Below are 49421 nucleotides of genomic sequence, written 5' to 3' on the forward strand. Positions count from 1 at the left end.
ACCGAGATCGTCCACATTGGGCAAGCCGTCATCGGCTGCGGCGGCACGATCGACTACCTGGTCGACGCGGTGTTCAACTATCCGACACTCGCCGAGGCCTACAAGGTGGCCGCCCTGGACGCGTCCAACAAGATCCGCAACATCACCCGCATCGACGGTTAGCCCAGAGGTAGCGCCCCGACAGGGGAAGGGCCGGCCGGTGCGAAGGGTTCGGGCCACCCTCCGCACCGGCCGGGGTCTGCGTCAGCGTGCCGCGCAGGTGGGGCTCAGGCTGCCGGCGGTGCCGTTGGCCTGGAACCCGAACTCGGTGGACTGCCCGGCGCCGACCTGGCCGTTGTAGGCCACGTTCGTCCAGTTCGTCGTGCCGGTGTTACCGCTGCGGTCGGCACTCCAAGCGTTGGTGACCGTCGCCCCGGACGGCAACGCGATCGTCACCGTCCAGCCGTTGAGGGCCGACGAGCCGGCCGTCACCCGTACGTTCGCCACGAAGCCGCCCGTCCACTGGTTCACCGTCACCGTCGCGGTGCAGGCACCCGTACCCGGGGGCGGGGTCGTGGGCGGCGGGTCGGTCGGCGGCGGGGTGGTGGTCGGCGGCGGGGTCGTGGGCGGGGTGGTGCCGTTGTTCAACGCGGCGAGGACCGCGTCGTACGCCGGCTTCTTCGAGCCGTTGCTGTTGAACAGCAGCGGGGTCTGCGAGGCCCGCCACGAGTCGCTGTCCCGGATCCCCCACACCGTGATCCCGTTGCAGCGGGCCACCGCGAGGCAGTCCTCCACCACGCTGCGGTAGGTGTTCGCCGGAGCGCCCTGGATGTCCAACTCGGTGATCTGCACGTCCACGCCGAGCGCCGCGAAGCTCGACAGCGTGGTGCGGTAGTTGCTGACGTACGGCGAGTCGTTGTTGAAGTGCGACTGGAAGCCGACGCAGTCGATCGGCACGCCACGGGCCTTGAAGTCCCGCACCATGTTGTAGACGCCCTGCGTCTTGGCCCAGGTCCAGTTGTCGGTGTTGTAGTCGTTGTAACAGAGCTTCGCGCCCGGGTCGGCGGCGCGGGCGGCGCGGAACGCGGCCTCGATCCAGTCGTTGCCGGTGCGCTGCAGGTTCGAGTCCCGGCGGCCACCGGAGTTGCCGTCGGCGAACGCCTCGTTCACCACATCCCAGGAATAGATCTGTCCCCGGTAGTGGCTCACTACCTGCGTCACATGGTTGAGCATCGCGGTGCGCAGCGCGGTGCCCTCCATGCCCTGCATCCACCCCGGCTGCTGGCCGTGCCAGGCCAGGGTGTGGCCGCGTACCTGCATGCCGTGGGTACGCGCGTGGTTGACGATCGGGTCCGCCTGGCTGTAGCGGAACTGGCCCTGCTGCGGCTCGGTCGCGTCGATCTTCATCTCGTTCTCGGCCGTCACCATGGTGAACTCGCGGTTCAAAATCGTGGTGTACGCGCTGTCCGAGAGCTTGTTCGCGGCCACCGCCGTACCGAAGTAACGGCCCTTCTCGGCCGCGGACGCGCCCAGCGTGGTGCCGGCGGAGGCGGGCGTCACCAGGACCATCGCCATACCGGCGGCGAGCGCGCCGGCCCCGGTCAGCGCGAGGGCGGCTCTCGATGCCGCCCTCCATGTCGTGTTTCTCATCGTGCGACTCCGTTCTGGGTGGTGGCGGTGGTCAGGAGACCGCGCAGGTGGCCCCGTTGAGGGCGAACGACGAGGGTTTGCCGGTGCCGCCCTGGTGGGTGGCCTGGAACCCGATGTCGACAGACGCGTTCGGGGCGAGGGTGGCGTTGTAGGAGACGTTGCGGGCGGTCACCGCTCCGCTCGTCGGGGAGTAGGTGGCGTTCCAGCCGCTGGTGATGATCTGGCCGCCGGGCAGCGTGAAGGTCAGCGCCCATCCGTTCACGGCGGCGGTACCGGTGTTGGTGATGGTCACGCTCGCGGTCAGACCGTTGTTCCAGGCGTTGACCGTGTAGCCGACCCGGCAGGCACCCGCACCGGGCGGCGGAGTGGTCGGCGGTGGGGTCGTCGGGGGCGGCGTGGTGGGTGGCGGAGTCGTGGGTGGTGGCGTCGTCGGCGGTGGAACGGTGCCGTCCAGGCCGAAGAAGCGGATCACCTGTGCGGCGTCGACCGGCAGGTTGTGCGAGACACCCTGCATGCTGATCGCCTCGACCGGGGCCGTCGGGCCGCTGCTGCCGTACCGGGTGCGGGTGTAGCCGGACTGCGGCGAGTCGGTGTACGTCGGGGTCTGGCTCAACCCGTGCACGTTGGTCCACTGCTTGACCTGCTCGCCGAAGTTCGGGTAGCGCAGCGTCTCGTCGTTGGTGCCGTGCCAGATCTGCATCCGTGGCCGCTGCCCGGTGTAGCCGGGGTACGCCCCACGGACCAGGTCACCCCACTGCTGGGCGGTCCTGATGAGCTGCCCGTTGGCGCACTCGCTGTTCCACTCCGAGCTGCCCCCGGTGGCGAAACAGCCGAACGGCACTCCGGCGAAGGAGGCGCCCGCGGCGAACACGTCCGGGTAGTCACCCAGCATGACGTTCGTCATCATCGCCCCGGACGACGTGCCGGTGGCGAAGATCCGCGCCGGGTCGGCGGCGTAGCGCTGCCGCACGTAGTCGACCATCGCCATGAGCCCGACCGGGTCGCTGCCCCCGCCGCGGCGCAGGGCCTGCGGTGAGGCCACGTCCCAGCACTTGCTGCTGCGGGTCACCGATGGGTAGATGACGATGAACCCGTACCGGTCCGCGAGCGACGCGTACTGGGTGCCCGAGTGGAACGCCGGCCCCGACCCGGTGCAGTAGTGCAGCGCGAGCAGGATCGCCGGCCGGGACGCCACGCGGTCCGGGACGTACAGGTGCATCTGGAGGTTGGTGGGATTGGTGCCGAAGCCGGTCACCTGCGTCAGCGTCGCCGCCGACGCCGGTGTGGCGAACGTGAGCGCGGCGGCGGCCAGCGTGAGGGCAGCCATGACGGCGCCGAGCAGCCTTGTCTTGATTGTCATCCTTCGCGATCCCTCGGAAAATGGCGCATGGAAGGGGAGTAAGTCGAGGACTGCCCTTCGCCCGACCCTGACCGCGGCTCGCGTGACCACGTCAGCTTCAATCGAGCACACTCGATTGTCAATACTTCCGGAAACCTTTCGCCGTCCGGGATCGGGCCTCCACCTGCACACCCGGACGGAGCTGCGGGAGGGATCGCCGGGCCTTGATCGCGGGCTATTATCGGGACGTTCTCGAAACCTGTCGGGCCTCCCGCATCCCTCGCGCCACCCCCCTACGAGCCTCCACAGAGACCCGTGGGCACGAAGGAGATCGAGTGAAGATCGTCGACGCCCGGGTCATCGTGACCTGTCCGGGCCGCAACTTCGTCACCCTCAAGATCGTCACCGATGAGGGGGTCACCGGCGTCGGAGACGCCACCCTCAACGGCCGGGAGCTGGCCGTCGCGTCGTACCTGCGCGACCACGTGGCGCCGCTGCTGATCGGCCGGGATCCGGCGCGGATCGAGGACACCTGGCAGTACCTGTACCAGGGGGCGTACTGGCGGCGCGGTCCGGTCACGATGAGCGCGATCGCCGCCGTGGACACCGCGCTGTGGGACATCAAGGGCAAGGTCGCCGGCCTGCCGGTCTACCAGCTGCTCGGCGGCCGGTCCCGCGAGGGCGTCACCGTGTACGGCCACGCCAACGGCGAGACCGTCGAGGAGGTGCTGGTGGAGGTCGCCCGCTACGTCGACCTCGGCTACCGGGCCGTACGGGTGCAGTGCGGCGTGCCCGGCCTCCCCAAGACGTACGGGGTCAGCGCCGACAAGCTCTTCTACGAGCCGGCCGACGCCGCGCTGCCCAGCGAGGCCACCTGGTCGACGCAGCGCTACCTGTCGCACGTGCCGACGGTGTTCGCCCGCGTCCGCGACGAGTTCGGCCCCACCCTGCGGCTGCTGCACGACGTGCACCACCGGCTCACGCCGATCGAGGCGGCTCGGCTCGGTCGCAGCCTGGAGCCGTACGCGCTGACCTGGATGGAGGATCCGGTCCCCGCCGACCTGCAGGAGGGCTTCCGGCTGATCCGGCAGCACACCACCACCCCGGTCGCCGTCGGCGAGGTCTTCAACACCGTCTTCGACGCCGCCCAGCTCATCCGCGAGCAGCTCATCGACTACATCCGCGCCACGGTGGTGCACGCCGGCGGGATCACCCACCTGCGCCGCATCTTCGACCTCGCCGCCCTGCACCACGTCCGCAGCGGCTCGCACGGGGCCACCGACCTCTCCCCCGTCTGCATGGCCGCCGCGCTGCAGCTCGACATCTCGATCCCCAACTTCGGCCTGCAGGAATACATGCGGCACACCGAGCAGACCGACGACGTCTTCCCGCACGGCTACCACTACGCCGACGGGTACCTGCATCCCGCCGAAGCCCCCGGTCTCGGCGTGGACATCGACGAGGAGGCCGCCGCACGGTACCCGTACGCGCCGGCGTACCTGCCGGTGAACAGGTTGGAGGACGGCACCGTGCACCCGTGGTGAGCGCGGGCCGGCCGGGTCAGTAGATGCGTCGCCCCCGCGCGTCCGGCACGCCGGACTTGCGGAGGAAGTACGTGTTGATCTGGTCCCGCCATTCGGTGGCGCAGCGCACCTGCTCGTCGAGACGGTCGGCCACCCGTTCGTACACCGCGGGGTCGATCATCCCGTTGAGCGTCCGCCACCGCCGCCGCATCGCCTCCACCTCCTCCACGCCCGCGAAGTGGGTGTCGTAGATGTGCTGGATGACGGTCGACCCGTCGTGCAGGACGTGGGAGTACGGCACGTGGTGGAAGAAGAGCAGCAGCTCGTCGGGGCACGTCCGCGGCGACTCGTACACCTGCGCCCAGTACGGCGGGTACTGCCCCGCGAAACCGGTGCCCGACGCGCGACTGCGGTCCACGCCGACGCCGTCCCGGTCGGCGAAGTGGTAGGTGCCCCACCGCGAGTACTCGTACCCGTCCACGTCGGGGCCGTAGTGGTCGCCGGGGTGGACCATGAAGCCGACACCCAGCGGCGCGGTGTACCGCTCGTAGGTGCGCCAGGAGTCGTCCATGATCTCGTGCAGCGTCCGCCCCACCAGCTCCGGATCGGCGGTCGCCGACGGCGGGAAGGTCAGCGCGATCCACTCGTCGAGGACCGCCGTCGGATCCAGGGCGGGGTCCCAGGCAAGCCGGCCGAACGTGTACAGGTTGGCCTGCGCCAACGGGTGCCCGGTCCAGAACGGGTCGTCACCGGTGTTGGCGACGGCGACGAGGCCACCGCCCGCCCCCGCCTCCCCGGTGGCCACGTCGGCGATCGTCCGTCCGCCCGGACCCCAGGGCGCGAAGCGCAGCACCTCGCCCCACCACGGCCCGAGGTGGCAGACGTGCCGCTGCTGGCCCGTGTACTCCTGGGTGACCTGCAATTCCACCGCCAGCCGGGTCGCCGGCATCGCGGCGAGCACCGGCGAGACCGGCTCGCGCGCCTGGAAGTCCACCGGACCGAACTTCACCTGGAGGATCACGTTGGTGCGGAACCGTCCGTCGAGGGGGGTGAAATGGTCGTACGCGGCCCGGGCCCGGTCGGTGGAGCGGTCCCGCCAGTCCTGGTGATGGTTGTAGACGAACGCCCGCCAGTGCACCACTCCCCCGTGCGGTGCGAGGGCCTCGGCGAGCAGGTTCGCACCGTCGGCGTGGTCGCGCCCGTACGTGAACGGGCCGGGCTGCCCCTCCGAGTCGGCCTTCACCACGTAGCCGCCGAAGTCGCTGATCCGCTCGTACACGCGTCGGGTGGTGGCGGCCCACCAGTCCCGTACCGACTCGTCGAGCGGGTCCGCCGTCGACAGCCCGCCGAGGACGACCGGCGCGGCGAAGCTGACCGACAGGTGCACCCGGATGCCGTACGGGCGCAGGACGTCCGCGATCTCGGCCACGTCGCCGAGCCGCTCGGTGAGCAGCGACGCCTCGGTACGCGCGACGTTGACGTTGTTCACCGAGATCGCGTTGACGCCGCTGGCCGCCAGCAGCCGGCCGTACTCCCGCACCCGGGCCAGGTCGCCGCGCGGACGGCCGTCGCGCCAGAAGATCGAGCCGCCCGCGTACCCCCGTTCGACCTGGCCCATCACCGGGTGCACGGCCACGTTGTCCCAGTGGTTCAGCATCCGGCGGCGCAGCGCGGGCCGGTGCAGCTCCGGCGGGCGGTTCGGGTCGAAGGCCGCCGCGCAGAGCCGGACGAGGTGGAACAGCCCGTACAGCAGGCCGGCGGGCGCGTCGGCCAGCACGACGGTCACCTGACCGGCCCGGGCCAACAGGAATCCCTCGTCGCCGAGCGTCGCACCGCCGCCGATCTCGACCAGCGCCGCCTCGCCCGCCGACCGTGCCGCCTGCACGGCCACGCTGGGCAGCTCGTCGGCGCCGCGCAGGGCGAGCACCAGATCGACGTCGACGTCCCACGACGGCGAGTGCCACACCCGGCCGCCGTAGCGCGCGCAGGCGCCCGCCACCTCGTCGAGGACGGTGTCGACGAGCAGCCCGTCACCGTGCACGAGGACACGGCGCGCACCGAGGGACCGGAACGCCTCCGGCGGCAGCCAGGCGGCGTGCACGCGCAACTCCTCGGCGCTCAGCGGCTCTGCCACAAACACCGGCTCCTCCACTCCCACCGACTCGTCCTTGCTCACCTGTCCTCCCGCACCACCACGACGCCGTACGCCGGCAGCCGCGGCGCCGTCCCGTCCATCACGTGAACTCCTTCCGGATCAGGTGGATCATCGGGTCGCCGACGCGCAGGAGTGCCAGGACCGCGATCGAGGCGACCAGCGCCAGGACCGCCTCGGAGAGGACCGCCGTGATCCCGGCCGCCGCGCCGAGCAGCAGGGCGTTGCCGACGGTGACTCCGGGCGCACGCACCAGGAAGTGCACGGCCAGGCGGAGGACGTCGCGGGTGCGGAAGTCGAACAGCGCGGTGATCACCAGGGCGTTGGCCGCGCAGAGCGTCACCCCCACCGCGATCAGGACCAGCGGTACGACCCACCAACCCGCGAGGCCGACCGTGTCCCGGTACGCGAGGTTCACCGCGAGCACGCTCAGCCACAGCACCGTCGGCACCCAGACGCGCAGCGCACCCGCGACATTGATCCGGTAGCCGCGCCAGAACAGGGCGGCGGGCCGCAGGTCGGTCAGGTCGGGTCGCTGGTGGCGCAGGGCGTACAGGGCGGCGGAGACCGCCGGGCCGACCGGCACCAGCAACAGCGCGGCCAACGGCAGGTTGCTGGGGTCACGGCCGAGCAGCAGCAGCGGAAGCAGGCCGGGCAGGGTGGTGAGCAGGAGCAGCGCCTCGACCACGAGCAGGATGTAGACGCGGGACGCGATCCGGGACAGTGGCCCGTCGCCGAACTGCCGCCCGGTGGGTGCGGTGCTGATGCGCGTCATCTCGTCCTCTCCGATGCGGCTGCGCCGGCTGACGGTGGTCGGCCGGTCCGGTCGCGGCGTGCGCCACCGGACCGGCCGGCGGTCAGCCGTGGTCCTTCTGGTAGCGGTCGTGGGCCTTGTTGACCATGTCCAGGTAGGAGTCCATGTTCTTGCTCCTCAGCTCGGCCACGTACGCGTCCCACTGGGCGAAGTCGCGCTGGCCGAGCGCGAACTGCAGGGTCGCCTGGTAGACGTGGTCACGCAGCGGCGTCTCCCACAACGACGCCTGCTCGCGCTCCTCGTCGGTCAACGGGTGCGGCGGAGGCACCGCGGTCGGCGGACGGGCGTTGAGCACCTTCTGGAACTCCTGCTCCTCGGCGGAGAAGAAACCCTGCACCAGTTCCGGCTTGCCGCCGTAGGCGAAGACACCGTTGTAGAAGCCGAAGTCCTTCTGCAGGTGCTTGGGCGCCTTCGGGTTGAGGCCGATGACGTTGACGTCGGGTGCCAGCTTCGGCATGCCGGCGGCGTCCCGGACGAACGTCTTCCCCTCCACGCCCCACTTGGCGAACTCCTGGCCGGCGTCGGAATACCAGAGCCAGTCGATGAACTGCATCATCGCCACGAAGTTCTTGCTGTCGCGGGCCTTCGCGGAGATCATCACCCCGTTCTCCAACCGGCTGGCCGGATTGATCTCGCCGGCCGGCCCGACCGGCAGCGGGATCTTGCTGATCTTCGCCGTGGGGTTGGTCTTGGCCAGGTCCGGCCGGTAGTCGTTGACAACGGCCTGCGCGTTGGCGCTGATCACGAACGACTTGCCGTTGGCGAGCTTCTGCCGGGCCTGGTCGTCGGTCTGGGTGAAGCTCTCCGGGTCGAGCAGCTTCTCGGACACCAGCTTGTTGAGGTACTGGAGCATCTGCTTGTACTGCTCGGTGGCGCCGGTGTACACGAACTTCTTGGCGGTGGCGTCCCAGGAGGTGTGCTGGAAGTTCCAGCCCGCGCCCTGCAACCCGTACGACACGGCCAGGATGTTGAGCAGGTTGCCGGCCGGGTTGGGCTTGCTCCAACGGTCGGAGAACGGAAACACGTCCGGGTATCTGGCCTTCATCGCCTTGAGCACCGTGTACAGCTCGTCCCAGGTCTTCGGGGCCGTCAGGTTCAGCTCGTCGAGGATGTCGGTCCGGATCGCCAGCGAGTAGTCCTGCCAGGGCTTCTCGTGCACGCCCGGCAGGATGTAGAACTTGCCGTCCTCCTGGCGCCGCCCGTCGATCTCGGGCTTGAGGTTCCACCGCGAGATCTTGTCCTGAAGGTTCGGCATCAGGTCCAGGTAGTCGCTGACCGGCAGGATCGCCCCGGAGGAGACGTACGCGTCCTCCTGGCTGGGGTACGTCTTCGGGATGATCATCGGAGCGTCGCCCGCACCGATCAACAGGCTGCGCTTCTGTTCGTAGTCGCTCAGCGGCACGGCCACCGGGGTGAGCGTGACGTTGGCCCGCGCCTTCAGCTCCGACCAGAAGAGCCAGTCGTCGCGCAGCGGGTAGTTCGGGTGGTTGTTGTAGAGGATCGAGAAGGAGACCGGCTCGCTCGCCGTGAACTGCTTGCCGATGCCGTAGTCGGACATCGCACCGGCCCGGTTCTCCGACAGGTCCTTGGCGTCGGACGGGTCCTCGCTACAGGCGGCGACGCTGGTGGCCGCGAGCAGAGCGGCTACTGCCGCTGTCGCGGCACGGCGCCACGATCGGTGGAGCATGGCGTTCCTTTCGGTTGAGGGGACGGGTCGGGGCGCTGGTCAGCCCTTGACGGCGCCGAGCATCACGCCGCGGACGAAGTACCGCTGGACGAAGGGGTAGACGAGCAGGATGGGCAGGGTGGTGAGCACGATCGTCACGGACTTGAGCGTCGCCTCGGCCTGCACCTCGTCGGCCTCGGCGATCGCGCCGACGTTCTCCGCGCCGGTGGCCCCGGCGATCAGGTTGCGCAGGTAGATGGTCACCGGCCACAGGTCCTGCCGGTCCAGGTAGAGGAAGGCGGCGAACCAGGAGTTCCAGAAGGCCACGGCGTAGAACAGCACCATCGTGGCGACGATGGCCTTCGACAGCGGCAGCACGATGCGCAGCAGGATCCCGTACGTGTTGAGCCCGTCGACGGCGGCGGCCTCCTCCAGCTCGTCCGGCAGACTCTCGAAGAACGCCTTCATCACCAGCAGGTTGAACACGTTTATCGCGTTGGGCACCGCGATGGCCCAGATGGTGTTCTTCATGCCCAGGCTGGTGACCAGCACGTAGTTGGGGATCAGGCCGCCGGAGAAGAACATGGTGAAGACCGCGATGCCGACCAGCGCGGTCCGTCCCCGCAGGTGCTTCTTGGACAACACGTAGGCGTAGCAGGTGGTCAGCACGATGGAGATGACCGTGGCGACGACCGTGTAGACGACGGTGTTGCGGTAGTTCGTCCAGAACATCGAGTCGGCGAGCACCAGCCGGTAGGTGTCCAGGTTGAACCCGCGCGGCACGAGGTTCACCTGGCCCGCGATGATGTATCCCTCGTCGCTGAGGGACCGGGCCACCACGTTGACGAACGGGTACAGCGTCACCACCACCACAGCGGTCAGGACGACCGCGTTGACGGCCTGGAACACGCGGTATCCCCGGGGCGGGCGCACGCCCCGCCCGCGTCCGGAGACGGGCCTCGGGCTGCCGCTGGTCGCCTCGGCGGCGTCGATGGTCACCACAGGCTCGTCCCGACCGTACGGCGGGCGATCAGATTCGCCGTCAGGACCAGCACGAGCCCGATCACGGCCTCGAACAGGCCGATCGCGGCGGCGTAGCTGAAGTTGCTGGACCCGAAGCCCATCCGGAACAGGTAGGTGGAGAGGACGTCGGCGGTCGGGTAGGTCAGTGGGTTGTAGAGCAGGAGGATCTTCTCGAACCCCACCGCCATGAAGGTGCCGATGTTGAGGATCAGCAGCGTCACCATGGTGGGCCGGATGCCGGGGAGCGTGACGTGCCAGGTCTGCCGCCACCGGCTGGCGCCGTCGATCCGGGCTGCCTCGTACAGGTCGGCGTCGACGGTGGTGAGCGCGGCCAGGTAGAGGATGGTGCCCCAGCCGACCGTCTGCCAGACCTCGGACGAGACGTAGATCGTCCGGAACCACTCGGCGCGTTGCAGGAACGGCACCGCCTCGCCGCCGGTGGCCTGGACGAGCTGGTTGACGGTGCCGTCGATCGAGGTCAACTGCATGACCATCGCCGCCACGATCACGATCGACAGGAAGTGCGGCAGGTAGGACACCGACTGCACGAACTGCTTGAGCCGGCGGGTGCGCACCTCGTTGAGCAGGAGCGCCAGCACGATCGGCAGCGGAAAGCAGAACAGCAGGGTCAATGTCCCCAGCAGCAGGGTGTTGGTGAAGACGTCCCAGAACGTCGGGTCGGTGAAGAACATCCGGAAGTACCGCAGCCCGACCCAGTACTCACCGAAGATGCTGCCGCTCGGCTTGAACCGGCGGAACGCGATGACGTTGCCGATCATCGGCAGGTACCGGAAGACCAGGAAGAACAGCAGCGGCAGGACGGCGAGCGAGTAGAGCTGCCAGTCCCGGCGCAGCGCCTGCCGCCAGCTCCGGCGACGACGCGGCGACCGCGGGACGGGGCTGCGCGCCTGCGCCGAAGCACCGGGCGGCGCCGGCGGCGGTGGCCGTAGCGTCGATGTCATCCTCGGCCTCCTATGCGGAGTGCCGGACGGCCACGAGAGGCTCGGTCCGCACCGACGTGAGCAGTTCCCGCTGGTGGCCGACCTGGCGCTCGGCGCCGGTCAGCCGCAGCGACAGGGTCGCCGCCGTGTCCCCGCTGGAGCGGCCGAACCGCAACTCGACCGCGCCGGGCTCGACGACGCGCCGGCCGGACAGCCCGGTGAACGAGGCGACGTCGGCCGGTACGCCGAACGTCACCTGCGCCGACTGACCGGGCTCCAACGGCACCCGGGCGTAGCCGACGAGGCGGACCACCGGGCGGGTGGTCTGCGCGACCGGATCGTGCAGGTAGAGCTGCACCACCTCGGTGCCGGCCCGCGTACCGCTGTTGCGGATGGTGATCCGCACCCGCGCCTCGCCGTCGACCGGCCAGGCGGCCGGCTCGCCCGCCTCGGCGCGCGCCTCGTCGGCGGCCCCGACGACCGTGGCGTCGGACCAGTCGAAGGTGGTGTAGCTCAGCCCGTGGCCGAACGGGTACGCCGGGGTCGGATCGACCGAGGAGACCTTGCTGCGACGTCCGAGCGGCGGCGCCAGGTACGTGGCCGGCAGACCGCCCGCGTCGCGGGGAACGCTGACCGGTAGGCGCCCGGACGGGTTGACCGCGCCGGTGAGCACCTCGGCGAGGGCCTGCCCGCCGCGCTGGCCGAGGAAGAACGCCTGCACCACGGCGGTCGCGGCGTCGAACTCGGGGCCGAGCGCGTACGGCCGCCCGGTCATCAGCACCAGGACGACCGGGGTGCCGGTGGCGAGGACGGCTCGCACCAGCTCGGCCTGTACACCGGGCAGGCGCAGGTCCGCGGCGTCGCAGCCCTCGCCCGAGGTGCCCCGGCCGAACATCCCCGCTCGGTCGCCGACGGCGAGCACACAGACGTCGGCGTCGGCCGCCACGGCGACCGCGGCCGGGATGCCCGAGGTGTCCGCTCCGGTGATGGCACAACCGGGCTCGTGGGTGAGCAGCGGCACGCGGCGGGCCAACTCGTCGCGGAGCGTGGGGATGTCCAGGCCGAGTCCGTGGTCGCTGTGGTTGACGCCGACGTGGTTGGGGAAGGAGTAGCAGCCGAGCAGGGCCATCGGATCGTCGGCGACCGGCCCCACCAGGGCCACCCGCTGGCCGGTGGCCAGCGGCAGCGCGCCGGTGTCGCGCAGCAGGACGACGGACTCGCGGGCCAGGCGTACGGCGACGTCCCGGCTGGTCTCGTCGTCGAGCCGCAGGTCCGCGACGTCGTCGGGCAGCTCCCGCCAGTCCTCGTCGAGAAGGCCCAGCTCGATCTTCTGGATCAGCACCCGGCGCAGCGCCCGGTCGATCAGCGCCTCGTCGACCTCGCCGCCGCGCACCGCCTCCACCAGCGGTTCGCCGAAGGCGTCCACGGTGGGCAGCTCGACATCGATCCCGGCTCGCAGGGCGAGGTGGGCCGCGTCGGCGGCGCGTTCGGCGACACCGTGCAGGGTCTGTATGAAGCGCACCGCGAAGTAGTCGGCCACCACGGTGCCGGTGAAGCCCCACTCGTTCCGCAGCAGCCCGGTCAGCAGCTCCTCGTCGGCGGCGACGGGCAGGCCGTCGATCTCCGCGTAGGAGTTCATCACCGAGCGGGCACCGCCGAGCCGCAGGGCCATCTCGAACGGCGGCAGGATGACGTCGGCCAGCTCGCGGTGGCCCATCGGCACCGGGGCGAGGTTGCGCCCGCCCCGGGAGGCGGAGTAGCCGGCGAAGTGCTTCAGGGTGGCCACGACACCGGCCCGCTCCAGACCCCGCACGTAGGCGGCGCCGGTCGTCCCCACCAGGTACGGGTCCTCACCGATCGTCTCCTCGGTGCGTCCCCAGCGGTAGTCGCGGGTGACGTCGAGGACGGGCGCGAGGCCCTGGTGTACGCCGGCGGCGCGCATCGACCGCCCGATCCGACCGGCCATCTCCTCGACCAGCTCGGGGTCGAAGGAGGCGCCCCAGCCCAGCGGGTTGGGATAGACGGTGGCCCGCCAGGCCGCGAACCCGGTGAGGCACTCCTCGTGCACCTGCGCCGGGATGCCGAACCGGCTGGCGGCCACGATCTGCGCCTGGGACGCGGCCAGCGATCGGGCACCGAGCACCGGGTCGACCGGTGCGGTGCCGAACGGGCGGGTGAGTTGGCCCAGCCCGTACCGGATGACCTCGGTCCACTCCGGAAGGCCCTCGATCATGTCGGACTGGTGCGGGGCGACGCCCTCGCCGGATGCCTCGGCGCCCACCCAGACCCCGATCAACTGGGCGATCTTCTCTTCCAGCGACATCAACGACACGAGCGCCTCGGCCCGCTCGGACGGCGACAGGTGCGGATCGCGCCACGGCGCGATGTCGCTGTCGACGGGCGACTGACTTCTCATGCCGCGACCCCTTAGCTCCGGCCAGGCGGCAGCCCTGGTGGGACCGGCTGCGTGGCGGACGGTGCACGATCCGAAACTTTCCGGAAACCTGCGTAACCTTTTCGGCAACCTAAGTCCGCCACCCGGACGTGTCAAGAGCCCCATCGATGTCTTGAGGACGTCCGGCCGATGTCAACCCCTCTGGCGCAAACGACCATTCGTGTTAAGGTCTGCCGAAACTTTCGGATGTTGTATGAGGCTGCGATGACAGAGCACCGCCCGCTCGACCCACCCGCCTCCACCACCATCGCGACCATCGCCACCGATGTCGGTGTCTCGGTCGCGACGGTCTCCAAGGTCCTCAACGGACGCGGTGATGTCGCCCCCGGCACCCGGGCGCGCGTCGAGGCGAGCCTGGACCGCCACCGGTACCAGCGCCGCACGCGTCGCACGTCGTCCAGCGGAGGGCGGGTCGACCTCGTCTTCCACCAGTTCGACACGGGCTGGGCGATGGAGATCCTGCGCGGCGTCGAGGCGGTGACCAGCGCGGCCGGCCTCGGACTGTCGGTCGCTCAGCTCGACGGGGCGCACCGCCCACCGCCGCGCTGGCTGGACGCCGTGCTCGCGGACCGTCCACTGGGGGTGGTGTTCGTCCTCTCCCATCTGGCCGAGGTCCAGCAACAGCACCTGCGACGCCACGGCATCCCGTTCGTCGTCGTCGACACCGACAGCGCCACCTCGGCGTCGGTGCCCACCGTCGGGTCCAACAACTGGAACGGCGGCCTGCTCGCCGCCCGGCACCTGCTGGAGCTGGGTCACCGGCGTATCGCGATCATCTCCGGGCCACCCGACGTGCTCTGCAGCCGCGCCCGCGCGGCCGGCTTCCAGTCCGCACACGAGGAGGCCGGGCTCGCGGTCGACCGGGAGCTGATCCGCTACGGCAGCTTCTCGGCGGGCGCTGGGCACACCCACGGGTTGCAACTGCTGCGCCTGCCGGAGCGCCCTACCGCCATCTTCGCCGGCTCGGACATCCAGGCCATGGGGGTGCTCCGGGCCGCACGGCAGTGCGGCCTGCGGGTGCCCGAGGACCTTTCGGTGATCGGGTACGACAACCTGCCGGTCGCTGCCTGGACCGACCCGGCGCTCACCACCATCAACCAGCCGCTGCGCGACATGGCCGGCATCGCCACCCAGATGCTGCTCGACCTGGCCAGCGGCAACGAGCCGGCGACCAGCCGCATCGACCTGGTGACCGAGCTGGTCGTCCGGGAGAGCACCGCGCCCCCCGCTCAGCCGCACTGACCCTGCGAGGATCCGTGTCGTACTCCGCCCCGCATCTCGACGAGCTTGAGCGGTACTCCCCCGCTGTCGCCGAACCCGAGGATTTCGACCAGTTCTGGCGCGACACCCTCGCCGGGGCCGCCGCCCGACCGGTGCTCGTCGACGTCCGTCCGGAGCCCACCGACCTACCGCTGCTCGACTCCTGGGACGTCACATTCGCCGGCTTCGGCGGCGACCCGGTACGCGCCTGGTACACCCGCCCGGCCGGCGTCCGGGAGCCGTTGCCCGCCGTGGTGGAGTTCGCCGGCTACGGCCGTGGTCGCGGCCTGCCGCACGAGCGGCTGACCTGGCCGGTGGCCGGGTACGCGCATCTGCTGATGGACAACCGGGGGCAGGCGGGGCAGTACGGCGCGGGCGACACCGCCGATCCGCACGGCGCGCCCGGCGGCCCCTGGCCGGCCACCTGGGGGATCCTCGACCCGCGTGACTACCACTATCGCCGGCTGATCACCGACGCGGTCCGGGCGGTCGAGGCGGTCCGCGCCCTGCCGGGGGTCGACGCCGCCCGCGTGGCCGTGGTCGGCAACAGTCAGGGCGGCGGGCTCGCCCTGGCGGTGGCCGGTCTGCTGGACGATCTCACGGCGGTGCTGACCACCGCCCCGTTCCTCTGCGACATGCAGCAGGGCGTCCGGATCAGCGACCCCGCACCGTACGGTGAGATCGCCCGTTACCTCGCCGTGCACCGGGAGGCCGAGGATGCGGTGTGGCGCACGTTGTCCTACGTGGACGCGGTGAATCTGGCCCGCCGCGCCACCGCGCCGGCGCACTTCGGGATCGGCCTACGCGACACCGTCTGCCCACCGACGACGGGATTCGCCGCCTACAACCAGTACGGCGCCGCGTCCGGCCTGCCGGTCCCGCCGGAGCGCGAGATGCACGTCTACCCGTTCAACGGCCACGAGGGCGGGGAGGCCGTCCACGTCCGCCGGCAGCTGCGCTGGCTCGGCAGCAGACTGCACCGTTAGCCCCGGTCCGCCGCCGAGAAGGGGCGGCCACGCCCCCTGCGGTCAGCGCGGCACACCCTGGTACAGCCGACTGACCGTCTCGGCGACGCAGACGGGCTTGCCGCCGCTGTCGGCCTCCACGGTGACCGTCGCGACCAGCTGCACCCCACCGCTGACCGGGGACACCTCGGTGAAGGTGACGGTGGCCCGGACGGCCGCCCCGACGCGGACCGGTGCGGGGAACCGCACCCGGTTCAGGCCGTAGTTGACCCCCATCGCCACCCCGTCGACCCGGTAGAGCCCGCCGGCCAGTGCCGGCAGCATCGACAGGGTCAGGTAGCCGTGCGCGATCGTCCCGCCGAAGGGCCCCGCCGCGGCCCGGACCGGGTCGAGGTGGATCCACTGGTGGTCGTCGGTGGCGTCGGCGAAGAGGTCGACCCGGCTCTGCTCGATCCGCTGCCAGGGGCCGGGGCCGAGGGTCTCGCCGACTGCGGTGGCCAGCTCGTCGAGGGAGGTGAAGACTCGCATGCCGAGGGTCCTTTGGACTAGAAGGCGTTGACGCCGGTGAGCGCGCGTCCGATGAGGAGTTGCTGGATCTGGCTGGTGCCCTCGTAGAGGGTGGCGACCCGGGCGTCGCGCAGGTACTTGCCGACCGGGTACTCGTCGATGTAGCCGTACCCCCCGAAGACCTGGACCGCGTTGTTGGCCGCGCGGACGGCGGCCTCGCTGGCGAAGAGCTTGGCCATCGACGCCTCGGGGTGGCGAACGGCTCGTCCCGGTCGATCAGGTCGGCCACCCTCCACACCAGCAGGCGGGCGGCGGCGGTGTCCACCGCGATGGCGGCCAGCAACTGCTGCACGAGCTGGTGGCCGGCGATCGGCTTGCCGAACTGGGTCCGCTGCCCGGCGTAGCCGACCGCGGCGTCCAGACACCCCTGGGCGATGCCGACGCAGCCGGCGGCCACCGACATCCGGCCCTTGGCCAGGGTGGACAGGGCCAGGCGGAAGCCGCCGCCCTCGACACCGAGGCGGGCCTCGTCGGGCACGCGGACCTCGTCGAGGTGCAGCTCGCCGGTGGCCTGCCCGCGCAGGCCGAGCTTGCCGTGGATCTCCCGACGGGTCAGCCCGGCGCTGCCGGTGGGCACCAGGAACGCGGTGACGCCCCGGTGGCCGGGGCCGCCGGTGCGGGCGAAGACGAGCGCGACGTCGGCGGTGGTGCCGTTGGTGATGAACGTCTTGGTGCCGGTGAGCAGCCAGTCGTCGCCGTCGCGGACCGCGCGGGTGCGCAGCGCGGCCGCGTCCGAGCCGCTGTCCGGTTCGGTCAGCGCGAAGCAGCCGAGTGCGGTGCCGGCGCAGAGCCGGGGCAGCCACTGCGCCCGCTGCGCGGCGGTGCCGTGGGCGGCGATCGACTTCGCGACCAGGCCGAGGGAGACCGAGACGATGCCGCGCACGGCCGAGTCGCCCCGGCCGAGTTCCTCCAGCACGAGGCAGTATGCGAGGTGGTCGCCGCCGGAGCCGCCGTCGGACTCGGCGATGGTCAGCCCGAGGAAGCCCAGCTCGCCGAGCTTGCCGACGATGGCCGGGTCGACCGACTCGCGCCGGTCCCACTCGGCGGCGTGCGGGACCAGCTCCCGGTCGGCGAACTCGGCGGCGAGCTGCCGGACCGCCGCCTGTTCGGCGGAGAGGGTGAGCTCCATGACGCATAAACTAGCGGTGATAGTTTAGGTCGTCCAGACCGGACGGTGTCCGAGCGGGCGTCACCGGCGTCGGCCCGCGTGCGGCTCGTCCGCGAACGCGCGGGCCAGCTCGGTACGGGAGCGGATGCCCAGCCGGTGGAACACGTTGCGCAGGTGGTGGTCGACCGTACGGGTGGACAGGAACATCCGCGCCGCGATCTCCCGATTGGTGGCCCCCTGGGCGACCAGTTGGGCGATCCGCAGTTGCTGGCCGGTCAGCAGCCGCGCCGCCGGCAGATCCGGCGGGCCGACGGACTCCCCGGCGGCGCGCAGCTCCGCCGTGGCCTGCTCGCCCCAACATCCCACCCCGAGCAGGGTGAACGTCTCGCGGGCGCGGTGCAGGTGCCCGCGGGCGTCGCGGGGGCGTCGGCTGCGGCGCAGCTCCTGGCCGAAGAGCAGCTCGGTACGCGCCCGTTCGAACGCGCCAGCCTCGGCCGGGTGCAGCCGCAGCGCGGTCAGAAACTGCCGCTCGACCTCGGCACTGCCCCGGGGTGCGAGCAACGCGTGACACCGGGCGGACAGCGCCCGCCGCAACGGGCTCGCGGTGCTGCTGGCCCACCTGTCGAACACGGCGAGTGCGGCCGTCGCCGCCGGGCGGTGGGCCAGATGGGCGGCCGCCTCGACCAGGTACGGGGTTGCCATCACCTGCACCAGCACCTGGCCTCGGCCGGTGCCCAGCCGGGCCAGCGACGCCAGCCGTGCCGCGGCCTCGGCGTGCCGGCCGTCGACCAGGTCGAGGACCGCCAGCGCCCACCCGGCGAGCGCGTGCGGACGGCTGCCCGGTGTCGGCGCCTCACCGATCTCCCGGATCCGTCGCAGACTGGTGTCCCGGTCGGCCCGCACGGCGGCCAGCACGGCGAGCATGCCCAGGTGGACGTTGGCGCAGTTGGTCTGACCGGTGGCGCGCGCGACCCGCAGCCCCTCGCGGGAGGTCTCCGCCGCCGTCTCGTGCCGTCCCAGCCAGTACTCGGCGACCGCTCGCAACTCCAGCGCCCGGGACAGCATGGACAGTTCGCCCCGCTCCCGCGCCAGGGCGACGGCGCGCTCGGCGAGCCGGTGCGCGGCACCGTCGACCGCGACCACCAGACCGGCGGCCGCCGCACAGGCGAGCGCGGTGGGGGTCAACGACGGGCCGGTCAACCGGCCGCCCAGCACGACCGTCCGACGCAGTGCCGGGCCGGCCCGCTCGTGGTCGCCGCGCAGCGTCGCCGCCACACCGGCGACCAGACAGCTCATCAGCTCCATGACGGGCGGGTCGTTCGGACGCCGCAGCGCCGCCGCCCGGCGGCCGACCTCGGCGTACCGGTACTGGTCGCCGCCGAAGCAGACGGCCTCGCCCGCGCGTACGAGCCCGGTCAGCGCCAGGAAGCGATCGGTGCCGGCCAGCCCGTCGGCGGCGGCGAGCAGGGTGGCCGAGGCGTCCGCGGCGGCGTCGCAGCGCAGTTCCAGCTCGCCGCGCAGCAGAGCCGCACGCCCCTCGACGGCCACCGCACCTCCGACGCCGCGGAGGCGGTCGAGCAGCAGGCGGGCCTGACCGGGTTGGCCGGCGGCCCAGGCGTAGTGGGCGGCGGACAGCAGGCGGGCAGCCGTGCGCCCCGGGTCGTCGCTGAGCTCGGCGGCCCGGCAGAGCGCGGCCGAGGCGGTGGACCAGTCGCCCGTCGCGGCGGTCGCGGCCTCTTCCAGCTCGGTGGCGAGGGCCGGGTCGGCACCCGCCGCCGCGGCGGCGAGGTGCATCGCCCGGCGCAGGCGCTGCCCGTGCGGATCGAGTGCGCCGGCGAGCAACCGGTGCGCCGCCCGACGCTGCGCGAGCGGCGCACCGGCCACGACCAGGGCGCGGACCAACGGCTGGTGGAACGTGACGCCGCCCGGCTCGACGCGGACCAGGCCGCCGACCTCCGCCGGCGCGAGCCCCTCCACGGCGGCGCGCACGGCCCGGGTCGGGGCGGCCGGCCCGTACTCCTCGTCCAATGCGGCGAGCAGCAGCAGCCGGCGGGTGGACGGCGACAGCCGGTCCAGCCGGGCCCGGTAGGAGCGGGCCAGCGCGCCGTCGGTCGGTGGCGCGGTGGGCAGCGGCTCCTCGGCCCGCCACTGGCCCGGGGTGAGCACGTCGGCGAGGTCCACCAGGGCCTGCGGGTTACCGCCGCCGACCACGCCGAGGGCGGCGACCGCCGGCGGGGCGGGCCGCTCGGGCAGCCGGTCGTGGTCGACGACACCGCCCTGTCGTTCGCGGCGCAGCCGGAGCCGGTCGGTGAGGACGGCGGCGCTCTCCTGCCCGGTCAGCGGTCGCAGTCGGTGCGCCGCTATCCCGTCGATGCTGGCGGTGAGGTCGGCGGTGAGCAGGACGACGACCGGCACCCGCCGCAGGCGGCGGGCCACGAAGGCCAGCACCCGCCCGGTCTGCGGGTCTCCTCGGTCGACGTCATCCATCGTCACCAGCAGCGGACGGTCCCGGGCCGCGGCGGCGAGCAGGCCGAGCACCGCCATCGAGAGCGCGAGTTGACGATCGCTCGGGCAGTCCTGCCCGCCCAGCGCCCGCCGCAGCAGGTGGCGGTGCTCCTTCGGCAGGGCGGCGGTCCGGTCGAGCAGCGGATCGAGCAGGCGTTGCAGGCCGGCGTACGGCAACCCGGCCTCCTCGGCGAGCCCGGTGCCGGCGAGCACGGTGGTGGTGTGGCCCTCGACGTGCCGGTGGGCGTGGCCGACCAGGGCGGTACGACCCGATCCGGGCTCACCGTGCAGCAGCAGGGATCCGCCGCCGTCGGTGATGCCGTCGAGCAGGCCCCGAATGGCCCGGCACTCGTCGTCCCGGCCATGCAGCACGGTTAATTGCACTCTTGATGCAGTAACCATGCGTCCCAGTGTGACCCACCGGTAACCGGATGGAAAGAGGGGGCGACGCCGGGATCAGTCGGCCGACACCTCGGCCAGCAGGGCGCCGACCGTACGCGCCATCACCGCGCGGGCCGGGTCCACGCCCAGCCCGAGGCCGTCGCGCAGCATCGACCAGGACGACCATGTGCTCGCCACCACCAGCGCGTTGAGCAGCTGGTCGCGCCCCCGTCCGGCGCGCGCCAGCTCGGCGGCGAAGAGCTGCTCGACCTCCTCGCGGACCCGGTCGATGTGCTTGAGGCGGTTGCGGTGCAGCTGGTCCGACACCGGCTCCCGCATCTGGGCGGCCCGCGCCGACGGCGCGATGAGCTGGAGCAGCCGGGCCCGCTGCCGGCAGTACGCGTCGACACGCTTCACCAGCGGCAACCCGGGCGCGATCGGCCGGTAGGCGGCGTCCTGCTGGCGGAGCACCTCGGCACCGCTGGCCTCGAACAGGGTCTCCATGTCCTTGAAGTTGGTCCAGAGCGTCCGCAGCGAGATGCCGGCCCGTTCGGCGATGCGCTCCCCGGTCGGACGCAGGTCACCCTCGGAGATGAGGGCGAGGTGCGCCTCGACGATGGCCGCACGGGTGCGCTCGGCGCGAGCGGTCCGCCCGTCGACGCGGCCCGGCACCTCGACCGTCTCCATCCGCCTCCGCCCCCTCACCGCCACGGCGCCCCCCGACGCATCGCCGAGTCTAGACAGTCGATGATCAGCCGGTGCTGGCCGGTGACGGTGACGATCCGACGTGTATTTGCAGTCATGGTGCGGATAGTAGGAGGGCTGATCTCTCTCGGTCAACGACCGTCCCACCTCTGCGCCGGGACGGGCGCAGCAGGACGACCGGGTGTGGTCACGCGCGGCCACACCCGGTCGACTGCCGGTGCTACGGGTCGTCAGGAGACGGTCGGCACCCCGTTCGCGGGTGGCGCCACCGGTGCGGCGGTGTACTCGTTGACCGGCCCGTCCGCCTCGTCGGTCTCGTACGCCGGCCCGAAGTAGCTCTGCACTCCCCCGCTCACCCGGCTCAGCCGCTGGCCGCCGTAGCCGGAGTGGTCGGTGGCAGAGAAACGCAGCGGCACCAGCCCGGGGCCCTGGAAGCCGCCCTTCTGCACGGCCTCGAGCATATTCTCCCGGGTGAGATCCTTACCCGCGGCGAGCAGCGCCTGCACGAACAGGTAGCCGACCGACATGCCGTAGACGGTGTTGCCGTCGAACGGCGCGTCCCCGTTGTGCGTCTTGTTGACCTTCGTGAAGAGCTGGATCCACGGGTTCGCCGTGTCGTTCTGCATCGGCAGGTAGTTGGTGCCGACCATGCCCTCCAACAGCGCAGCGGCGGCGCCGAGCTGCTTGGCGAGGGTCGGGTGGTCGGCACCGACGTTGGAGACCAGCCACTGCGGTTTGAAACCCAACCGCGCCGCGGTGCCGATGGAGAGCGCGGTGAAGCCTGGCACGGTGGCGAGCACCACGACCTGGCAACCGGCCGCCTTGAACGCGCCGATCTGCGGCGCCACGTTGGTGTTGCTGGTGACGTACGTCTGCTTGACCGCCACCGCCACCGCCCCGGCACCGAGCACCTTCTCCACGCCGGCCAGGCTGTCGCGGCCGAAGTCGTCGTCCTGGCCGAGGAAGCAGACCTTCTGCCCGGCCAGGTTCGCCTTCGCGTAGTTGGCGAGGATCTTGCCCTCGACCGTGTAGTCCGGGTTGAACCCGAACGTGCCCGGATACTTGTCCGGCTGGTCCCAGCTGCGGCTGCCGGAGGCGACGAAGAGATCCGGCACCCGGTTGCTCTTGAGGAAGTCGAGCACTCCGGTGTGCGTCGGCGTACCGAGGCCGTTGAGGATGGCGAAGACCTTGTCCTGCAGGACGAGCTGGCGGACCACCTGCTGGGTGTTCGCCGGGTTGTAGCCGTCGTCCATGACCTTGTAGGTGATCTTCCGACCGTGCACGCCGCCGGCCGCGTTGACGTAGTCGAAGTACGCCTTCGTCGCCGGGGCGATCTTGGAGTAGCCGGCCGAGGCCGGACCGGTCAGGGGCATGTGGGTGCCGACGACGATCTCGGTGTCGGTGACGCCCGGCACCGACGCCCCGCCGGAGCCGGGGCCGTCGTCGCCGCCACAGCCGGCGGCGGCGACCAACAGGGCGATGGTGCTGACGATCGCGAGACCGCGTTGTGCCGTACGGTGCATGGAGAACACCGACCTTTCTCGGTGATGACTGTCGGGAACGGTGTGGTGGTGGGGCGCCCGGCCGAGGCCGGACCGAGGACAGCTCAGGAACGCCGGGCCGACCATCGGGCCGACAGCGCCCGGCCGAGACGCGACAGCAGACCCTGCACACCGCCGGGGGCGGCGATCATGACGACGATCAGGGTGAGTCCGAAGATCGCCAGCGGGAGGTTGCCCTCCAGCCGCTGCGCCACCGCGGGCGAGAGGGTGAGCAGCTCGGTGAGCGAGTGGGTGAGATCGGGCAGGGCCACGAGCAGCACGGCCCCCCACAACGCCCCGGTGAGCCGACCCAACCCACCGATCACCACGGCCATCAGCAGGAACAGCGACAGGGTCAGCGAGAACGCGCCGGGCGAGACGCTCTGCGCGAGCACCGCCAGCAGCGCGCCGCCGAGCCCGGCGGTGGCGGCGCTGACCACGAACGCGAGGACCTGGGTGCGGGCCACGTGGATGCCGGCGAGGCGCGCCGCCACCTCGTCGTCGCGGACCGCCCGGAACGTGCGCCCGTACCGGCTGCGGATCAGGTTCGCCAGCAGCAGCATCGCGAGCAGGGTGGCCGCGCCGGTGACCCAGAGCTGCCAGCGCTCATAGGGGAAGTACGGGCCGAGCGCCAGCGGCGGTGGCTCCACCGGCACCGACAGCCCCTGCTCACCGTTGAACACGCCGTCGAAGGTGACGGCCAGCGCCGGCACGACCACGGCCACGGCGAGGGTGACCCCGGCCAGGTAGGGGCCGCGCAGTCGAGCCGCCGCCACACCGACCACCGCACCGACCGCGACCGTGCTGACGATCGCCGCGCCGAGCGAGAGCGGCAGGAGCCAGCCGCCGGTCATCCCCCGGTCGGCGAAGGCGTTCTGGCACAGCGCCACCGTGTACGCCCCGGTGGCCATCAACGCGCCGTGCCCGAGCGAGAGCTGGCCGTTGAGCCCGGTGAGGACGGTCAACCCGGCGGTCGCGCAGAGGTAGGCGGCCACCGTGGCCAGCTGGAAGTTGCGGAACGGCTCGACGGTGTAGCTGACCGCCACCAGCAGCAGCCCGACGACGAGCACGACGGCGAGGTGACGCAGCAGGGTGGAGCCGCGTCGCCGGTCGACCGGTCGGTCACCCGTGGCGGCCGGCCGGTTCTTCGGCGGCAGGACCGCCCCGGTGGCGCTCACACCCGCCTCGCCGCGACCGGGGCGAACAGCCCGCCGGGCCGGACCAGCAGCACCGCCAGCAGCAGGACCAGCACCGCCAGGGGGGTGAGGTCGCTGCCGGCGTAGCCGCTGACGTACGAGAGCAGCAGGCCCACCACCAGACCGCCGACCACCGCCCCTGGTGGGCTGTCCAGCCCGCCGACCACCGCCGCGGTGAACGCCGAGACGAAGACCAGGTCCATGGCGTGCGGATGCAGCCCCAGCTCGGTCGGGATGACCAGCATGGCGGCCAGCGCGCCGACACCGGAGGCGAGCGCCCAGCCGAGCGTCAACATCCCACCGACGTTGACCCCGAGCAGACGGGACACCTCGGGCGCGAAGGCCGCCGCGCGCATCCGCAGGCCGACCGGGGTACGGGCGAACATCCAGGCCAGGCCGCTGACCACCACACCGATCGTGGCGAAGACGAACAGGTCGTACGGCGACAGCACCGCGACGCCGCCCACGGTGAGGGCGGATCTGCCGAACGGTGCCTCGGCGGGACGGAACTCGTTGCCGTACACCATGCCCAGGACGGCCTGGATCAGCAGCACCAGCCCGAGCGCGACGATCACCGGGTTGAGTGGCGAGGCGTGGTCGACGTGGCGCATCACGACGCGGTCCACCACCGCGCCCAGCAGCAGCCCGGCGACGATCGCCACGCCGAAGCCCAACCAGTACGAGCCGGTCGCCGCGGACACCGAGTAGGCGACGTACGCGGCGGCGACGGCCATCGCCCCCTGGGCGAAGTTGACGACCCGCGCCGCCCGCCAGATGAGCACCAGGGCCAGCGCGAACGCGGCGTACACCGCGCCCCGGGACAGGCCGTCGACGGTGAGGAAGACGAAGCGGTCCAACAGTCCTCCCTCCGGGGGACGAGGTGGTGGTCAGAAACCGAGGTACGCGTGGCGCAGGTCGACGTCGTCGCGCAGCCTGGCGGCCGGTGCGGCGATCACGACCTGGCCGAGGGACATCACGACGCCCTGGTCGGCGACGGCGAGCGCGCTGCGCACGTTCTGTTCGACCAGCAGCACGGTCAGGCCGGTCCGGTCGCGCAACTGGCGCAGCAGGGCCATCGTCCGGGCGACCACCCGGGGCGCCAGGCCGAGCGACGGCTCGTCGAGCAGCAGCAGTCGGGGCCGACCGACCAGTGCCCGACCCAGCGCGAGCATCTGCCGCTCGCCGCCGGAGAGCTGGTGACCGAGGTGCCGGCGGCGGCGGGCGAGCGGCTCGAACAGCTCGTAGACCTCGTCGAGGGCGCGGCCCGCGTCGGCCCGGTCACGCCGCCACAACCCGCCGAGGCGCAGGTTCTCGTCGACGGTCAGCTCGCTGATCACGCCCCGCCCCTCCGGCACGTGCGCCATGCCCCGCCGGACGAGCTGCTCCACCGGCGTACCGCGCAGGTCCTCCCCGGCGAGGACGACCTGGCCGGCGGCCGGGCGGATCATGCCGGACAGCGCCCGCAGCAGGGTGGTCTTGCCCGCGCCGTTGGCGCCGACGACGGCGGCGATCGTGCCCGCCGCGACGGTGAGGTCGACGGCCCGCAGCACGGGCGCAGCCCCGTAGCCGGCCACCAGACCACGCACCACGAGCAGGTCCGGTGCGCTCATGAGGCTTCCTCGAGCGTGGCGCCGAGATAGGCGTCGGTGACCGCCGGGTCGTCGCGGATCTCCTCCGGCGTGCCGGCGGCGATCACCCGACCGAAGTCGAGCACGACGAGGTCGTCGCAGACGGCCATCACCAGGTCCATGTGGTGCTCGACCAGCAGCACCGCGCAGGGATCGGTGTCCCGACGGGGCAACTCGCGGACCAGCTCGGCCAGCTCGTCGATGTCGTCGCCGCCGAGGCCACCGGCAGGCTCGTCGAGCAGCAGCAGCCGGGGCCGCGCGGCGAGCGCGCGGGCCAGGGCGACCCGCTGGCGTACGGCGAAGGGCAGCGTGCCCGGCGCGGCCTCGGCGTGCTGGGCGATGCCGAGATCGTCGAGGATGTCCAGGGCCTGCCGGCGCAGCCGCCGTTCGTCGCGGTCACTGGCGGGCAGGCCGAACAGCGCCGTGGCGAAGCCGGCCCGCGCGGTGTGTGAGGCGCCGGTCAGCACGTTCTCCAGCACGGTGAGCCCGGCGAAGAGCCCGGTCCCCTGCAGGGTCCGGGCGATGCCGAGCCGGGTCAGCTGGTGCGGCCGTGGCCGCAGCGGCCGGCCGTCGAGGGTGAGCGAACCCGTGTGCGGTGCGACGAATCCGCAGATCACGTTGAACAGCGTGGTCTTGCCGGCGCCGTTGGGCCCGATCACGCCCACCACCCGGTTGGGTGGCACCCGCAGGGAGACGTCGTCGAGGGCGGTGAGGCCGCCGAAACGGACGCCGATGTGGTGCAGTTCGAGGCCGCGCTCCATCACCCATCCCTCTGCCGTGGCGGGTGTTATTTACACTCGCAGTGTACGTTTCTCGGGTACGGCGTCAAGACCTTCGATGATCCGACGCGGACGGGGCGGCCGCCGTCGGCGACCGCCCCGGATCCCCGCTCAGGCGCTGGGGCAGGTGTTGCGGTACTCCTCGATCTGCGAGCCACTCGGCCCGGGGCAGAGGAACTGCTCGTAGCGGGTGTCGTCGTCGACGAAGCGCTTCAGCCAGGCCACCATCTGCCGCGCGGTCGGCGTGTTCACCGTCTGCGGGAAGAAGTGGCTCGCGCCGTTCAGCTCCAGGTACGCCTTCTCGGAGGAGGACGGGATGCTGGTGTAGAACGGCACCGAATGCGACGCGACCGGAGCGACGGTGTCGCTCTCGCCACCGATGATCAGTGTCGGCACCCGCACCTCGGACCAGCTCTTGTCCAGGTTCCACGGCGCCAACGGCACCGCCGCCTGCAACGACGGTCGAGCCGAGGCCGCCTCCAGGCTGCCCCCGCCACCCATCGAGTGGCCGGCCACGGCGAGCCGACTGCTGTCGATCCGGCTGCGCACCGAACTGCGCTCGGTGAGGTAGTCCAGCGCGGCGAGCAGCTGCCGGCCCCGGCTGTCCGGCTGGTCCAACCGGGTGTTGGTCTCGATGCCGATCACCACGAAACCGTGCGAGGCGATCCGCGGTCCGAGCCAGCTGATGCTCGACCAGGCGGCGGTATAGCCGGGCGAGATGGCGATGGCGCCGAAGGTGCCCTCGCTGGTGCTGGTCGGGTAGTAGATGACGCCGCCGCCGAAGCCGGTGACGCTGAGCGACGAGACACTCTGCGAGGCGGTGGCGAAGGGACCGCGACTGGCCTCCAGGATCGCGGTGGTCGGGGCGGGACCACGCTCGTACGGGCCGGCGGCCTGCGCGACGCCGGACGGACCGGCCAGGACGGCTCCGGCGACCAGTACGGCGGCCAGCCCGAGCCGGGCGGCCATGGAACGGGGACGGGTGGTGGTTGGTGACGACACGTCGGGCACTCCCTAGAGTCGAGGGATATCGACGTGCGTCAGTTTTGACCGCGCCGCCGGGCCACGCATCGGTGAAATCACCAGTCCTGCGGCATCGATTGTGTTTTGACCCTCTGACCAGGGGTAGCAGGGCTCTCGCCTGCTCGTAAGCGCTCCATGGAGGGGTACGTCCAGTGGATTCCAGCAAGCCCGCCGAGGCGGTCAAGAACGCCGTGAAGACAGCCTCAGACAAGTTCGCCGACGCCCTCACGCCGGACGTCCCGGGCGCGCCCGGCAGCGCGCCCCCGACGATCGAGGAGCCGACAACCCCGCACGACCCGCTGCCGCCCAAGCCGGAACAGGGCGCACCGCAGACCCGTACGCCCACCGGTGCCGAGACCGGCGCGCCGGCGACCGCGAACGGCCAGCAGGGCGCCTACCTGACCACCGCCAACGGGGCGCGACTGCGCGACACCGACCACTCGCTCAAGGCCGGACCCCGCGGCCCGGTCCTGCTCCAGGACCACCACCTACGCGAGAAGATCACGCACTTCGACCACGAGCGCATTCCGGAGCGCGTGGTGCACGCGCGCGGCGCCGGCGCGCACGGCGTGTTCACCGCCTACGGCACCGCCGAGGCGGTCACCCGGGCCGGCTTCCTGAAGAAGGGCCGGGAGACGGAGGTCTTCGTACGGTTCTCCACCGTCCTCGGCTCGCGCGGGTCGGCCGACACGGTCCGCGACACCCGTGGCTTCGCGACGAAGTTCTACACCGACGAGGGCACCTTCGACCTGGTCGGCAACAACATGCCGGTCTTCTTCATCCAGGATGCGATCAAGTTCCCCGACATCATCCACGCCGGCAAGCCGCACCCCGACCGCGAGATCCCCCAGGCGCAGAGCGCCCACGACACCTTCTGGGACTTCGTCTCCCTGCACACCGAGGCGCAGCACCACACCATCTGGAACATGTCCGACCGGGGCATCCCGCGCTCGTACCGGACGATGGAGGGCTTCGGCGTGCACACCTTCCGCCTCGTCAACGAGGCCGGGGAGACGGCGCTGGCCAAGTTCCACTGGAAGCCGAAGCTCGGCGTGCACTCCCTGACCTGGGAGGAGGCGCAGATGCTCAGCGGCATGGACCCGGACTTCCACCGACGCGACCTCTACGACGCGATCGAGGCCGGCGCGTTCCCGGAGTGGGAGCTGGGCATCCAGGTCTTCCCCGACACCCCCGAGGAGACCTTCGCCGGCATCGACCTGCTGGACCCGACGAAGATCGTGCCGGAGGAGTTGGCGGAGGTCCAGCCGATCGGACGGCTCGTCCTCAACCGCACGCCGACGAACTTCTTCGCCGAGACCGAGCAGGTCGCCTTCCACCTGGGCCACCTGCCGCCGGGCATCGACGTCACGAACGACCCGCTGCTGCAGGGCCGGCTCTTCTCGTACGTCGACACGCAGCTCACCCGGCTGGGCGGCCCCAACTTCTCGCAGATCCCGATCAACCGCCCGCACGCGGCGGTGAACGACATGCTGCGCGACGGCTTCCACCAGCAGGCCGTGCACGCGGGCGTGGCACCGTACCGGCCGAACTCGCTCGACGGTGGCAACCCGCTGCCCGCCGGCGACGCCGAGGACGCGTTCCTCGACGTGCCGGTGACGGTGGCGCAGGCGCCCAAGGTCCGTGCCAACCCGGCCTCCTTCGACGACCACTACAGCCAGGTCCGCCTGTTCTGGCTGAGCATGTCGCCGGTCGAGCAGGAGCACATCATCCGTGCCTACACCTTCGAGCTGGGCAAGTGTTACCACCAGGCGATCAAGGAACGCCAGCTGCAGAGCCTCGCCAACATCGACCCGGTGCTGTGCGCGCAGGTCGCCACCGGCCTGGGTCTGCCCGCGCCGCAGCCGACCGTGCCGCTCGCCGACGTCACGCCCAGCCCCGCGCTGTCGCAGGTCGGTCAGGAGTGGCCCACCGACGGCCGTACCGTCGGCATCGTCGTCGACCCCGACGGTGACCTGGACGGGGTCGACCACGTCCGCCGGGCCGTGTTCGAGGCCGGCATGGTGCCGCTGCTGATCGCCCCGCACGGCGGCATGGTCGGTGACCTGCCGGTGCAGCGCACCTTCGCCACCGGACGGTCGGTCGAGTTCGACGCGCTCCTGCTGGCCGGGGCGCCGGCGCCCGCGCCGGACGCGATGCCGGCCCGGGACGCCAAGGCGGGCCGCCCGGGCCCGTCGACCGTGGATCCGCGCGTGCTGCTCCTCGTCGAGGAGTGCTGGCGCCACGTCAAGGCGATCGGCGCCTGGGGCGGCGGCGTCACCGTGCTGGAGCAGGCCGGAGTGGTCGGCACGCCCGGCATCGTCACGGCGGATTCCGGCGCCGAGACCCTGACGGCGGTGCGGGAGCTGATGGCCGCGCACCGGGTGTGGGAACGGTTCCCCGCCTCGGTGGCCTGACCCCGTCGACCGTTGGCGAGGGCTGACCTCCACCACTGGTGGAGGTCAGCCCTCGCCCGCTGTCAGCGCCGCGTCCACCGCAGATGAGACGTGCCGGGGGTGCAGCCGCGCTGTTCGAGCTACGCGCCGTTCGCGGTGCTCTGGCCGACCGTGCCCAGGCACAGTCCGCTGTGCGCGTTGACCAGTTGCCGACCCTCGCTCAGGGTGAACCGCTGCGCGGGGGTCGTGTTGCAGGTGGTGAGCTGGATCGCCGCTCCGGCGTCGCTGGACGCACCGAGCAACGTCCAGACAGCGGCCGCCCAACTGCACGCTGCCGTCCGGCCGCATCGTCCAGAGCTGGTTGCGGGCGCGGTCGTCCCGGCAGTCGAAGAGTCGCGGCCGGACGGGGTCCGGTGAGTCCGGTGCCGTGATGTCCAGGCACCGGTTGCTCGCCATCCCGACGAGCCGCGAGCGGACCGCACGGGTGGAGCGCCCGGCGTGGGCGAGACGCTGGGGTCGGGCCTGGCGGACGGGGTGGCCCCGCCCGCCGCCGACGCCGGCCGGAAGCCGGAGGTGATGTCCTGGAACGCGTCCGCGTCCCAGGCGGCCTCGGGCGTCGACCAGACGATGGCGCAGCCCTTCCGCTTCGCCGTCGTGAAGGTGCGCTGGCGGGCGTGCATCGCCGCACGTACTCCATCACGATCTGCGGGTCGCCATCGGCGCCCAGCAACACGTCGAAGACCCGCACGACGTTGACGTGGTCGAGTCGCGCGATCGCCCGCGCCTCCCGAAGCGAGCGGATCCGCAATTCCTGCCGAGCCTCGTCGGTCAGCCCGGGCGGTGGAACGATTTCCTTGATGGCGACGTCGCACTGAAGCATTCGGTCGCGGGCTTTCCACACCCGACCCATTCCACCCTGGCCGAGCAACTCCAAGACTTCATACCGATCGGTAACAAGAAGTGGTGACATCTGCGGCACCCGGCCCGCCGGGAAAACAATTCCCGGCGGGCACCGCAACACTTTGTGTGACCCTCACCATCGCCGGCGGAAACGGTGGTACACACCAGCAATTCCACCGGGAATTGGCCGGCCGTTCACGATGGACGGCCCGGGCGCCCGGTGGTGTCAGCCGATGTCGGCCAACCGGGGCAGCACCTCGGCACCGAGCCGCTGGGCGAACTCCACCGGATCCCGATCCGGCGTGACCTGCACCTCGCTGACACCGAGCGCGGCGTAGTCGGACACCTCGGCGAGGAACCCGTCCAGATCCTCCAGTGGCGGCCGGGCGGCCAGCACCGTCTTCTCGATGCTGTCGTAGTCGCGGCCCTCGGCGGCGCAGTGCCCGCGCAGCACGTCCAACTTGTGCGCCACCCCGTCGGCGCCCTGGTCCCTACCGAACAGGTTGCAGGCGTCGGCGTACCGGGCCACCAGCAGCAGGGTCTTCTTCTCGCCGCCACCCCCGATCATGATGGGCGGGTGCGGGCGGCTCAGCGGCTGCGGCGAGTTGATGGTCTCGGCGAGCTGGTAGTGCCGTCCGTTGAACGGACCGTCGTCGTCACTCCACATCTGCCGGCAGATGCGCAGCGTCTCCTCCAGCCGCTCGAACCGCTCGGCCACCGGCACCACGGGCACGCCCAGCCCGAGCTGTTCCCGCTCGTACCAGGATGCGCCGATACCGAGGCGGGCCCGGCCGCCGGACAGCACGTCGAGGGTCGTCACGGTCTTGGCGAGCAACCCCGGATACCGGTACATCACGCCGGTGACCAGCACACCCAGCGTCATCCGCTGCGTCCTCGCGGCCACGTAGCCCAGCGTGGTGTACGCCTCCAGCATCGGCTCCTCGGCCGCGAACACCGCATCCATCTGGAAGAAGTGGTCCATCACCGTGAACGACGCGACGCCGGCCTGCTCGGCGATGGTGGCGGTCTCCGCCAGGGTCGGTGCGATCGCCGCCGGCTGCGCCGGGACGGAGTAGTTCCAGTAGTGCAACCCGAGCTTCATGTTCGGCACCTCCGGGTCGAGCCTAGTGGACCCGCGCGGATGGTGATCAGCATCGCCACGGCGGCCGACTCCATTACCGGTTCATGACAATTCGTGGATCACGCGCGGATATCCGGCTGGCACCTTCGGCTGCGTGACCCGACAGCTGTCTCCCACCGCACCCCGGCCCGCCGCCGTCGCGCCGCGCGTCCGGCCCGGCCACCGGCAACCGAGCGGGACCGCCGACGCCGCCGCGGGTCGGTCGCACCGGGCGGAGTGGGCCGACGCCGCGAAGGGCGTCTGCGTCATCCTCGTCGTCGGGTGGCACGTCGTCGTCAAGGACTACCTGCAGATCGACTGGCACGTCGGCGTGCCGGTGCCGGGCCTGTGGGGAACGCTCGGCGAGCAGTTCCTGCCGCTGCGGATGCCGCTGTTCTTCACCATCTCCGGCGTCTTCGCGGCGAACGCCGCCCAGCGGCCGTGGCGGGTCGTCGCACGCAGCCGCATCGCCGGGTTCCTCTACCTGTACATCGTCTGGCTGCTGATCCACACCGCGATCCTCGCCGCCGCCCCGGATCTGCCGACCGACCGCGCCACCTCGCCCGCCGGCCTGCTGGAGCAGTTGACTGTCACCCCGTCCAACCTCTGGTACCTGTACGCCCTGGCGCTGTACTTCACGATCGCCAAGGCGACCCTCCGGGTGCCCCGGGCGCTGGTCCTCGTGCCCGCCGCGGCGCTGTCCGCGGTCGCCGCCGCCGGCCTGCTCGACACGCCGGGCAACCGCGCCGGCGTCTACCAGAACCTGGTCTTCTTCCTCGCCGGCCTGTACCTGCGACCGCAGGTGCACCGGTGGGCGGACACCGCCAGCCGACGCCGTCTCCTGCTGACCTCGAGCGGCTACGTTCTCGCGCTCACCACGATGGCGGTGCTCGGCGCCCAGCTGGCCCTGCTGCACCAGGTGCTGGTCGTACCGGTCTCCGGGCTGGAACGGCCCGCCCAGGACCTGCTCGTCCTCGGTTACCCGATCCTGCTGACCGGGCTGGTGATCGGGCTGAGCCTGGGCATCCACCGCGCGCTGCTGGCGGTGCGCGCACGCTGGCTGTTCGCGCTGCCCCACGCCCGCCGGGCGGGAGCGGCCGGATGAGCACGCTGGCCGAGGCGACGGTCGACCACGGGGCCATCGCCGGCAACGTGCGGACGATCGCGTCGGTCACCGGCACCGACCTGATGGCCGTGGTGAAGGCCGACGGGTTCGGCCACGGCGCGGTGCAGGTGGCTTACGCGGCGCTGCGGGCCGGCGCCCGCTGGCTGGGGGTGACCTCGACGGCCGAGGCGTTGGCCCTGCGCGACGCGGGCGTGACCGCGCCCACGCTGAGTTGGCTGCACCGCCCGACCGACGACTTCGGCGCCTTGATCAACGCCGGCGTCGACGTCGGCGTGTCCACGACGACGCACCTGCACGCGATCGCCGACGCCGCCCGCCTGCTCGGCGTACCGGCGGTGGTGCAGCTCAAGGCGGACACCGGGTTGTCCCGCAACGGGGCCGCCGGGGACGACTGGACCGAGTTGGTCGGCTGGGCCGGCAAGTACGAGCGGGAGGGCGGGATCCGGGTGCGGGGTGTGTGGTCCCACCTCGCCGACGCGGACCTGCCGGGCGCGCCCGCCGTGGACCGGCAGGTGGTGGCCTTCGAGGAGGCGCTGCGGGTGGCCCGCCGCGCCGGCCTCGACCCCGACCTGGTCCACCTCGCCAACTCGGCGGCCGCGCTGTCCGCACCACGGACCCGGTTCGACCTCTGCCGGATCGGGATCGCGCTCTACGGCGTGGACCCGTTCGGCGCGACCGGCCCGGGCGGGTTCGGCCTGCACGCCGCCATGACCCTGCGGACGAGCGTGGTCAACGTGAAGCGGGTACCGGCCGGCACCGGCGTCTCCTACGGGCCCGAGCACGTGACCGACGCGCCGACCACGCTGGCCCTGCTCCCGCTCGGGTACGCCGACGGGGTGCCCCGGGCCAGCGGGGGTCGCGCCTCGGTGTGGCTCGGCGGCCGCCGGTGCCCGGTGGTCGGGCGTATCGCCATGGACCAGTGCGTGGTCGACGTCGGGGACCTCCCCGTGGCGATCGGCGACCCGGTCGTGGTGTTCGGCCCCGCCGAGGGCGACCAGAACCCTCCGACGGTCGGCGAGTGGGCCCGCTGGGCCGACACCAACCCGCACGAGATCTTGACCGGTATCGGGGCCCGGGTGGCCCGCGACCACCTCCACGAAAGGACACGGACGTCATGACGACCCGACTGGCAGTGCTGTACGGCGGGCAGAGCGGCGAGCACGAGGTCTCCCGCCAGTCGGCGGCGAGCATCCTCGCCGCTCTGGACCGCGACAGGTACCAGGTCACCGAGGTGCTCATCGGCCGCGACGGCGGTTGGCACCTCGACGGCCGTCCGACTGCACTCCCCCAGGCGCTGCGTGTGCTGCGCACCCAGGACGTGGTCTTCCCGGCCCTGCACGGCCCGTACGGCGAGGACGGCACCGTGGCGTCGCTGCTGGAGTGGCTCGGCGTGCCGTACGTCGGCAACGGCGTCTTCGCCAGCGCCGCCGGCATGGACAAGGGTGTCACCAAGCGGCTGCTCGCCGTGGAGGGCCTGCGGGTCAGCCCCGGCGTGACCCTGCGCCCCGGCGAGGATCTGGCGCCGGCCGACCGGCGACGGCTGCAACTGCCGGTCTTCGTCAAGCCTGCGCGGGCCGGGTCCAGCCTGGGCGTCGTCAAGGTGGACGACTGGGCGGGAATCACCGCCGCGCTGGAGCAGGCCCGCCAGGTCGACCCGAAGGTGCTCGTCGAGCAGGGTGCGCGGGGACGGGAGATCGACGTGGCCGTCCTCCAGTACCCGGACGGTCGGGTCCAGGCCGGCCCACCGCTGGAGATCCGGGTGACCGGCGCCGGCTTCTTCGACTACGACGCGAAGTACGACGGCGGGGCGGTCTTCCAGATTCCCGCCCCGCTCGACGCGGCGACGACCGAGGTGCTCCAGGACCGGGCGATCCGTGCCTTCCACGCCCTCGACTGTCGTGGGCTGCTGCGCGTCGACTTCTTCCTGCCCGAGCACGGCTCCCGTGAGCCGATCGTGAACGAGGTGAACACCTTCCCCGGGTTCACGGCCGCGTCGCAGTTTCCGCAGATCTGGCAGCAGGCCGGAATCGGGTTCGCCGCGCTGCTGGACATCCTGATCGCCGGTGCGCTGGCGGATCAGGGCCAGGTCCGCCCCGGCTCACTGCCTCGGTCGGCCCGCGCGGTGGACCCGGTGGGCGGGGCCGTCGCGGTCAGGTGACGGGGCAGGGCCGGGCCGGTCAGGTGACGGGGCAGGGCCGGGCCGGGCGGGCGCCGTCCGGCCCGACGATGGTGACCGGGGTGAAGGACTGCGCGGGTCCGGACTGCGCCGCGGCGTCGGCCACCGTGCAGATGATCTGGTCGGCCGCGTTCGCCGACAGCGCGAGCGCGGCGCCCGTCACCGTGACCGTGAGGCCGTCCCGTCCGCCCGTCACCACTGCCGACGAGGCCCCCTCGGGGCCGGGTGGCACCTGCGCCGGAGGGTCCGGAAAGAGACCGGCCGGCACCTCGGAGGTGAACCCGTGGCCGCGTTCCTGCTCGTCCGGACCGGCCGCGAGGATGGCCAGCGCCACGTCGGGCGGAGGGTCCACCTTGAGCCCGCGGACGACCGGCGCGAGCCGCCCGTGCCAGAGCAGGTAGAGCCGGGCGCCCTGGGACGCGCCGCTCTGCGCGGGACGGCCCGTGATGACCGCACTGGGCCGGACGCCGCAGCCCGCCACGAGCAGCGTGAGCAGGAGCCCGCCGGCGAGCAGGGTCCGGGTCAGCACGCGACGGCGGGTCATCGGGCTCCCTCCTCGCCGGCCGCCGCGACCCGGGGCAGCCGGAGCGTGAACACCGCGCCACCGCGCGTGCCGTTGCCGGCCACGAGACTCCCCCGCTGCCGGGCGTTGCGGTGCAGGCGTGCGTTCTCCCACGCGATGGCGAGGCCGAGGCCGCTGCCCTCGGATCGGGTCCGCGCGGTGTCCGCCTTGTAGAAGCGGTCGAAGACGTGCGGCAGCACCTCCCGGTCCAGTCCGGGCCCCTCGTCGCTGACCTCGACGGTGAGCCAGCCCTCGTCCGCGCGCAGGCGCAGGGACACCGGCTCGGCGCCGTGCCGGAATGCGTTGGCCACCAGGTTCGCGACGATCACGTCCAGCCGACGGGGGTCCAGCCGGGCGGCGATGCCCGGCGGCAGGTCGGTCCGGACCCGGCCGACCCAACCCCGCAGCCGCAGGGTCGCGGTCACCGCCGCGGCAACGTCGACGTCGTCGAGGGCGAGCCGCGCCGTGCCCGAGTCGAACCTGCTGACCTCGATGAGGTCGTTGACCAGGTGGGTGAGGCTCTGCGTCTCCTGGCTGACGAGCCGCGCGGCCCGGCCGGCGTCCCCGGGCAGCCGGTCGGCCTCCTCGTCCAGCACGTCGGTGACCGCCGTCATCGCGGCCAGCGGCGTGCGGAGTTCGTGTGACACGTCGGCCACGAAGCGCCGCGCGTCGGCCTCCATCCGGCGCAGTTCACCGACCTGGCGCTCCAGGGTCGCCGCGGTGTCGTTGAAGGTCCGGGCCACGTCGGCCAGCTCGTCGGCGCCCCGGACCGACAGCCGGGTGGTCAGATCACCCTCGCCGAGCCGGCGCGCCGCCCGGCCCAGGTCGCGTATCGGGCGCAGCACGCCCCGGGCGGCCAGCAGGGCCAGCAGGACCGCGAGGACCAGGGAGAGCCCGCCGGTCAGCCAGGCCAGCGTGGCGAGCCGGTCGATGCTCCGCTGCTCGGAGGCCAGGCTGTGCACCGAGTAGACCTCCAGCCCGGACGGCACGGACGAGCCGTTGCTGCGCTCGAGCCCCAACTGGGTGCCGATGAGCAGCACGGGTTGTCCGTCGAACGAGACGCGTTGCCAGGCGATCGAGCCGTCACCGACCGCTTGGCGCAGCTCCGGGGTGAGCAGGTCGGGTGCCTCGCTGCCCTGCGCCTGCATGTCCCGGTAGCGGACCACCGCGTACCCCTCCCGGTCGGAGAGGCGCTCGGCCAAGGTGTCGAGGTCGTCCTGGGTGGGCGGGAGCTGGCGCAGCGGGTAGACCTTGGCGAGCTGGTCGGTCAGCGACAGCACCGCGGCGTCCTGCGCCTGCTGCAGGATGACGGTCCGGGCCTGGAAGTAGCTGCCGCTGGCCACGACCGCCGTGGTGGTGACCCCCAGCAGGGCGAAGGCCAGCAGCAGCCGGACCCGGAGGCCGACGGCCCAGCGCCACGGTGTCACAGCGGCCCGAACCGGTACCCGAAGCCGCGCACGGTCTGGATGAACACCGGCGCGGACGAGTCGTCCTCGATCTTGGCGCGAAGCCGCTGGACGCAGGCGTCCACGAGCCGCGAGTCGCCGAGGTATCCGTGCTCCCACACGGCCTCCAGCAACTGCTGCCGGCTCAGCACCTGACCCGGCGTGTGCGAGAGTTCGAGCAGCAGGCGCAACTCCGTGGGGGCGAGGCCGACCGGCGTCCCGCCCTTGCTGACCACCAGCGCGGCCCGGTCGATGCTCAGGGCCCCGTACTGTTCCAGGCCGGAACGCTCGGCGGTGGCGCGCCGCGACGCGCTGCGGCGCAGCACCGCGCGGATACGCGCCTCGAGCACGCGAGCCTGCACCGGCTTGACCACGTAGTCGTCGGCCCCCGCCTCCAGGCCCGCGACCACGTCCATGTCGTCGTTGCGGGCGGTCAGCATGATGATCGGCAGGTCGCCCAGCTGGCGAATCCGACGGCAGACCTCGAACCCGTCCATCCCGGGCAGCATCAGGTCGAGCACCACGACGTCGGACGAGCCCGCGCGCAGCCGCTCCAGCCCCAGCTCGCCGGTGGCCACGGCCTCCACCGTGTGCCCCTGTCGCGTCAGCGCCAGCTGCAGTCCGTCGCGCACCGTCTGGTGATCTTCGATCAGCAGGACCTGGGACATGTCACCAAGTATCGCATCATGAATGTGTTTAGCCTTTCATCGATCGATCCGGCGGCGGGGTGAAGTCCACCGACCGCACCAGCCACACCACCAACCCCACGGCCAGCATCGTCGACCCGGCCACCGCCAGGATGGCGACCAGCGCCCCGCGGGGCACCGCGGCACTCAGCCCGGGCAGCACCACCAGGAGCACCCACCCCAGCCCGACCAGGCCGATCGCCGCCTCGGCGAGACCACGCCAGGCCGCACCGCCGGCCGTGCGGACGGCGTCCGGAGCCCTCGGCCCGGCGGCACCGGGCCGTCCGGCCAACCCGGCCGCAGCCAGGCAGAACAGCGCCACCCCCAGCAGCACGCCGCCGAGCGCGTCGCTGAACCGGTGCCAGCCCGCGAGCATGGTGGCGGCCGCGACCACCGTGACCCCCGCCGCACCCGGCAGTGCCAGCCAGCGGCGCGCACGGGCGGGCAGGACCAGCATGAACGACAGCAGCAGGGTCGTCGCCACCGCCACGTGACCACTCGGAAAGCTGTTGTGGATGCTCGAACTCTCGACCTGGAGATCCGGGCGTGACAGCGCCGACTTGACCGCCCCGGCGACCACCACCGCACCGAGGACCATGCCCACGCCCACGAGCGCGGCCACCAGTCGCCGCCCGAGGAGACCCAGCAGCAGCACCGCGCCGAGCAGCGCCGCCAGCAGCGCCGGGTCACCGAACGCGGCCAGCACGCTGCGGGCCGGACCGAGCAGGGTGCTCTGCTGCGCGTACCCCCCGCCGCGCTCGGCGCGGGGCAGGAGCAGCCCGTCCAGCCACTGACCGGGGTACGTCCGGACGAACAGCGCGCCGGTGAGGCCGAGGGCGAGCAGGGCTCCGACGCCGGCGCCGAGCAGCCGCAGGCTGGGGGCCAGGGCCGCGTGGGTGGCGGGCAGCGGTCGCGGCGGGCCGGGTGTCGACCGCCCGATGGAGTACGACGATCCGATGGACATGGTGGTCATGCTCGACCCGGCAGGTCCGGGCGCCGTCCGCGGATTGTCTTCGTTCTGTCACAGTTTCCGCGCGACCGCGGAAAACCTCGGGCAGCACGCCGGGCAAAACCGACCAAGTCGGCTCTAACGACTCCGGCGTTTCCCGAGGCAACCATTCACATGCTTACATGCAACTATGTTTAACCCAGCCGAGACGCGCCACCACTAAGGTCAAGACGCTGACCGATCAATAAATCGATCGACGATGCAAAAAAACCATCCGGAGCACGTTGGGGAACCGGAAGGGGTTGGGGGAAATGCGCGGAATTCCGGTCGCCTCCCTGGTCATCGGCATCGCGTCCTCGCCGGCCGAACGCCGACAGTTGGCGCACCTGCTCGGCGGGAGCGACGCCTTCCTGATCGTCTCGACCGTCGACCAGGCACGGGAGTTCCTCGGGGTGGCCGAGATGCCTCCCGTCGCGCCTCCCCCGACCCCGGCGGTCCTCGTCGAGGCGACGCCGGGGCCGCAGCCGCCACCAGCCGACCTGACCATCGACTCCGACCGCCGGGTGGTGCGGTGGCGCGACCAGGAGATCGACCTGACCCGGCTGGAGCACGACGTCCTGCTCTGCCTGGTCCACGCGCCCGGGCAGGTGTGGACCTACGAGCGGCTGCACCTCGAGGTCTGGGGCAACCGGCACCTCGGTCGCGGCTCCGACATGCACTCGGTGGTCCGGCGCGTACGCCGCAAGCTCGCCCGGGTGAACGCGGCCGCGACGATCCACGCCGTGCGCGGCGTCGGCTTCCGGCTCGCTCCCGCCTGAGCGCGGACACGGTCCGGCCCGCCCGGTCGACGACCAGGCGGGCCGGATCGGTGTGCTACCGCTCAGGTGTCAGCACCGGATGGGCGCCAACCCGAAGTTCTCCACCGTGGGCGTGGTGGTGTCGATCCTCGTCTGACGGGTCTGGGGCTTCCAGCCGTCCTTGGCGACGATCATCGTGAGCGGGTTGTTGCGACGGTCCACCCAGTAGGCGTACCTGCCCTGGGCGTCGGTGGCGAAGGTCCACGACATCGCCCACGAGTCGACCTGGACCACCGCGCCGGCGAGCGGCGCGGTCGCACCCTGACAGCTGGTGCCGGTGACCGTACCCATGAGCTTGCCCCAGGTCTTCGGAGGGTTCGCCGTCATGGTGACCTCGACCGGCGTCACCGTGTACGGCGTGTTCTCCTTGATCGCGACCGCGCCGGAGTAGACGCCCGGCTGGTCGACGTTCGCCGTCATCCCGACGGTGACCGTGACCTTCGCGCCCGGAGCGAGGGTGACCTCCGACTTGTCGATCGTCATCCAGCTGACGTCGGCCGCCGCCTCGGCGCAGCCCTCGAAGCCCGGCAGCACCTCGCTGTCCGGCGCCGCGTTGAAGTTGCCGGACGAGCCGCCGATCTTGTAGAAGCCGCACGCCGCACCACCGCGGTAGCGCGCCGTGTTGGCGTTGGGCAGGGTGGACCACGAGCCGGCGGCCGGGTCGAAGGCGAAGCCGGCGTTGCTGATGGCGCCACCCTGCGAACCACCGACGACGAGGAGCTTGCCGCTGGCGACGGCGTACGAGCTGGCCCAGTTGTCGGCCGGCGCGTCCGCGATCGCGGTCCAGGTGTTGGCACCCGGGTCGTAGGCGTAGCTGGACTTCTGCGAGGCGGCGCCGTCGTTGCCGCCGGTGCAGTAGACGATGCCGTCGATCCCGCCGCAGGAGGCGAAGGCCACCGACTTCGGGTAGTTGGCCAGCGTCTCCCAGGTGTCACTGCCCGGGTCGTACCGGACGACGCTGTTGGACATCGGCAGGCAGCCCGAGGTGGTGCAGCCACCGACGGCGTACAACTTGCCGTCGACGACGGCCTGCCCGGCCGCGGCCCGAGGTGCCGGGTTGTCGGCCAGCTCCGTCCAGGTGTTCGCCCCCGGGTCGTACGACCAGGTGGCCGAGTCGGGGCCGGCGTCGGCCCAACCGCCGGTCGCGATGATCTTCCCGTCCACGATGCCCACCGTCAGGGCGTTGCGGGCGCCCGGAAGATCGGCGATCGCCGTCCAGGTCTGGGCGGCCGGGTCGTAGGCGTAGTTCTTCGTGGTGGAGGCGTTGCCGTCGCCACCGCCGATCGAGTACACCTTGCCGTCCAGGCTGACCACCCGGTTGTCCATGATGTTCGACGGGTAGTCGGTGATGTCGGTCCACGGCGCGGCCTGCGGGCCGACACCGGCGGCGGCCGCCGTGGCCGTCTTACCGGACGCCTTGGCGGCGAACGACGTCGCAACGGCGAGCCGCTGCTCCGGCGCGCCGCCGGACCCGAGCACCTGCTGCCGGGTCACTCTGGATCCGTCCGCCCGCAGGAGTTCGAACCCGTTGTCCCGCTCACTGAACTCGACCTCGACCGGTGCGCCGCCGGTGTTGGTCACCGTGAACGTCCTGGTGGCCTTGCCGGTGGGCATCTGGACCGTCGCGCTGAGCTGCGTCGGCGTCACCGACAACCGACCGGCCGCGAGCACGAAGTTCGCGACGGTCGCCCAGTCGGCCTCGACGTCGACCTGCTTGGTCTGGCTGACGTAGGTGCCGGCGGTCGCGGTGAACGGGTGCGTACCGGTCAGCGTGGAGTAGATCCAGTAGAAGCCGTCGGCCAGGCCCGGGTCGTCCGGGGTCGCCACGGTGACGGCCTTCTCGGCGGGCCGATCCTTGCTGGTGACGGTCGCGCCGTTGATGTAGCTGTTGTCGTTCTTGTCGCGGACGTTGCCGACCACCAGCCCGCCGTCGACCGGTACGCAGGTGACCTGGCTGCCGATGAGGACGTTGTCGACCTCCCACCACCACTCGTACGAGGCGTCGTAGTAGTGGAAGCGGACCTGGACCTGCGCCTTGCCGGCGGCCTGCGGGATCGGGATCTCGGTGACCTTCGGCCCCCGCACGTCCGTCTCCTGGCGCAGCACGTTCGTCCAGGTGGCGCCACCGTCGATGCTCAGGTCGACGTCGGCGGTGTCCTCGTCCAGCTGGTTGAAGTCCTGGTTGAACCGGATGACCGGTGCCGTGACGGCGGTCAGGTCGACCACGGGGCTGACCAGCGAGGTGTCCTGGTTGGTGCCCGCACCGTACGCGTCACTGTCGATCATCGCGAAGTTGCCGCTGCCGCCGGTCAGGTTGCCCCGGTCGCCGTCGTCGGTGAACTTCCAGACCTGGCCGCTGCCCGCGTTGTCCACCACCGTCCAGCCGGCCGGTGTGGTCGTGGCGTCGAAGGTCTCGTACTCACCGTCGGACCCGTCGGTGTACCCGGGGGCGGTCGTGCAGCTGGTGGTGTCCACCGGCACGGCGACGTTGGCGGTGACGTTGCCCGTGCCGACCACGACCTGCTTGGTGACGGTCTGGTAGCCGGGGTACTGCGACTCGTACGTCAGGGTGTACGTCTGCCCGGCCGGCAGCTTGATGCTGTAGCGGCCGTTCGACGGAGTGGTGTGGTCGTACACTCCCGAGACGCCCGTCACGGTGACCTTCGCGTACAGCGGCCATCCGTGCCCGGAACCGTCGGTGACCGCGCCGGTGACGTTGACGCTCGGCACGGGTGTCAGCGCGATGGCGAGGGTCGTGGTCGCACCGTCGGTGACGGTGGCCGTCTTCGTCGTGGCGGAGTACCCGAAGGCCGTCACGGCGACCTGGTAGTCACCGGTGGGCAGTCGGGTCGAGAACGTCCCGTCCGCCCCGGTGGTGATCTCCCGCGCGGTCGGGCCGGTGAGCGTCAGCGTCGCACCGGCGATCGGTGCGCCGGTGGCCGCCTCGGTGACCGTGCCGGCCAGGGTGCCGAGGTCAATAGTAGGTGCGGCGTTGAGCAGCGCCAGGGCGTCCAGCCGGCCTTCGCCGTAGACGTTGTTGTCCGCCGCGGTGCCGCCGCACTGGTCGTCGGCCTTGTCGATCGCGGTGCCGTTGAGCAGGGCACGCGTCGCGTTGACGTCACCGACCAGCGACGGGGCCGCCGAGTACAGCAGCGCGATCGCGCCCGCGAGGTGCGGTGCGGCCATCGAGGTGCCACTGGCGGTGGCGTACGAGTTGCCCGGGATGCTCGACCGGACGTTCACGCCCGGTGCCGAGATGTTGGGCTTGATCTCGCCGTTCTGCCCGCTACCCCGGCCGGAGAAGCCGGCGATGGTGTTGTTGATGTCGTACGCGCCGGCCGAGTAGTTGCTGACCAGGCTGCCCGGCGAACCGCTGGTCTGGCAGGCCGGCCCGCTGTTGCCGTTGGCCCAGACACCGAAGATGCCCGACACGGCCCACGCCAGTGTCACATCCTCCATGAAGGGCTCGTTGGACGGATTCAGCGAGCCCCACGAGTTGTTGATGATGTTCGGCCGCTTGCTGGCGTCCGGGTTCTGGCCGTTCAGGTCGGTCGGCTCAAGCATCCACTGGCCGGATTCGATCAGAGCGGCATCGGTGGGGCAGCAGCCGTTCGCCGAGATCCATGTGACGCCGGGCGCGACACCGATCTGGTTCGCACCGCCGTCCGAGCCGGCCATGGTGCCCATGGTGTGCGTGCCGTGTCCATCGTTGTCACAGGGGGCGGCAGGACACGTTCCGGCGGCGTCGAACCAGTTGTAGTTGTGGTCGAACGTGCCGTCGCCGTTGTTGCCGCGGTAGGAGTTCACCAGGGCCGGGTGGTCGTACTGCACACCGCTGTCGATGCTCGCGATGGTGATGCCCTCGCCGGTGGCACCGTACTGGGACCAGACGTCGTCGGCGTTGATGTTGGCGACGCCCCACTCGAGGGCGTTCACGGTCTTCTCGTCGGTGCCCTTGGTCAGCTCGGGCAGTTGGTAGGCGACCGGGGCGTACAGGCCCTCCACCTCGGCGTGGGTGGCGAACTTCTGCGCCATCGCCAACGAGCCGCTGTTCACCTTGATGGCGTTGGTGGCCCAGAAGGTCTGGTATTTCGCACCGGAGCCGTCCAGTTCGGCACGGATCTTGCCCTGGCTCTCGGCGGCGGTCTTGCGCAGCGCGTCCGCGACCGCGCTGCCGCGCTTGGTCCATTCCTTGATGGCGCTGGCCTTGCTCAGGTCGGCGCGGTCCTTGAACCGGATCCAGAAGTCCCCTTCGCTCTTGGCCTGGAGCTGCTTGGCGAGTTCCGGTCGGATCTTGTCCCCCGGAGCGGTGCCCGCCCCCATCCCGCTGGGCGCGGCCTGCGCGCCCGAGCCGATGCTGGCCAGACATGTGGCGGCGAGGATCATCGCCGCGCCGGCGCTCACCACTGATCTGGCTGTGCGTCTCCATTGTGGACGTCTGAACATCGGTGCTGCCTCCCTCAGAACGACCCAGGGTGAAGATGGGCCATGGTGGACCTCCCCATGCACCGCGCGGGTCACGCCGGTTGCCCGAATGGACACTATGATCGAGAAGAAAGGACGATCAAGAACTTGCCGTGAGCAACTTGTCGCTAACGGTTGCCAGGCTGGCGGCGCGCTTGCCAATCATTGTCAAGACCATGACGACGAGAGTCGGGCAGGGATGCCCATCGATCCCGGGCGGTGCTGTGGCCGAGGACGACGAAGCGACGGTGGACGGTGCTGATTCGGCCGACGAGCCGTTCCCCCTGCTGATCGCGGTGACCCCGTCGCCGGCCGAGCGCATCCGGCTCGCCGAGCGCCTCGACGGCATCGCGCCGCTGCTGCTGGTGGCGGACCTCGACGAGCTGCGCCGGCTGATCGCGGCACCGCCGCCACCCGAGGCGGCGACCGAGCCGGTTCCCGTCGCCACGCTGGTGATCGACTCGGCCCGGTCGACCGCACGCTGCGGGACACGCGAGGTCGCCCTGACCCGACTGGAGCACGACCTGCTGACCTGCCTGACGACCGAGCCGGTACGGGTGTGGAGCTATGCCGAGCTGCACCGCTCGGTCTGGCGCGACGAGGGGCGCGAGCGCAAGGCGGACGTCCAGTCACTGGTCAAGCGGCTGCGCCGCAAGCTGCACGATCTCGGCACCGGCGCCACCATCGACGCCGTCCGGGGCGTCGGGCTGCGGTTGACCGACCACCAGCAGGCCCGCGTCGAACGGGCCTGACGCACGCGGTTCAGTGGCCGGTGCCACCGCCCGGTGCCGGGGACGCCCCCGGCTCGGACGGCATCCGGGTGAGCGGCGGCAGGATCAGGGCGATCAGGGCGACGACCGCGATGACCGTGAACGGCAGCGTGTAGCTCTTGCCGCTCGCCTCGTACAGCAGCGACGTGACCAGCGGGCCGACCACGCCGCCGATGCTCCAGGCGACGATCATCGCGCCGTAGATGGCACCGCCGTTCGGGGTGCCGAAGTAGTCGGCCGCGGTGGCGGGCATCGTGCCGAAGCCGCCGCCGTAGGCGAGGTAGACCAGGGCGGCGAGGACCGCGAAGAGCGCCAGCGACGCGGCGTGCGGCAGGATGAAGAAGCAGATCGCCTGGAGCAGCAGCATCCCGAGGAACGCCGGCATCCGCCCGGTGCGATCGGACAGCCACGCCCAGACCACCCGCCCGGCCCCGTTGAACAGGCCGAGGACGCCGACCAGGGTGGCCGCGGTCGCCGCGCTCGCCCCGGTGATGACCTGGGTGGCGTCGGACGCCTGGGAGATCAGCGCGATGCCACACGCGACGTTGACGGCGAGGATGCCGGTGAGCAGGTACCACTGCCGGGTGCGCAGCGCCTCGCGCAGCGTGTAGACCCGGGTGCCGGCGAGGGCCCGGCCGGCGGTCTTCGGGGTGAACCCCGGCACCTGGTACCCCGCCGGCGGGTTGCGGAAGAACGACGCCCCGAGCAGGACCGCGATCAGGTACGCGACGCCCAGCGGAAAGAACACGCTGGTGGGGTCGTCGGTGCCGTTGAGCAGCCGCTTCGCGACCGGCGCGACGATCACGGCGCCGACGCCGAACCCGGCGACGGCGATGCCGGTGATCAGGCCGCGCCGGTCGGGAACCACTTGGCGAGCATCGCGATCGGCGTGATGTAGGCGGCGCCGAGGCCGATCCCACCGAGCACACCGTAGGTGAGCACCAGCAGCCACAGGTCGTCCCCGGACGACGTGAGCGACGCCAGCATGTTGCCGACGGCGTAGAGCACGCCGCCGCCCAACGCGACCGGTCGTGGTCCGCGCCGGTCCTGGATGCGGCCACCGACCAGGCTGCCGATGAAGATCGTGCCGATCGCCACCTCGAACGGCAGCACCGCCTGCCACTTGGCCCAGCCGAACTCCTGCTGCAACGGTGTGTTGAACACGCTCCACGCGTACACCGCGCCGAGCGCGAGCTGGACGAGCACTGCGGCGACGACGAGACCCCATCGACCCCGCGTCGGTGTGGACCGTCCCGGATCAGTTGCGGTGTGTGCCATGAGCTGAGTCCCCCGTCTGTCGGCTCATTGGCTGGCCCCTGCTGGTCGAGCTACGTCCCCTTCTCGGCCGGCGACCGGCCCTGCCTGCTGTCGCGCCGCTCCCGTTGCGGCACGACGGTGTACTTCGGGTCGCGCGCCGATACCGTGCCGGCGTCGAAGATGCCGAACCGGGTGGCGACGGACGACGCCACCAGGGCCGCGCCGGACAGCACCGCCAGGACCCGGCTGCGTCGGCTGAGCAGCGCGCCGACGGTGCCCACTCCGAGCAGCACGTTTCCGGCCCGGACCAGGCGGCCGCTGCGACCCCGCCGGTAGGGCTCACCGGTCAGGCTCGACCGCCCCATCCGGTGACCGCCGACGAACTTGATGGTCGCGGCGGCGACGGTGAGCCGCCGCAGCGGCGCGGTATCCGCGGCGGGTGCCGCGATGAGGCCGACCCCGGCGGCGGCGGCGAGCCCGCTGCCGCCGAAGACGAACGGCAGGAAGGGGTACGCGTCGTGCCAGGCCGGCACGGCGGTGTCGGCGAGCAGCACCCCGGTGTACGTGGCCAACGCCGGGGCGGTGGCCGCCGCGGCCAGGCCGGCGACGTCACCGACGGTCGGTGCCAGCCGCCGGGCGAGGCCGAACACACCGTGCTCGGGCAGCCGCGGCGCGATCTCGGCGATCGCGGCCACACCGGCGGCCGGGCCGAACGCGGTGAGGATCCAGGTGCCCATCGACATCGGCGAGGTCAGCTTGACGACCCGCAGCATGTGGTGGAACCGGTCGGGCCGTCCGAGGTCGTGCACCAGCAGGTACGCGCTGGCGGCGATGCCGCCCAGGGCCGTCCACCGCCCCACCTGGCGTAGCCGGGGCCGTCCGGTGAGTTGGGCGCCCGCCCCGATCATCGCGCCGCCGGCGGCGAGGCCGCCGGTGAACAGGTAACCGGCGATGTCGTGCTTCCAGACCGGCGCCTTGAGAATGGGCCGGCCGTAGTAGGAGGTGAAGTCGGCCGGCGGCACGGTGAGCTGCTCACCGCCGTCACCACGACCCCGACCGCGCTTGCGGTGACGCCGCCCGTCCGGTTGGTCGAGCTGGGCCTGGAAGTCGCGGAACCGGGCGCCGACCGGCTCGTTCGACGGCGAGTCGGTCATGGCCGGCCGCCGAGGAATCCGAACACCGTGGCGGCCGTGATGGCCAGCGCGGCGAGGCCGGCGTGTTTCCACATCTTCGGCAGGTCGCGGGTGGTGACGACCGGGTCGGGTGGCAACCCGTACACCTCGGGCTCGTCGAGCAGCAGGAAGAACGCCCCGTCACCACCCACACCGTCGTCCGGATCATGCCCGTACAACCGCGCCTCCGGCACCCCCCGCTCGTGCAACACCTCCACCCGCGCCGCCGCCCGCTCCCGCAACTCCCGCACCGGCCCGTACTGGATCGACTCCGTCGGACACGCCTGCGCACACGCCGGCGTCATCCCCGCACCCAACCGGTCGTAACACAGCGTGCACTTCCACGCCCGACCATCACCCTTACGCTGATCGATCACCCCGTACGGACACGCCGACACGCAGTACCCACACCCATTACAGATGTCCTCCTGCACCACCACCGTCCCGAACTCCGTCCGGAACAACGACCCCGTCGGACACACATCCAGACACGCCGCGTGCGTGCAGTGCTTACACACATCCGACGCCATCAGCCAGCGGAAATCCGTCCGGCCCTGCGCACCGCTTCCCCGGCCCGGCGGCTGCGTCCCCGGCATCCCGAGGAAATCCGGCCCGGCCGACATGCGCGCCGCCGCGACCGGCGAGCCGGGCGGCAGGCCCGGTTCCGTTCCGGTGTCGGCGCTGGTCCGCGCCCCCACCGCCGCCGTCGCCGGGCTGACCGCCGGCCCGTCCGGGATGCCCTCGAAGGCGGGCGTGGCCCAGCCGACCGGGCGGGGCTGCTCGATGAACGCGACGTGCCGCCACGAGTTCGCGGTCAACGCGCCCGTGTTGTCGTACGACATGCCCAACAGATCCAGACCACTCTGCGGCACACCGTTCCACTCCTTGCACGCCACCTCACACGCCTTACACCCGATACACACACTCGTGTCGGTGAAGAACCCCATCCGCGGCGGCGCGTCCTCGTAACCGGCGTCCGGCGCCGGATCCAGCGGCCCGTACAGGGCATTGGCGTGGGGCATCGGTCAGACCTCCTGGTCGGGGCCGTCGGTCGTGACCTGCGGCGGATAGTGCGGGTTGAGGTCGCCGGACCGCCGCCGGTAGTCGACGACGAGGTCCAGCAGCTGCGGGCCTCTCGGGCGTCGGCCGGATCGGATGTCGCAGGTGCCGACCTTGCTCTCCTGGATGAGCACGTTCGGGTCGAGGCTGATGCCGAACAGGTCGTTGGCCGAGTCGCCGGTCACCAGACCCTCGAAACCGAAGTGGTACGGCAACCACACCTGGTGGATGATCCGGTCGTCGACGCGCAGCGGGGTGAGCCGATCCGTCACCAGCACCTTCGCCTCGATGGCCGCGCGGGCGGTGACCAGGTGCGCCCAGCCCAGGTGGGTGAGCCCGCGTTCGACCGCCAGCTCCGGTGACACCTCGACGAACATCTCCGGTTGCAGCTCAGCGAGGGGCGACACGGTACGGCTCATCCCGCCGGCGGTGTGGTGCTCGGTGAGCCGGCTGACCGTGAACACGTACGGGAACACCTCGCTGTACGGCTCCGGCGGGCTCGGGTTGAGCGTGTTGATCGGATGGGTGTAGACCTTGCGGGTCGGGTTGGCCTGCTGCTGGTAGAGCGGGTTGCGCACCGGCGACTCGACCGGTTCGTAGTGCGACGGCAGCGGGCCGTCGAGCACGCCGGTCGGCGCGTACAGCCAGCCCTTGCCGTCGCCCTGAAGGATGAACGGGTCGTCGCCGGCGATGCCCGCCACTCCCGAGGCGTCCCGGGCCGGCCGGTAGGACGGCGGCTTGTTCTTCTCGAAGTCCGGCACGTCGTAGCCGGTCCACTCCTGCTTGTCCGCGTCCCACCAGACGTAGCGTTTGCGCTCACTCCACGGGTTGCCGTCCGGGTCGGCGGACGCCCGGTTGTAGAGGATGCGGCGGTTCGCCGGCCAGGCCCAGCCCCACTCCGGTGCCACCAGTGACTGCTCCGCGCCGGGTTTGCGGCGGGCCGCCTGGTTGACGCCGTCGGCGTACACCCCGGTGTAGATCCAGCAACCGCCGACGGTCGAGCCGTCGTCCTTCATCTCGGTGAACGACGACAGCGGGCGGCCGGTCGCCACGTCGTACCCGTTGATCTCGCGCAGGACCGACTCGGCGCTCGGCTCCGCGTGCGGACCGTGCGTGGGGTAGTTCCAGTTCAGGTCGAGCAGCGCGCGATCGCGGACCCGGGTCGACGACGCCAGCCGTTCCCGGATGACGCGGCCCAGGTGGTAGAAGAACCACAGCTCGGAGCGGGCGTCGCCCGGGGCGTCGACGGCCTTCTCCCGCCACTGCAACAACCGCTGCGTCTGGG

Annotated in this window: 40 protein-coding genes and 3 pseudogenes (1 of these 43 only partly in view); 10 read left to right on the forward strand and 33 right to left on the reverse strand. The window is 71.7% G+C overall.

From position 1 onward, the window contains the following. Positions 1 to 162: the 3' portion of a Si-specific NAD(P)(+) transhydrogenase gene (gene sthA, locus AB0H52_RS02570; RefSeq protein ID WP_151489848.1), read on the forward strand. 1242 nt of this gene lie to the left of the window's left edge; the window shows 162 of its 1404 coding nt (coding positions 1243-1404); the start codon falls outside the window, past its left edge; the stop codon is at positions 160 to 162. Positions 163 to 243: 81 nt separating this feature from the next. On the opposite strand, the gene AB0H52_RS02575 is transcribed toward sthA, so the two are convergent. Next, positions 244 to 1554, reverse strand: a complete 1311-nt coding sequence (locus AB0H52_RS02575; protein WP_357944824.1) for an endo-1,4-beta-xylanase — start codon at positions 1552 to 1554, stop codon at positions 244 to 246. A gap of 106 nt (positions 1555 to 1660) precedes the next feature. After that, positions 1661 to 2989 carry a PHB depolymerase family esterase gene (locus AB0H52_RS02580; protein WP_278122305.1) on the reverse strand — a complete coding sequence of 443 codons (1329 nt, stop codon included), beginning with the start codon at positions 2987 to 2989 and terminating at the stop codon, positions 1661 to 1663. Between the two features lie 314 nt (positions 2990 to 3303). Here AB0H52_RS02580 and manD point away from each other — a divergent pair, with 314 nt between their 5' ends. Continuing rightward, positions 3304 to 4512, forward strand: coding sequence for a D-mannonate dehydratase ManD (manD, locus tag AB0H52_RS02585; protein ID WP_151493282.1), 1209 nt, complete (start codon positions 3304 to 3306; stop codon positions 4510 to 4512). 16 nt (positions 4513 to 4528) lie between these two features. Here the strand turns inward: manD and AB0H52_RS02590 are convergent, their stop codons facing one another. The 6 genes from AB0H52_RS02590 to AB0H52_RS02615 all read right to left on the reverse strand — a co-directional run bounded on the left by AB0H52_RS02590 (position 4529) and on the right by AB0H52_RS02615 (position 13503). Then, positions 4529 to 6667: an alpha-glucuronidase gene (locus AB0H52_RS02590; RefSeq protein ID WP_357944765.1), complete on the reverse strand. Its 2139-nt coding sequence runs from the start codon at positions 6665 to 6667 to the stop codon at positions 4529 to 4531. 58 nt (positions 6668 to 6725) lie between these two features. Then, positions 6726 to 7418 carry a DUF624 domain-containing protein gene (locus AB0H52_RS02595; RefSeq protein ID WP_151490404.1) on the reverse strand — a complete coding sequence of 231 codons (693 nt, stop codon included), beginning with the start codon at positions 7416 to 7418 and terminating at the stop codon, positions 6726 to 6728. Positions 7419 to 7500: 82 nt separating this feature from the next. Further along, complete coding sequence (locus AB0H52_RS02600; protein WP_151490403.1) at positions 7501 to 9144, reverse strand: extracellular solute-binding protein; 1644 nt, start codon at positions 9142 to 9144, stop codon at positions 7501 to 7503. A gap of 39 nt (positions 9145 to 9183) precedes the next feature. Further along, positions 9184 to 10122, reverse strand: coding sequence for a carbohydrate ABC transporter permease (locus AB0H52_RS02605; RefSeq protein WP_357944768.1), 939 nt, complete (start codon positions 10120 to 10122; stop codon positions 9184 to 9186). Beyond that, positions 10119 to 11108, reverse strand: coding sequence for an ABC transporter permease subunit (locus AB0H52_RS02610; RefSeq protein WP_357944771.1), 990 nt, complete (start codon positions 11106 to 11108; stop codon positions 10119 to 10121). Before AB0H52_RS02610 ends, AB0H52_RS02605 begins: the two co-directional genes overlap by 4 nt. Before the next feature lie 10 nt (positions 11109 to 11118). Next, entirely contained in the window at positions 11119 to 13503 is a 2385-nt protein-coding gene (locus AB0H52_RS02615) for a glycoside hydrolase family 3 N-terminal domain-containing protein (RefSeq protein WP_151490401.1), read from the reverse strand. A 243-nt stretch (positions 13504 to 13746) separates the two neighbouring features. On the opposite strand from AB0H52_RS02615, the gene AB0H52_RS02620 reads away from it, so the two are divergent. Further along, positions 13747 to 14784 (forward strand): LacI family DNA-binding transcriptional regulator, encoded by a 1038-nt coding sequence (locus tag AB0H52_RS02620; protein ID WP_278122299.1) that lies wholly within the window; start codon positions 13747 to 13749, stop codon positions 14782 to 14784. Between the two features lie 14 nt (positions 14785 to 14798). Further along, positions 14799 to 15788, forward strand: coding sequence for an acetylxylan esterase (locus AB0H52_RS02625; protein WP_151490399.1), 990 nt, complete (start codon positions 14799 to 14801; stop codon positions 15786 to 15788). Between the two features lie 42 nt (positions 15789 to 15830). On the opposite strand, the gene AB0H52_RS02630 is transcribed toward AB0H52_RS02625, so the two are convergent. The 11 genes and pseudogenes from AB0H52_RS02630 to AB0H52_RS02680 all read right to left on the reverse strand — a co-directional run bounded on the left by AB0H52_RS02630 (position 15831) and on the right by AB0H52_RS02680 (position 27146). Continuing rightward, positions 15831 to 16295, reverse strand: coding sequence for a MaoC family dehydratase (locus tag AB0H52_RS02630; RefSeq protein WP_151490398.1), 465 nt, complete (start codon positions 16293 to 16295; stop codon positions 15831 to 15833). 17 nt (positions 16296 to 16312) lie between these two features. Continuing rightward, positions 16313 to 16513: an acyl-CoA dehydrogenase family protein gene (locus AB0H52_RS02635; RefSeq protein ID WP_255473698.1), complete on the reverse strand. Its 201-nt coding sequence runs from the start codon at positions 16511 to 16513 to the stop codon at positions 16313 to 16315. Between the two features lie 77 nt (positions 16514 to 16590). Then, positions 16591 to 17463, reverse strand: a pseudogene (locus AB0H52_RS02640) (acyl-CoA dehydrogenase family protein); the annotation flags it as partial. Positions 17464 to 17523: 60 nt separating this feature from the next. Next, positions 17524 to 20319 (reverse strand): AAA family ATPase, encoded by a 2796-nt coding sequence (locus tag AB0H52_RS02645; protein ID WP_357944776.1) that lies wholly within the window; start codon positions 20317 to 20319, stop codon positions 17524 to 17526. Positions 20320 to 20403: 84 nt separating this feature from the next. Beyond that, entirely contained in the window at positions 20404 to 21015 is a 612-nt protein-coding gene (locus AB0H52_RS02650) for a TetR/AcrR family transcriptional regulator (protein WP_151490396.1), read from the reverse strand. A 248-nt stretch (positions 21016 to 21263) separates the two neighbouring features. Continuing rightward, positions 21264 to 22556, reverse strand: a complete 1293-nt coding sequence (locus AB0H52_RS02655; RefSeq protein ID WP_357944779.1) for an ABC transporter substrate-binding protein — start codon at positions 22554 to 22556, stop codon at positions 21264 to 21266. Between the two features lie 83 nt (positions 22557 to 22639). Then, positions 22640 to 23752, reverse strand: coding sequence for a branched-chain amino acid ABC transporter permease (locus AB0H52_RS02660; RefSeq protein WP_151490394.1), 1113 nt, complete (start codon positions 23750 to 23752; stop codon positions 22640 to 22642). Next, entirely contained in the window at positions 23749 to 24627 is an 879-nt protein-coding gene (locus tag AB0H52_RS02665; RefSeq protein ID WP_151490393.1) for a branched-chain amino acid ABC transporter permease, read from the reverse strand. Before AB0H52_RS02665 ends, AB0H52_RS02660 begins: the two co-directional genes overlap by 4 nt. A gap of 30 nt (positions 24628 to 24657) precedes the next feature. After that, positions 24658 to 25380: an ABC transporter ATP-binding protein gene (locus AB0H52_RS02670; protein ID WP_151490392.1), complete on the reverse strand. Its 723-nt coding sequence runs from the start codon at positions 25378 to 25380 to the stop codon at positions 24658 to 24660. Beyond that, on the reverse strand, positions 25377 to 26159 hold the full coding sequence (locus AB0H52_RS02675; RefSeq protein ID WP_151490391.1) for an ATP-binding cassette domain-containing protein: 783 nt from the start codon (positions 26157 to 26159) through the stop codon (positions 25377 to 25379). Before AB0H52_RS02675 ends, AB0H52_RS02670 begins: the two co-directional genes overlap by 4 nt. 129 nt (positions 26160 to 26288) lie before the next feature. Next, positions 26289 to 27146, reverse strand: a complete 858-nt coding sequence (locus AB0H52_RS02680; RefSeq protein ID WP_151490406.1) for an alpha/beta hydrolase — start codon at positions 27144 to 27146, stop codon at positions 26289 to 26291. 206 nt (positions 27147 to 27352) lie between these two features. Between AB0H52_RS02680 and AB0H52_RS02685 the strand changes: the two genes are divergently transcribed. Then, positions 27353 to 29614, forward strand: coding sequence for a catalase (locus AB0H52_RS02685; RefSeq protein WP_151490390.1), 2262 nt, complete (start codon positions 27353 to 27355; stop codon positions 29612 to 29614). A 119-nt stretch (positions 29615 to 29733) separates the two neighbouring features. On the opposite strand, the gene AB0H52_RS02690 is transcribed toward AB0H52_RS02685, so the two are convergent. The 4 genes and pseudogenes from AB0H52_RS02690 to AB0H52_RS02705 all read right to left on the reverse strand — a co-directional run bounded on the left by AB0H52_RS02690 (position 29734) and on the right by AB0H52_RS02705 (position 31595). Beyond that, positions 29734 to 29895 (reverse strand): RICIN domain-containing protein, encoded by a 162-nt coding sequence (locus AB0H52_RS02690; RefSeq protein ID WP_151490389.1) that lies wholly within the window; start codon positions 29893 to 29895, stop codon positions 29734 to 29736. Between the two features lie 55 nt (positions 29896 to 29950). Then, positions 29951 to 30049: pseudogene (locus AB0H52_RS02695) on the reverse strand (hypothetical protein); the annotation flags it as partial. A gap of 229 nt (positions 30050 to 30278) precedes the next feature. Next, positions 30279 to 30563 (reverse strand): annotated as a pseudogene (locus AB0H52_RS02700) (protein kinase); the annotation flags it as partial. A 156-nt stretch (positions 30564 to 30719) separates the two neighbouring features. Then, the gene (locus AB0H52_RS02705; RefSeq protein ID WP_151490388.1) at positions 30720 to 31595 is read right to left on the reverse strand and encodes an LLM class F420-dependent oxidoreductase; all 876 of its coding nucleotides are present in this window, start codon (positions 31593 to 31595) and stop codon (positions 30720 to 30722) included. Between the two features lie 133 nt (positions 31596 to 31728). On the opposite strand from AB0H52_RS02705, the gene AB0H52_RS02710 reads away from it, so the two are divergent. From AB0H52_RS02710 to AB0H52_RS02720, 3 genes are read left to right on the forward strand one after another with little or no spacing between them, the layout of a single operon-like run. Next, complete coding sequence (locus tag AB0H52_RS02710) at positions 31729 to 32718, forward strand: acyltransferase family protein (protein WP_225854551.1); 990 nt, start codon at positions 31729 to 31731, stop codon at positions 32716 to 32718. Then, complete coding sequence (gene alr, locus AB0H52_RS02715; protein ID WP_357944787.1) at positions 32715 to 33857, forward strand: alanine racemase; 1143 nt, start codon at positions 32715 to 32717, stop codon at positions 33855 to 33857. The genes AB0H52_RS02710 and alr overlap by 4 nt, the downstream gene beginning before the upstream one ends. Continuing rightward, positions 33854 to 34897 (forward strand): D-alanine--D-alanine ligase family protein, encoded by a 1044-nt coding sequence (locus AB0H52_RS02720; RefSeq protein ID WP_357944789.1) that lies wholly within the window; start codon positions 33854 to 33856, stop codon positions 34895 to 34897. Before alr ends, AB0H52_RS02720 begins: the two co-directional genes overlap by 4 nt. 19 nt (positions 34898 to 34916) lie before the next feature. On the opposite strand, the gene AB0H52_RS02725 is transcribed toward AB0H52_RS02720, so the two are convergent. The 4 genes from AB0H52_RS02725 to AB0H52_RS02740 are packed head-to-tail and all read right to left on the reverse strand — an operon-like array spanning position 34917 to position 38572. Next, on the reverse strand, positions 34917 to 35459 hold the full coding sequence (locus tag AB0H52_RS02725; protein WP_357944792.1) for a hypothetical protein: 543 nt from the start codon (positions 35457 to 35459) through the stop codon (positions 34917 to 34919). After that, a complete protein-coding gene (locus AB0H52_RS02730; protein ID WP_151493194.1) occupies positions 35456 to 36904 on the reverse strand; it encodes a HAMP domain-containing sensor histidine kinase in 1449 nt (482 codons plus the stop codon). The genes AB0H52_RS02725 and AB0H52_RS02730 overlap by 4 nt, the downstream gene beginning before the upstream one ends. Then, on the reverse strand, positions 36901 to 37590 hold the full coding sequence (locus tag AB0H52_RS02735) for a response regulator transcription factor (protein WP_151493195.1): 690 nt from the start codon (positions 37588 to 37590) through the stop codon (positions 36901 to 36903). The genes AB0H52_RS02730 and AB0H52_RS02735 overlap by 4 nt, the downstream gene beginning before the upstream one ends. A 28-nt stretch (positions 37591 to 37618) precedes the next feature. After that, a complete protein-coding gene (locus tag AB0H52_RS02740) occupies positions 37619 to 38572 on the reverse strand; it encodes a phosphatase PAP2 family protein (RefSeq protein ID WP_192580525.1) in 954 nt (317 codons plus the stop codon). Positions 38573 to 38868: 296 nt separating this feature from the next. Between AB0H52_RS02740 and AB0H52_RS02745 the strand changes: the two genes are divergently transcribed. Beyond that, positions 38869 to 39375, forward strand: a complete 507-nt coding sequence (locus AB0H52_RS02745) for a winged helix-turn-helix domain-containing protein (protein ID WP_357944796.1) — start codon at positions 38869 to 38871, stop codon at positions 39373 to 39375. A gap of 69 nt (positions 39376 to 39444) precedes the next feature. On the opposite strand, the gene AB0H52_RS02750 is transcribed toward AB0H52_RS02745, so the two are convergent. Further along, positions 39445 to 43818, reverse strand: coding sequence for a S8 family serine peptidase (locus tag AB0H52_RS02750; protein ID WP_357944799.1), 4374 nt, complete (start codon positions 43816 to 43818; stop codon positions 39445 to 39447). A 236-nt stretch (positions 43819 to 44054) separates the two neighbouring features. Here AB0H52_RS02750 and AB0H52_RS02755 point away from each other — a divergent pair, with 236 nt between their 5' ends. Then, a complete protein-coding gene (locus AB0H52_RS02755) occupies positions 44055 to 44630 on the forward strand; it encodes a winged helix-turn-helix domain-containing protein (RefSeq protein ID WP_357944802.1) in 576 nt (191 codons plus the stop codon). A gap of 10 nt (positions 44631 to 44640) precedes the next feature. Here the strand turns inward: AB0H52_RS02755 and AB0H52_RS02760 are convergent, their stop codons facing one another. From AB0H52_RS02760 to AB0H52_RS02780, 5 genes are all read right to left on the reverse strand, one after another. Continuing rightward, positions 44641 to 45516 (reverse strand): MFS transporter, encoded by an 876-nt coding sequence (locus tag AB0H52_RS02760; protein WP_357944805.1) that lies wholly within the window; start codon positions 45514 to 45516, stop codon positions 44641 to 44643. Continuing rightward, entirely contained in the window at positions 45492 to 45926 is a 435-nt protein-coding gene (locus AB0H52_RS02765) for an MFS transporter (protein WP_357944808.1), read from the reverse strand. The genes AB0H52_RS02760 and AB0H52_RS02765 overlap by 25 nt, the downstream gene beginning before the upstream one ends. Before the next feature lie 50 nt (positions 45927 to 45976). Further along, complete coding sequence (gene nrfD / locus AB0H52_RS02770) at positions 45977 to 47059, reverse strand: NrfD/PsrC family molybdoenzyme membrane anchor subunit (RefSeq protein WP_151491429.1); 1083 nt, start codon at positions 47057 to 47059, stop codon at positions 45977 to 45979. After that, positions 47056 to 48099, reverse strand: coding sequence for a 4Fe-4S dicluster domain-containing protein (locus tag AB0H52_RS02775; protein WP_357944811.1), 1044 nt, complete (start codon positions 48097 to 48099; stop codon positions 47056 to 47058). The genes nrfD and AB0H52_RS02775 overlap by 4 nt, the downstream gene beginning before the upstream one ends. 3 nt (positions 48100 to 48102) lie before the next feature. Further along, positions 48103 to 49421, reverse strand: a 1319-nt coding sequence (locus AB0H52_RS02780; RefSeq protein ID WP_357944814.1) for a molybdopterin dinucleotide binding domain-containing protein, incomplete at its 5' end; no start/stop codon positions are given.

Origin of the sequence: Micromonospora sp. NPDC050695 (assembly GCF_040654415.1) — a bacterium.
GTDB lineage: Bacteria > Actinomycetota > Actinomycetes > Mycobacteriales > Micromonosporaceae > Micromonospora.

What these genes read in the sequence shown, in the direction of transcription:
- AB0H52_RS02610 (WP_357944771.1), bottom strand. Translation starts at nt 11,108, where the DNA reads ATGACATCGACGCTACGGCCACCGCCGCCGGCGCCGCCCGGTGCTTCG.
- AB0H52_RS02575 (WP_357944824.1), bottom strand. Translation starts at nt 1,554, where the DNA reads ATGGCGATGGTCCTGGTGACGCCCGCCTCCGCCGGCACCACGCTGGGC.
- AB0H52_RS02755 (WP_357944802.1), top strand. Translation starts at nt 44,055, where the DNA reads ATGACGACGAGAGTCGGGCAGGGATGCCCATCGATCCCGGGCGGTGCT.
- AB0H52_RS02615 (WP_151490401.1), bottom strand. Translation starts at nt 13,503, where the DNA reads ATGAGAAGTCAGTCGCCCGTCGACAGCGACATCGCGCCGTGGCGCGAT.
- AB0H52_RS02735 (WP_151493195.1), bottom strand. Translation starts at nt 37,590, where the DNA reads ATGTCCCAGGTCCTGCTGATCGAAGATCACCAGACGGTGCGCGACGGA.
- alr (WP_357944787.1), top strand. Translation starts at nt 32,715, where the DNA reads ATGAGCACGCTGGCCGAGGCGACGGTCGACCACGGGGCCATCGCCGGC.
- AB0H52_RS02725 (WP_357944792.1), bottom strand. Translation starts at nt 35,459, where the DNA reads ATGACCCGCCGTCGCGTGCTGACCCGGACCCTGCTCGCCGGCGGGCTC.
- AB0H52_RS02765 (WP_357944808.1), bottom strand. Translation starts at nt 45,926, where the DNA reads ATGGCACACACCGCAACTGATCCGGGACGGTCCACACCGACGCGGGGT.
- AB0H52_RS02705 (WP_151490388.1), bottom strand. Translation starts at nt 31,595, where the DNA reads ATGAAGCTCGGGTTGCACTACTGGAACTACTCCGTCCCGGCGCAGCCG.
- AB0H52_RS02595 (WP_151490404.1), bottom strand. Translation starts at nt 7,418, where the DNA reads ATGACGCGCATCAGCACCGCACCCACCGGGCGGCAGTTCGGCGACGGG.
- AB0H52_RS02675 (WP_151490391.1), bottom strand. Translation starts at nt 26,159, where the DNA reads ATGGAGCGCGGCCTCGAACTGCACCACATCGGCGTCCGTTTCGGCGGC.
- AB0H52_RS02655 (WP_357944779.1), bottom strand. Translation starts at nt 22,556, where the DNA reads ATGCACCGTACGGCACAACGCGGTCTCGCGATCGTCAGCACCATCGCC.
- AB0H52_RS02720 (WP_357944789.1), top strand. Translation starts at nt 33,854, where the DNA reads ATGACGACCCGACTGGCAGTGCTGTACGGCGGGCAGAGCGGCGAGCAC.
- AB0H52_RS02650 (WP_151490396.1), bottom strand. Translation starts at nt 21,015, where the DNA reads ATGGAGACGGTCGAGGTGCCGGGCCGCGTCGACGGGCGGACCGCTCGC.
- AB0H52_RS02745 (WP_357944796.1), top strand. Translation starts at nt 38,869, where the DNA reads ATGCGCGGAATTCCGGTCGCCTCCCTGGTCATCGGCATCGCGTCCTCG.
- AB0H52_RS02580 (WP_278122305.1), bottom strand. Translation starts at nt 2,989, where the DNA reads ATGACAATCAAGACAAGGCTGCTCGGCGCCGTCATGGCTGCCCTCACG.
- nrfD (WP_151491429.1), bottom strand. Translation starts at nt 47,059, where the DNA reads ATGACCGACTCGCCGTCGAACGAGCCGGTCGGCGCCCGGTTCCGCGAC.
- AB0H52_RS02630 (WP_151490398.1), bottom strand. Translation starts at nt 16,295, where the DNA reads ATGCGAGTCTTCACCTCCCTCGACGAGCTGGCCACCGCAGTCGGCGAG.
- AB0H52_RS02600 (WP_151490403.1), bottom strand. Translation starts at nt 9,144, where the DNA reads ATGCTCCACCGATCGTGGCGCCGTGCCGCGACAGCGGCAGTAGCCGCT.
- AB0H52_RS02775 (WP_357944811.1), bottom strand. Translation starts at nt 48,099, where the DNA reads ATGCCCCACGCCAATGCCCTGTACGGGCCGCTGGATCCGGCGCCGGAC.
- AB0H52_RS02680 (WP_151490406.1), bottom strand. Translation starts at nt 27,146, where the DNA reads ATGGCCGCCCGGCTCGGGCTGGCCGCCGTACTGGTCGCCGGAGCCGTC.
- AB0H52_RS02670 (WP_151490392.1), bottom strand. Translation starts at nt 25,380, where the DNA reads ATGAGCGCACCGGACCTGCTCGTGGTGCGTGGTCTGGTGGCCGGCTAC.
- AB0H52_RS02620 (WP_278122299.1), top strand. Translation starts at nt 13,747, where the DNA reads ATGACAGAGCACCGCCCGCTCGACCCACCCGCCTCCACCACCATCGCG.
- AB0H52_RS02740 (WP_192580525.1), bottom strand. Translation starts at nt 38,572, where the DNA reads ATGTCCATCGGATCGTCGTACTCCATCGGGCGGTCGACACCCGGCCCG.
- AB0H52_RS02635 (WP_255473698.1), bottom strand. Translation starts at nt 16,513, where the DNA reads ATGGCCAAGCTCTTCGCCAGCGAGGCCGCCGTCCGCGCGGCCAACAAC.